The sequence below is a fragment of the Streptomyces sp. NPDC057474 genome, from assembly GCF_042802555.1.
Taxonomy (GTDB): Bacteria; Actinomycetota; Actinomycetes; order Streptomycetales; family Streptomycetaceae; genus Streptomyces.
Genome location: NZ_JBHVDX010000044.1, coordinates 1 through 52,778, shown reverse-complemented (window position 1 = coordinate 52,778; position 52,778 = coordinate 1). Strand labels below are relative to the sequence as shown.

Genomic DNA, 52,778 nt, shown 5'->3' with positions numbered 1-52,778 from the left:
GGTCAGCGCGGTCACGGTGACCGCGCTGACCGCTGCGGCCCGTCCGGCGTGGGCGGTACGACGCCTGGACGGCGTCGGCCATCTCGGTATCACGGATGGACTCCTTGCGATGACGGCTCTGGTGGGTCCGACCCCGCGCGACCGTATCGCCGCGGAAAGCTTTTCAGCAAGAGGCTTGAAAGTAACGGAAAGAGCTTTCAGGTGCGCCCGTTGTGCTCAGCAGGTGGAGTTCGTCTGCGCCGACAGGCCCAGCCGCCACGGGAGGGTGTTGTAGTCGCACCCTCCCGTGCCACGCGTTGCCGGTCGCGACGACGCGCGGTCACACGAAGGAACAGCGGTTCAGCAGCTGGACTTGCCCGCGTAGACCGCGAGAGCCGTGTTGGAGCCGAGGGTGGCGGTGAACTGGCCGGAGCTGTTCACAGTGACCGTCGTGTTGTTCTGCACGTTGCAGTACGTGCCGGCCGCGAGTGAGGTCTGGTACGTACGGCTGAGGCTGTTCGACTCGTGGTTGATGGCCACGAAGCCCCTGCTGCCCCTCCCGAAGGCGATCGCGTCGTTGCCGTTGTCCCACCAGTTGGTCACGGCCTCGCCGCGCGTGGCGTTGCGGAAGGCGACCATGCGCATGATCTCCGGCCAGGCGTGCTGGCACTTCCACCCGTCCTGCCAACAGGCGTCGACCGTACCGCCGTTGGGCGGCCCGGCATCGGTGGAGGAGAACTCGTAGCCGGAGTTGATGTCGGGCGCGCCGTACGGGTAGGCCAGCATGAAGACGTTGGCCAGTGTGTAGTTGGCGCCGTCCTTGTAGCTGAGCGTGGAGCCGTTGCGCTCGGTGTCGTGGTTGTCGACGAAGACCCCGGAGACGGAGCTGCTCATGTAGCCCCAGCCCTCCCCGTAGTTCTTGAGGTAGGCGAGGTTCTCGTTGTTGAAGACCCGCTTGAGGTCGAAGGCGTACCGGAACTCCTGCACATCCCCGTTGCCGGTGTACTCGCTCGGCTGCACGGCCTCCCCGGAGCCGTAGATGGCCTCCTGCTTCCAGTACGCGGACGTGTTGCTCAGCCGCGACTTGATGTTGGCCAGGTCGGCGGCGGGGATGTGCTTCGCGGCGTCGATCCGGAACCCGTCGACGCCGTACCCCAGCAGGCTGTTCATGTACTTGGCGATGGCCGACCGGACGTACTCCTCACCGGTGTCCAGGTCGGCGAGGGTGACGAGCTCGCAGTTCTGGACGTTGGCGCGGTTGGTGTAGTCGCTGATGGTGGCGGTGCAGTCGTCGAAGTCGAAGGAGGAGTAGAGGCCGGGGTAGTTGTACTTCGAGTACGACGATCCGCCCGTACCGGTCCCGCTCCCCGCGGACATGTGATTGACGACGGTGTCGACGACGACCTTGACGCCTGCCGCGTGACAGGTGTTGACCATGTTCTGGAAGGCGGTGGCGTCCCCGAGCCGCCCGGCGATCTTGTAGCTGACGGGCTGATACGACGTCCACCACTGCGAGCCCTGTATGTGCTCGGCGGGCGGCGAGACCTGGACGTACCCATACCCGTTCGGGCCGAGGGTGTTGGTGCACTCCTTGGCGACGGAGGCGAAGCTCCACTCGAACAGGACGGCGGTCACGTCCTTGGTCCCGGGCGGCGACGCGTACGCGCTCCCCGCGGGCACCGCGAGCGCGATCGACGCACCCGCCGCGAGAGCGAGCGCACCGGAGAGTGTTCTGCTGGTCATGTGTGGGGTCCTTCACCGTTGAAGGGATCCGAAGGGGAGGGCCGAGGACCCGAAGAGGGCCCATGCAAGATCCGTTGCCGTTTCTTGCTGCAAGATGGCTGAAAACTTTCAACCGACAGGAAGGTACGAGTCCACTTGTCGAACGGTCAACCCTCCGGACACACCTTCTTCACGCACCCGAAATCCCTTCACGGGGTGCGGTGTTGGGGTGAGGTGAGCTGCGGGAGTGGGGCGAGGACGACGAAGGGCCCGCAACCCGGCATGGGGTCGCGGGCCCTCGTCCCGGTCAGGAGAGGTCGGAGAGGTCCTCGCGGGTGAGGGTGATCGACCCGGCGGTGTTCCTACGGGAGCCTCAGACGGTCGTCCACCAAACCGTCGTGTCCCCCGGCAGTTTCGCCTCGCTCTCCGCCACGGTCACCTCACCACTCGCGACCAGGACGCGGCCGTACGCGGGAATCGTGACCGCCTCGCCCGTCGTGTTCGCCACGCACACGAAGTCCCCCCGGCGGAAGGCCAGGACCCCCGCGGGCGCCTTCAGCCACTCGACCGAGTCGCCCGCGCCCAGACCGGGCTCCTCCCGGCGGACGGACAGGGCGGTGCGGTACAACTCCAGGGTGGAGTCCGCCGCGCCCGTCTGGGCCTCGATGCTCAGGTCGCCCCATTCGGAAGGCTGCGGCAGCCAGGAGCCACCGGCCCCGAAGCCGTACGACGATCCGGCCCGTGTCCAGGGGATCGGGACCCGGCAGCCGTCGCGGAAGCCGTCCTGGCCGGCGCCTCGGAAGTAGGCGGGGTCCTGGCGGACCTCGTCCGGGAGGTCGACGACGTCCGGGAGGCCCAACTCCTCGCCCTGGTAGACGTACGCCGAACCCGGTAGCGCCAGCATCAGCAGCGAGGCTGCGCGGGCACGACGTAGCCCCAACTCACGGTCGCCCGCCAGGCGGATCTGCGTGCCCAGACCCGGTTCGTTCGCGAAGCGGGTCGCGTGGCGGGTCACGTCGTGGTTCGACAGGACCCAGGTGGCGGGGGCGTTCACCGGGCGCATCGCGTCCAGGGTGCGGTCGATGACGACCTTCAGCTCGGCCGCGTCCCAGTCCGTGCCCAGGTACTGGAAGTTGAAGGCCTGGTGGAGCTCGTCCGGGCGGACGTAGTTCGCGGTGCGCTCGATCGTCGGAGTCCACGCCTCCGCCACGAAGATGCGGTCCCCCGCGTACTCGTCCAGCACCAGGCGCCACTCGCGGTAGATCGCGTGGACGCCGTCCTGGTCGAAGAACGGCATGACATCGTTGCCCAGCAGCTTCAACTGTTCGTGGGAGCCGAGGTCCGGGAGGCCGTCCGCCTTCACCAGGCCGTGGGCCACGTCGATGCGGAAGCCGTCCACGCCCATGTCGAGCCAGAAGCGGAGGACGGAGCGGAACTCGTCGCCGACCGCCGGGTGGTCCCAGTTGAAGTCGGGCTGCTCCGGGGCGAACAGGTGCAGGTACCAGGCGCCCGGAGTGCCGTCCGGCTCCGTCACCCGCGTCCAGGCCGGGCCGCCGAAGATGGACTCCCAGTCGTTCGGGGGGAGTTCGCCCGCCGCACCCTTGCCCTCGCGGAAGTGGTAGCGGTCGCGCAGCGGAGAGCCCGGGCCCTCCGCCACCGCCCGCCTGAACCACTCGTGCCGGTCGGAGGAGTGGTTGGGGACCAGGTCGACGATGATGCGGAGGCCCAGGTCATGGGCGTCGCGGATCAGGGCGTCCGCGTCCAGCAACGACCCGAACATCGGGTCCACCGCTCGGTAGTCGGCGACGTCGTAGCCGGCGTCGGCCTGCGGGGAGGCGTAGAAGGGGCTGAGCCATACGGCGTCGATGCCGAGGTCGCGCAGGTACGGGAGTCGGGAACGTACGCCCTCCAGGTCGCCCATGCCGTCGCCGTTGCTGTCGGCGAAGCTGCGCGGATAGACCTGGTAGATCACCGCGTCGCGCCACCAGTCGCGGCGGGAGGCGACGGTGGCGAGCGCGGAGTTGTCGGCCGGGTCGGCAGAGGAGTGCTGGCTCATGACGTCCTTGGTGCGATCGGGGGAGGGGTCGGGGGCGTCGATCGGTGTCTCGGGTCTGGTTGACGAGGCGGCCGCGGTGTCAGCGGGGTCGGATGGACACCGCGGCCGCCACCCGTACGACGAGGCGTACGGGAGTCTCTCTCGCAAAGGGCCCTCAGCCCTTCGTGCCGCCCGCCGTGAGCCCGGTCACCAGGTTCTTCTGCACGAGGTAGAAGAACGCGGAGACGGGGATCGCGACCAGTACCGCGGTGGCGGCCATCAGGTTGCGCTGGGCGTCGTGTTCGCTGACGAAGCTCTGCAGGCCGACGGCGAAGGTGTACTTCGTATCGGACAGCATGAACGTCGAGGCGAAGGCGACCTCCCCGAACGCGGTGATGAAACTGTAGAACGCGGCGACCGCGAGGCCCGGCTTGGCGAGCGGCAGGATCAGCCGTGCGAACGTGCCGAAGGGGCTCAGCCCGTCGACGCGTCCCGCCTCGTCGATCTCGAAGGGGATCGTGTCGAAGTAGCCCTTGAGCAGCCAGGCGCAGTACGGCACGGCCGTCGAGCAGTAGACGAGGACGAGTCCGAGGTAGCTGTCGATGAGCTTCAGCTCCGACAGGATCTCGTACATCGGCACCATCAGTACGGCTACCGGGAACATCTGCGTGACCAGAAGCACCCACATGAACTTCCGGTAGCCCGGGAAGCGCATGCGGGAGACGGCGTAGCCGGTGGTCGCCGCGATCAGCACCCCGATGACGGTGGTGCCGAGCGAGACGACGAGGGTGCTGACCAGCCAGTCGAAGAACGGTGTCTCCTGGAGCACGTACGAGTAGTTGCCAAATGTCATTTTGCCGAAGATACGCCCGGGATGCAGGTAATCGTCCTTGTCCGGGCCGAGGGACAGGAAGACCAGCCAGGCGATCGGGAAGAGCGCGGTCAGGCTCGCCACGATGAGGATCGCGTGGGAGGCGAGGCTGCCGGCGAGGCTGTTCTCGCCCCGTCGGCGTGTCCTGGGCGCCGAGGCGGTCCGCGCGAGGGGCCCGTCGTCCTCGGGAGCCGTGGTCTTGACGGTCGTGGTGCTCATGGGGGCTCCTGCCTCAGATCGCGAGCTGCTGCTCATCGCGGTTCAGCCAGCGGCGGTAGACGGAGGTGAAGACGATCAGGATGGCCAGCAGCAGGATGCCGTAGGCCGCCGACTGCGCGAAGTCACGCGGCTGCTGCCCGAAGCCGAGGTAGTACGCCCAGGTCACGAGGATCTGCGCCTCGGGCGCGGTGTCGCCGAACAGCAGGAAGATGACGGCGAACTGGTTGAACGTCCAGATGACGCCGAGGAGGACGACGGTGGAGCTGACGGACCTCAGGCCCGGCAGGGTGACGTGGCGGAAGCGCTGCCAGGCGCTCGCGCCGTCCATCTCGGCGGCCTCGTAGAGCGTGGAGTCGATGGACTGGAGTCCGCCGAGCAGCGAGATCATCATGAACGGCACACCGCACCACGTGTTGACCATGATCGCGGCGAACCGCTGCCAGAAGGTGTCCTCCAGCCACAGCGGGGTCGGCAGGTGCAGCGCTTCGAGGGCGCCGTTGATGACGCCGCCGTCGGCGAGCATGAACCGCCAGCCGAACACGGTGACGAAGGTGGGCACGGCCCACGGCAGGACCAGGATCAGCCGGTAGAAGGTGCGGCCGCGCAGCTTCTGGTTGAGCAGCAGCGCGAGGCCGAGGCCGATGACGTAGTGCAGGGCGACGCAGAGGGCCGTCCAGACGATCGTCCAGATGAAGTGCGACCAGAAGCGGTCGTACGAGGTCGGGCCCCACAGGATGTCGGCGTAGTTGTCGAAGCCGATGAACTCGTAGGTGGCCTCGATGTGGTTGACGCCGATCGTGCGCGCCGAGTTGAGGCTGTTGGCGTTGGTGAGGGTGAGATAGAAGCCGCGCGCCAGCGGATACAGCACCAGGACGCCGAGCACGACGACCACCGGGGCGATCATCGCGTACGCGTACCAGTACCGCTGGTACGACTGCCTCAGACGCGTCAGCCGGCCCGGGCGCCCGCCCGGTTCACCTCGGCGCTTGCCGGTCGCTCGGTCGATGGCGACTGTCATCGTTCGACACCTTCTGGAAGATCAGGGGCTGGGCTGCTCGGGGGCTGGGCTGCTCGGGGGACAGACCGGTGACCGCCGCATCCGTCCCCCGAAGATCTGGGGGTCCCCCGCTCGGGCGAAGCCGGGAGTGGGGGAGGACTCGGCGGTCACTCGGGATCACTTGCTGAAGTCCGGGACCAGCTTGGCGATCGCGGTCTCCGCGTTGCCCAGGCCCTCGTCGAGGGACTTCTTGCCGCCGGCGACGGCCAGCAGCTCGGTGTCGAGCGGGCCCCACAGGGAGCTGTACTCGGGCAGCTCGGGGCGCGGCTGGGCGGCGGCCAGGACGGTCTGGTAGCCGGCGATGCCCGGGTCGGCCTTGACCTCGGTGGTGTAGGCGTCGTCACGGGTCGGCAGCGTGGAGTTCTTCAGGGCGATGGTCTCCTGGGACTTCGCCGAGGTCATGAAGTTGACGAACTTCAGCGACGCCTCCTGGTGCGCCTTGTCCGAGCCGGCGTAGACGGAGAGGTTGTGGCCGCCGGTCGGGGCGCCCGCCTTGCCGGTGGAGCCGGCCGGGACGGTGGCGATGCCCAGGTTGGCCTTGTCCTTGAACGCCGAGCCCTTGTAGAAGTTCGTGATCTCCCACGGGCCCTGGATGATCGAGGCGACCTTGCCGTTGACGAAGGCGTCCTGGATGTGGGCGTAGGCGTCCGCGGTGGTGTCGGCCTTGTGCAGGCCCTTGCCGTCGAAGAGGTCCAGCCAGGTGCCGTACGCCTTCTTGGCCTCGGCGGAGTTGACCGTGATCTTCTTGGCGGCGACGTCGACGGTGTCGGTGCCGTCGCCGTACAGGAAGGACTGGGCGTAGTAGGCCTGGGTGGAGCCCCAGTAGCCGTCGGCGCCGGTCTCGTCCTTGACGGTGGCGGCGGCCTTCTTCAGGTCGTCCCAGGTCTTCGGGGCCTCGGTGATGCCGGCCTTCTCGAAGAGCTCCTTGTTGTAGACCAGCGCGAGGGTGTCGGTGACGAACGGGACGCCGTAGGTCTTGCCGTCGTACTGGGCCTGCTTGATCAGGCTGGGCTGGAACTTGTCCTGGTCCGTGAGGGCCTCGGTGCCGTCCAGCGGCAGGAAGAAGCCCTTCTTGGCGAAGGCGGGGGTCCAGCCGACCTCGGAGCGCAGGATGTCCGGGGCGCCCGTGGCACCGGCGGCGGTGTCGAACTTGTTCTGCGCCTGGTCGAAGGGCACGTTGACGTACTTGACCTTGATGTCCTTGTTGGCGGCCTCGAACTCCTTGACCAAGGCCTTGTACGTCGGTGCCTCATTGGTGGCGTTGGAGGTGTCCCACCAGGTGATGGTGACCGGACCGTCGGCCGAGTCGCCGCTGTCGCTTCCGCCGCAGGCCGTCGCCGTGAGGGCGATCGACGCCACCAGCGCGGTGGCCGCTATGCCACGCCGCATGAGATCTCCTTGAGGGTGAAAAGCCCGTGTACTGGGAGGAGGGCCCCGTCTGCCACCCCTGCCGAGTGCCGCCGCGCCGTCGCCGCCGCCGGGCGTGGCCGAACGTAACAGCGATGTAAGCCGGACGAAAGACCTTGCTGCAAAAAAATGCAAGAACCGGTGATGGTTACCCCGCCGTGACCTGCGCTCGACCACCCCGAAACCCTGTATCCAGGCCGCTCAGCGAGCATGGCGGCAGCCATGAAAGACTCTGCAAGCTCTTGCCACGACGCGCGCGTACGGCAATCATCACTCCGTCAGCGTCTTGCGGAAGTGACCCCTTCTCCGCGCACGGGCGCCCCCACGGACACCGACCAGAATCACGAGGGACCGCGATGACGCAGCAGCCCGCAGCGGGCCGCACCCCCGCCCGCACCCGGCGCCGGGCCGGTGGGCAAGCGCAGGCCCGGCCGGTACAGTCCAGTGCTGTGACCACACGGCTTGCCGACATCGCAGCCCAGGCGGGGGTCAGTGAGGCGACTGTCAGCCGCGTCCTGAACGGGAAGCCGGGCGTCGCCGCCACCACTCGCCAGTCCGTTCTGGCCGCCCTCGACGTGCTGGGCTACGAGCGGCCCGTACGGCTGCGTCAGCGCAGCGCGGGCCTGGTGGGCCTCATAACCCCGGAGCTGGAGAACCCCATATTCCCGGCCCTGGCCCAGGTCATCGGCCAGGCGCTGACCCGGCAGGGCTACACCCCGGTCCTCGCCACCCAGACCCCCGGCGGTTCGACGGAGGACGAGCTGACCGAGATGCTCGTCGACCGCGGCGTCGCCGGCATCATCTTCGTCTCCGGTCTGCACGCGGACACCTCGGCCGACATGCAGCGCTACGAGCAACTGCGCGCCCAGGGTGTGCCGTTCGTCCTCGTGGACGGTTTCTCGCCGAAGGTCCAGGCCCCCTTCATCTCGCCGGACGACCGGGCGGCGATGTCCCTCGCGGTGACGCACCTGGTGTCGCTCGGGCACACACGGATAGGTCTGGCCCTGGGCCCCAAGCGCTTCGTCCCGGTCCAGCGCAAGATCGAGGGCTTCGTCCGGACGATGCAGGACCAGTTGGGCCTGGCGGCCGCGACCGTCGAGTCCGAGTTCGTCCAGCACTCCCTGTACACCCTGGAGGGCGGCCAGGCGGCGGCCCTGGCGCTCATCGACCGGGACTGTACGGCGGTGGTGTGCGCGAGCGACATGATGGCGTTGGGCGCGATCCGGGCGGCCCGGCAGCGGGGTCTTCAGGTGCCGCAGGACGTCTCGGTCGTCGGCTTCGACGACTCCCCCCTGATCGCCTTCACCGACCCCCCGCTGACGACCGTCCGCAAGCCGGTCCCGGCGATGGGGCAGGCGGCGGTGCGTACGTTGCTGGAGGAGATCGGTGGGACACCGGCGCCGCACAGCGAGTTCGTGTTCATGCCGGAACTGGTGGTGCGGGGGTCGACCGCTTCGGCCCCTGGGGACCGGAGTCGTACCTAAGACGGAGAAGGCGGAAAGCGATGCCATACGTGCGGAGGAGATGCCCCTCCGCCGTACCCCGACGAACGTGCGTGATGAACCCGACCAGAGGATGATCGGTGGGGAACGGCTTATCTGGCAGACTCTGTGCCCATGGGTGACTCAACCGTGACGACACTGGAGGAAGGCCGGGAGCAGGCCGCTCCGCGGTCCGTCACGGGCGCGCCGGGGCAGGGGTCTCTGCACCGGCTGAGGGTTCCGCGTCGTCCTCCTCTCTGGTTCGAGATCCTGCTGCTCGCGGTGAGTTACTGGACGTACTCCCTGATCCGCAACGCGGTCCCCGAGCAGAAGACGAAGGCGCTCAGCAACGCCGACTGGATCTGGAAGGTGGAGCACCACCTCGGGATCGCGGTCGAGGAGACGATCAACCACTCCGTGAACTCGGTGACATGGCTGATCGTCGGCATGAACTACTACTACGCGACCCTGCACTTCATCGTCACGCTCGGTGTCCTCGTGTGGCTCTACCGTAGTCATCCGGGTCGTTACGCGGCGACGCGTCTTGTGCTCTTCGCCACCACCGCGGTGGCCCTGGTCGGCTACTACTTCTACCCCCTGGCACCGCCCCGTCTGATGACCAACGAGAACTTCATCGACACGGTCGTCGTCCACCAGACCTGGGGCTCCATGGCCTCCGGGGACCTGAAGAACATGTCGAACCAGTACGCCGCGATGCCGTCCATGCACATCGGCTGGTCGCTGTGGTGCGGCCTGACGATCTTCGCGCTGGCGTCGGTGCCGTGGGTGCGGGTGCTGGGCCTCCTCTACCCCACGCTGACGCTCGTCGTGATCGTCGCCACCGCCAACCACTTCTGGCTGGACGCGGTGGGCGGCATGCTGTGCCTCGCGTTCGGCTTCGGGGTGACTCGGGTCTGGTACGGGGCGTTGCCGTACGCGCTGCCCCGGTATGTGGCCGGGGGCAAGGGCGAGCGGGAACTGGCGCCGGTCAAGGCATAGAGCCGCTGTCGGGGGGCTCTTGCTGCGGGCCCGAGGCGTCGGCGGCGTCCCGTAGCGCCCTGACGAAGGTTTTCAGGGCCGGCTGCGGCGGAGCCGTCTCGCGTACGGCCGCGTGGATGGAGCGTTGGGGTTCCGGGCCGGTGAACCGGCGTACGACGACGTCCGGGTGGGGGCTGCCCAGGCCGAGGCGGGGGATGAGGCCGACGCCCAGTCCGGCGGCGACGAAGCCCTGCGCGGTCGTGTAGTCCTCGCTCTCCACCACGAACCCGGGCCTGAATCCTGCCTCGGCGCACGCCTCCAGCTGGGCGTCCAGACAGGGCCCCGGCCATTCGCTGCCGACCCATGGCTCGTCGGCGAGGTCGGACAGTGCGAGGGCGGGCCGGTCGGCGAGGGGGTGCGCGGCGGGCAGTACGGCGACGTAGGTGTCGTCGAGCAGGTGCAGCAGCCGTACGCCCTCGGGGTCGGCCCCGCGCGGCCGTACGACGAGCGCGAGGTCGGCTCGCCCCTCCTTGACGGCCGGGAGCGGGTCGTCGGGGTCGATGAGCTTCAGCTCGATCCGGACGCCGGGGTGCTCGGCGCGCAGCCGGGCGACGGCGGGGGCCACCAGGGAGGCTCCGGCCGTGGCGAAGTACCGCACGGCGAGCCGTCCCGTGCGCCCCGACCGCAGATCGGCCAGCGCGGTTTCCGCCTCCGCGACCTGCCGGCCGATCGTGTCGGCGTACTCGGTGAGCAGCAGCCCGGCCGCCGTGGGCCGCACCCCGCGCCCGACCCGCTCCAGCAGCGCGATCCCGGCCTCCTTCTCCAGCACCGCGATCTGCTGGCTGATCGCGGAGGGGGTGTAGCCGAGGGTGGTCGCGGCCGCCGTCACCGAGCCGCTGGTCACCACGGTCCTGAGGACCTGCATCCGACGCACATCGAGCATGTAGAACAGCTTAAAGGTATGTGCATCATTTTTCGCTTGTCCTTATGCATCCTGGCGCCCGATCGTTGAGCACATGCCTCTCGCGTCCACCCTCCGCATGGCCGTGCTCGCCCTCCTCTGGGGCTCCGGCTTCCTCTGGATCAAGCTCGCCCTCAACCACGGCCTGTCCCCGCTCCAGATCACGGTCACGCGGTGCGCGCTGGGCGCGGGGGTGCTGCTGGCGCTGGCCCTCGCCGCGCGCCAGCGCCTCCCCCGCGACCGGCGGACCTGGGGCCATCTGCTGGTGGCGGCCTTCCTCTGCAACGCCCTGCCCTTCGCACTCTTCAGCGTCGGCGAACAGACCGTCGACTCGGGCACGGCGGGCGTCCTCAACGCGACGACCCCGCTGTGGGCCCTGCTCCTGGGCCTCCTTCTCGGCACCGACCGTCCCCTCTCCCCCGCCCGTCTCACCGGACTGCTGCTCGGCTTCACCGGAGTCCTGCTGATCTTCGCGCCCTGGGAGCGGGCGGGGCTGATGACCGGCGGTGCGCTCGCCCTGCTCGGGGCGGCCGTCAGCTACGCGGTGGCCTTCGCGTACATGGGCCGCCACCTGACGGGCCGCGGCGCTCCGCTCGCCGTCTCCGCCGCGCAGCTCCTTACGGCGACGGGGTGGGCGGGGCTGGCGCTGCCTGTCGGGAGCCCAGGCGCGGCCGGGGTGGATGCGACCGCCTTTGTCGCGGTCACCGTCCTGGGGATCTTCGGCACCGGGGTGACCTTCTACCTCAACTACCGCCTGATCGAGGACGAGGGCGCGACGAGCGCGGCGACGGTCGGCTATCTGCTGCCGGTGGTGTCGGTCGCGTTGGGCGCGCTGTTCCTCGACGAGAGGGTGGGGCCGCGGGTGATCGCGGGGATGGTCGTGGTGTTGGCGGGGGTGTCGTTGACTCGGCCGCGCAAGGGGGCGGCGGGGGTGGCGTCCAGTCCGGCTCCGACTGCTGCTCGCGCCGGCGCTCGCACTACTACAGCCGCCGCCACTGCTACCGCAGGCGGTCGGCCAGGCCTGCGGCGGTGAAGGCGGCGTTCAGTTCGTCGCGGCCCTCGGTGAAGTGGCCCCAACTGTCGCAGTGGACGGGGACGACCCGGCGGGCGCCGAGGACGGCGGCGGCTTCGGCGGCCTGGGCGCTGTCGAGGACAAGCAGAGCACCGTCGAAGATGTGGCCCCGGGGCGCTCCCGCGAAGAGGACCACCGTGTCCACCGGGCCGAACCGCTCGGCGATCTCCTTGACCAGCGTGAGCGAGGCGTTGTCGCCACTGACGTAGACGGTCGGCAGGCCGGCGGCGGTCAGCACGAACCCGGTGACCTCACCCGCGATCGCCTCGACACCCTCCGTCCCGATCTCCTCGGGACCATGCAGCGCGGGCGTGGCCGTGACGGTGACGGTGCCGCCGCCGGGGCGCCGCACCTTCGTGGACTCCCAGGGCGCGAGGCCGCGTGCGGTGCCGCCGAGGCGGGCCGCGCCGCCGGGGGTGGTGAGGGTGAGGGGTACGTCGGCGAGGAGGGCGCGGCCGGAGTGGTCGAGATTGTCGGGGTGCTCGTCGTGGGAGAGCAGGACGGCGTCGACGGGGCCGAGGTCGGCGGGCGTGACGGTGGCGGGCGCGGTCTTGGTGAGGCGGTGTCCGCCGGGGAGGGGGTAGTCGCCGGGGGCGTCGAAGGTGGGGTCGGTGAGAAGGCGGAGGCCGCCGTACTCGATGAGGGCGGTGGGGCCGCCGAAGACGTGGACGGGGATCTCGATGGTGGTGTGGGCGTCGGTCACGGCAGGAACCCCTCACGGATCGATGGCGGAACATCCGTGACTTTCTCACGGATGACTGGCGGGCTATCCGTGAGTGACCGTAGTCGTTCCTCACGGATGGAAGCAACCCGTACCATGAGATTCATGAACGAGGCCGTGATCGTCGAGCCCGCGCCGGGGGCCGAGCAGTACCCTGCGCTCGACTTCGCCAACAGCGCGCTCGCCCTGCCCGGGGGCCAATTCCTGGACCTTCTGGGAACGCCTGTGACGGCCAACCGGTGGCTCACCGAACACGACCTCGCCCCCGTGGACGCCGGGATGCGGGAGATGTGCGCGGCGCAACTGCGGTCACTGCGCGAACAGATCCGGGCGCTGCTGGCGTCCCGGGTGGACGGTCAGCCCGCGCCGCCGAGCGCACTGGCCGCCGTGAACGACGCGCTGACCCGGGCCCCCGCGGCTTCGCTGCTGCGCTGGGAGCCGGGGCGCGGGATGTACCGGGCGGCCTCCCACCCCACCACCCAGCTCGTCGACCACGCCCTCGCGGTTCTCGCCGCGAACGCCGCCGACCTGCTGACCGGCCCCGACGCCGAACGCCTCACCGCCTGCGGCTCCAGCCCCTGCAACCGTTACCTCCTGCGTCACGGCCGCCGCCACTGGTGCTCGACGCGCTGCGGCGACCGGGCACGGGCGGCACGGGCGTATGCGCGGCGGACCGGGCAGGAGCAGTCCCTGCGGGAAGCTCCGTAGCCGCGTTACGCGGCGTCCGCCCCGTCGAGAAACCGAGCCAGCACAGCCACACCGACAGGAATCGCGACGAGATAGCCGACGAGGAGACCGACACCTGGGTCGGCCGCCGGGGCAAGGGCCCAGTTCGCTGCAGCGGCCCCGAGCAGGGTCACCACTGCCAGCGCCAGAAGAGCGGCGACGACGGCAAGCCGACGCGGCGGGCGCCCCTCGCGGTACAGCTCAGCCGCAGGCCCGACTGCGGCGATGCTCGTCGTGAGCGCGGCGAGATGGGGGTCGGGCGGCCAACCGAACAGCCACCCCACCAGCGCGACGACTCCGTACAAGGCGAGGCCGGCGAGTTCCAGCAGGACGGTGGACACCACCGGCTCCGACGACATCACCGTCCCCCACGAACGGCGCCGTATCGAGCCGTTCCCGCTGTCCTCCTCATCACCCACCCTCGGCAGAGTAGCCGTGGACATGGCGAAAGTGGTTTGCCGGGACAGCGGCACTGATGGGCCGGCCCGGGGCAGGGCTCCGTGAAACCCCTCGCCGCCACCGGCCCCGAACCCCCGCCGACCGACGCTTCTCCCAGGCACTCCGGTTAGGCTCAAGCACGTACGACCTTGATCGATGCAGTCGGGCGATCGGGTGAGCGGATGAGCGGGCTCGATCCGACGGGAGGCCTGGATGACGGCGCCGGGGCGCAGGAGCAGCACGTTCTCGCGACTGCTGCGGCACGGTTTCACCGATCCCAGCGCCGCCGAGCGGCTGCTGGAGAGCGAGGAGCTGTCGGCCGTACGGAACGACCCGGTGCTGCTGGACGCGCTGGGGGCGACCGCGGACCCGAACCTCGCGCTGCTGGGCCTCGTACGGCTGCTGGAGGCGCAGCCGGACCGTACGGCCCGGCGGGCGGTGCTGGACACGCTGATAGCGGCCAAGCCACTGCGGGACCGGCTGCTGGGGGTGCTCGGCGCGTCCGCCGCGCTCGGCGACCATCTGGCCCGGCACGCGCAGGACTGGCAGGCTCTCGTGACGTACGAGCCGCAGGACCTGCACCCGGGCATCGAGGAGTTCGAGCGGGGGCTCGCGGAGGCCGACGATCCCGTCTCGCTCCGCGTCGCCTACCGCCGCTGCCTGCTCTCCATCGCCGCCCGTGACGTCTGCGGGACGACCGATGTCGCCCAGACCGCCGCCGAACTCGCCGACCTCGCCACCGCCACGCTCCGCGCCGCTCTCACGATCGCCCGTGCCGCCGCGCCGGAGGACGCGGCGCTGTGCCGGCTCGCGGTGATCGCGATGGGCAAGTGCGGAGGTCATGAACTCAATTACGTCTCCGATGTCGACGTCATCTTCGTGGGGGAGACGGCGGACGGGGCCGACGAGCAGAAGGCGATCCGGGCGGCCACCCGTCTCGCCTCGCACATGATGCGGATCTGCTCCGAGACGACCGTCGAGGGCAGCATCTGGCCCGTCGACGCCAACCTGCGGCCGGAGGGGCGCAACGGCCCGCTCGTCCGCACGCTGAGCAGCCATCTCGCGTACTACCAGCGGTGGGCGAAGACCTGGGAGTTCCAGGCGCTGCTCAAGGCCCGGCCCGTCGCGGGCGACCTCGAACTGGGCGAGGAGTACGTCGCCGCGCTCGAACCGCTCGTCTGGAAGGCGGCCGAGCGGGAGAACTTCGTCCCCGACGTGCAGCGCATGCGCCGCCGGGTCGTCGAGAACATTCCGGCCGCCGAGGTCGACCGTCAACTCAAGCTCGGGCCGGGCGGGTTGCGGGACGTCGAGTTCGCCGTGCAGCTGCTCCAGCTCGTGCACGGGCGCGGCGACACCTCGCTGCGCAGCGGGACCACGCTCGACGCGCTGGGCGCGCTGGCCGCCGGCGGGTATGTCGGGCGGACGGACGCGGCCCAACTCGACGCCGCGTACCGCTTTCTGCGGTCCATGGAACACCGCATCCAGCTCTTCCGTCTGCGCCGCACCCACCTCGTCCCCGAGGACGACAACGACCTGCGGCGCATCGGCCGTTCGCTCGGCCTGCGCACCGATCCGGTCGTCGAGCTGAACCGCGAGTGGCGGCGCCACGCGGCCGTCGTACGTCGGCTGCACGAGAAGCTCTTCTATCGCCCCCTCCTCGACGCCGCCGCCCAACTCGCGCCGGGCGAGACCAGGTTGAGCGCCGACGCGGCCCGTGAACGCCTCGTCGCCCTCGGTTACGCCGACCCGGCCGCCGCCCTCCGCCATCTGGAGGCCCTGGCCTCCGGCGTCTCCCGCAAGGCGGCCATCCAACGCACGCTGCTTCCGGTCCTGTTGGGCTGGTTCGCGGACTCGGCCAACCCGGACGCCGGACTCCTCAACTTCCGCAAGGTCTCGGACGCCCTCGGCAGAACGCCTTGGTATCTACGGCTGTTGCGCGACGAGGGAGCTGCCGCGGAGAACCTGGCACGCGTGCTCTCCGCCGGCCGCCTCGCCCCCGACCTCCTCATGCGCGCCCCCGAGGCCGTCTCCCTCCTCGGCGACGGGGACGGCGTCGCCGGTGGCGCCGGCGGGCTCGAACCCCGGATGCGCGCCCACCTGGAACAGGAGATCCTCTCCGCCGTCGGCCGCGCCGACGGCGCCCAACAGGCCGTCACGGCCGCGCGCGGTGTCCGCCGCCGCGAACTCTTCCGTACGGCCGCCATGGACATCGTCGGCTCCTACGGCACCGAGGCGTCTCCGGCCACCGCCGACCAGGGCGCACTCGTGGACCTCGTGGGCGGCGCGGTCTCCGACCTCACGGCCGCGACTCTCGCGGGCACCCTCCGGGCCGTGGTCCGCGACCGCTGGGGCGACACCCTCCCCACCCGCTTCGCCGTCATCGGCATGGGCCGCTTCGGCGGGCACGAACTGGGCTACGGCTCCGACGCCGACGTCCTGTTCGTCCACGAGCCGAGGGAGGGCGTCGACGAGCAGGAGGCGGCCCGCGCCGCGAACGCGGTCGTCGCCGAGATGCGGCGCCTGCTCCAGATCCCGAGCGCCGACCCGCCCCTCCTCATCGACGCGGACCTCCGCCCCGAGGGCAAGTCGGGGCCCGTCGTACGGTCGTTGAAGTCGTACGAGGCCTACTACCGCCGCTGGTCGCTGGGTTGGGAGTCGCAGGCGCTGCTGCGCGCCGAACCAGTCGCCGGGGACGAGGAGTTGGGACGCCGCTTCATCGACCTCATCGATCCGCTCCGCTATCCGGCGGACGGACTCGGCGACGACGCCGTACGCGAGATCCGGCGCCTGAAGGCCCGTATGGAGTCCGAGCGGCTGCCGCGCGGCGCCGACCCGACCCTCCACACCAAGCTCGGCCGGGGTGGCCTGTCCGACGTGGAGTGGACCGTCCAGCTCTTCCAACTCCGGCACGGCCGAAGCGAGTCGGGCCTCCGCACGACCCGCACCCGCGAGGCCCTGGCCGCAAGCCGCGCGGCCGACCTGGTGAGCGCCGAGAACGCGGCCATACTGGACGAGGCCTGGGTGCTGGCGACGCGTGTACGGAACGCCGTGATGCTCGTACGGGGCCGCGCAGGCGACACGTTCCCCTCCGACGGCCGCGAACTCGCCGCCGTGGGCCGGTACTTGGGATACGGCCCCGGACACGTGGGCGACATGCTCGACGACTACCGCCGGATCACACGACGGGCTCGGGCTGTGGTGGAGGAATTGTTCTACGGGGGGTGAGGCGCGTGAGAGGGCCCACGGCACCCGGTGACAGGAAGAGACACCCCATGTCGAACACCAGCACCCCGCAGACCAGGCTCGACCCCCGCTACAGCGACCCGACCGCCGCCGCGATCCCCTGGCCGGAGGCCGAGGCGCGGCTCTCCGGCTCCGAGCTGTTCTGGATCTCGACGGTGCGGCCGGACGGGCGCCCGCATGTGACGCCGCTGCCCGCGGTGTGGTCGAGGGGGCGCTGCACTTCTGTACGGGCCCGGAGGAGCGGAAGGCGAGGAACCTCGCGGCGAATCCGCACGTCGTGCTGACGACCGGCACGAACACCTGGGACGAGGGCTACGACCTGGTGGTGGAGGGCGAGGCCGTACGCGTGACCGATGACGGTCGGCTGCGGGAGCTGGCCGCCGCGTGGGAGGCGAAGTACGGCAGTTTCTGGCACTTCGACGTACGGGACGGGTGTTTTCAGCACGGCGCGGGACGCGCTTTCGTCTTCGCGGTGGCGCCCGGCACGGTTTTCGGCTTCGGTAAGGGGGAGCCGTTCAGCCAGACGCGGTGGCGGTTCGGCTGAAGAACCGCTACGCACCTGTGCACAGGCGCTCCCGTCAAAGGCGACTTGGAGGACCCGGGATGCAGTACACGCTCGAAGTGATTCCGCTGCCCGTGAGCGACATCGACCGGGCCCGGGACTTCTACCGGGACAAGGTCGGTTTCCATGTCGACATCGACCAGGAGGTCATGCCGGGCATGCGGATCGTCCAGCTGACTCCCCCGGGCTCCGGCTGTTCGATCGCCCTCGGCGACGCCATCTGGGACACGGCCCAGGGCCCCAGGCCGGCCCCCGGCTCGTACCAGGGCCTCCAGCTCTGCGTCGCCGACATCAAGGCCGCCCACGCCGAGCTCCTCGAACGCGGCCTCGACGTCTCCGAACCCGTCCAGTACGCCCCCGACGACGGCGCCACCTTCATGTACTTCCAGGACCCGGACGGCAACGGCTGGGCGATCCAGGAGTACCGGCGCCGGGTCGCGGAGCCGTTGCACCAGGTGCTGGCGGACCTGGCGGAGCAGCAGTAGCAGTAGCAGTAGCAGTAGCAGTAGCAGCCAATAGTCTCAGTCGTACGCAAAGGGGGCGGTCGCTCTTGTGCACACAATGTGGCTCGCAGAAGACCGCCCCCGGGGTCCGTCACGCGGCGCCGCGGGCGGGGCACACAGGCCTGTAAGGAGGTGCAGCTTGATCCACTGTCTTCGGTTCTTCTTCGAGGCCGGCGTGGACACTCCGTTGTGGCCGGAAGACATGACCAGCCCTTACGGCTACCCCTGCGATCTGGAACGTCTGCCGATCAGCCCGAACACCCGGGTCGAGCTGGCGAGGCTGAGTGAGTTGTACCAGTCGTCGATCGACTGGGACTACCCGCCGAATCCGTCCCCGTGGTCCGACGAGGAACTGCAACGGTTCCGGCAGCAAGCGCACACCGCGCTGGAGATCCTGCGCCGTGAGCTGGGCGCAGGCTGGGCAGTTCGGGACGAGAGCTTGCTGTAACAGGCGGTCCGCGGCCCCAGGAACGAACAGACCGGCCAGGCCGCCAGGGCCCAGCCACTGTTCCCCACAGCGCGCACCCACCCGCAGCCCGGGGCCGGACGGCCCACAGACGGCCCAGGGCCGGTGAGACACCGTGGGGCCGACGGTCCACGACCGTCGGCCCACGCGCCGTTGCAGCGGGAAACCCGCTCTGACCTGCGCCTACAGCACCGGCAGGTTCTTCCGCAGCTCGAACGCGGTCACCTCGCTGCGGTACTCCTCCCACTCCTGGCGCTTGTTGCGGAGGAAGAAGTCGAAGACGTGTTCGCCCAGAGTCTCCGCCACCAGGTCGCTGCGCTCCATGAGCGACAGGGCTTCGCCCAGGTTCTGGGGCAGGGGCTCGATGCCCATCGCGCGGCGTTCCGCGTCCGAGAGGGCCCAGACGTCGTCCTCGGCGCCCGGCGGGAGCTCGTAGCCCTCCTCGATGCCCTTGAGGCCGGCGGCCAGGAGCATCGCGTACGCGAGGTACGGGTTCGCGCCGGAGTCCAGGGAGCGGACCTCGACCCGTGCCGAGCCCGTCTTGCCGGGCTTGTACATGGGAACCCGGACCAGGGCGGAGCGGTTGTTGTGGCCCCAGCAGATGTACGAGGGGGCCTCGCCGCCGGCGCCGGCCGTGCGCTCGGAGCCGCCCCAGATGCGCTTGTAGGAGTTGACCCACTGGTTGGTCACGGCGGCGATCTCGGCGGCGTGCTTCAGGAGGCCCGCGATGAAGGAGCGGCCGACCTTGGAGAGCTGGTACTCCGCGCCGGACTCGTAAAAGGCGTTCCTGTCGCCTTCGAAGAGCGACAGGTGCGTGTGCATTCCGCTGCCGGGGTGCTCGCTGAACGGCTTCGGCATGAACGTCGCCTGGACGCCCTGCTCCAGTGCCACCTGCTTCATGACCAGGCGGAACGTCATGATGTTGTCCGCCGTGGACAGCGCGTCGGCGTAGCGGAGGTCGATCTCCTGCTGGCCCGGCGCGCCCTCGTGGTGGGAGAACTCGACCGAGATGCCCATGGACTCCAGCATGGTGATCGCCTGGCGGCGGAAGTCCATGCCGACGTTCTGGGGCGTGTGGTCGAAGTAGCCGGAGTTGTCGGCCGGGGTCGGGCGGGAGCCGTCGACCGGCTTGTCCTTCAGCAGGAAGAACTCGATCTCGGGGTGCGTGTAGAAGGTGAAGCCCAGGTCGGAGGTCTTGGCCAGGGCACGCTTCAGGACGTAGCGCGGGTCCGCGAAGGACGGGGAGCCGTCCGGCATGAGGATGTCGCAGAACATCCGGGCGGTGCCGGGGGCCTCCGCGCGCCACGGCAGGACCTGGAAGGTCGACGGGTCCGGCTTGGCGATCATGTCGGACTCGTACACCCGGGCGAAGCCCTCGATGGCCGAGCCGTCGAAGCCGATGCCCTCGTCAAACGCCTGTTCCAGCTCGGCGGGGGCCACGGCGACGGACTTCAGGAAGCCCAGCACGTCCGTGAACCACAGGCGTACGAAACGGATGTCGCGCTCCTCCAACGTACGGAGCACGAACTCCTGCTGCTTGTCCATCTTCCGCTTCCACCCATTCCTTGCTGGTCAGGCCGCCTTGCTCCCGAGCAACGGGACGCGGTCGGGCACCTGAGCATCCCACCACAACACCATTTCATGCGCGTTGCGCACCTTGATCGACAAACCGACCTTCAGTCGAACGCCCGGCGTACGGCAGGTATACCTCCCGCTCCGCGGGTGTACCGCTCGCTCCGCCGCTCAACCGCTCTGCCGCCCATCTTGCCTGCTCGCGCCGACATCCGTAACGCCCATGCCGTTCCGAGGGCGGGCCGCGCCGCCGGCGGGGCAGCATGGGAGGCGGGATCCCTCGTTTACGAGAGGGAGCCGATCAAATTACGATCAGCTGAGCCGACCGCCCCATCCGACTCATCCGACCCACCCCCCACTAAGGACACACCCCATGGCCGCCAAGACCAACAGCAGCGCCGAGCGCAAGGCGCGCATCGAGGCGATGCGCCGTGCCGAGCGCTCCCGTGAGCGCCGGAACCGGATCCTCACGATCGGCGCCAGCGTGCTGATAGTCGCCGGCCTCGTCGTGGGCGGGACGGTCCTGATCCGCTCCCAGTCCGACGACAGCGACAGCAGCAGCACGGCGAGCGACTCCAAGTCCACGGGCAAGTGGGAGACCGGGTCGGACGGAGTGAAGACCTGGAGCACCAAGCTCGCGCAGAACCACGTCACCAAGACCGTGAAGTACGCGATGGAGCCGCCGGTGGGCGGTGACCACAACCCGGTCTGGCAGAACTGCAACGGCGACGTCTACGACAAGGCGATCAAGAACGAGAACGCCGTCCACTCGCTGGAGCACGGCGCGGTCTGGGTGACGTACAACAGCAAGGCCTCCGACGCCGACGTCAAGGCGCTCGCGGAGAAGGTCAAGAAGACCCCGTACACGCTGATGAGCCCGGTCGACGACCAGAAGGACCCGATCATGCTCAGCGCGTGGGGCCACCAGCGCACGGTGACCAGCGCGACCGACGCGAACGTCGACAAGTTCTTCGAGACGTACGTCCAGGGTGAGCAGACGCCCGAGCCGGGTGCCGCCTGCACCAACGGCGTCTCCTAGCGGCGGCCTGGCACAGTGGGAAGCATGAAGCACATCGGTTGGATCGCCTCCGGGGCCGCGGCGGTGCTCGTCGCTGCCGGGGCGATCACGTACGCGGTCGCCGACGGCGACGAGTCCGGGCTGAAGGCCCCCGCCGCCGACTCCGCCGACGCGGGGTTCGCCCGGGACATGGCCGTCCATCACCAGCAGGCCGTCGAGATGTCGTACATCGTGCGCGACCGGACGGATGACGAGGAGGTCCGGCGGCTCGCGTACGACATCGCGCAGACGCAGGCCAACCAGCGCGGCATGATGATCGGCTGGCTCGATCTGTGGGGCCTGCCGAAGGTGTCGTCGCAGAAGCCGATGGCCTGGATGGGCATGGGCGACATGGCCTCCGGCGAGGACGGTTCGCTGATGGCCGGCATGGCCACCAACGCCGAGATGGAGAAGCTCGGCAAGCTCAACGGCAAGCAGGCCGAGATCTTCTTCCTCCAGTTGATGACCGACCATCACAAGGGCGGCATCCACATGGCGGAGGGCTGTGTCTCCAAGTGCACGGTCGGCGTGGAGAAGAAGCTCGCCCAGGGCATGGTCAACGCCCAGGAGTCCGAGATCTCGTTGATGACGGGCATGCTCAAGGACCGGGGGGCCGCGCCGCGGTAGTCGTACCGGCGGCCGACACCGTGGCCCGATGCCGATGCCGATGCCGATGCCGATATCGATGCCGCTGCCGTGGGGCGCGCCAAACGTGGGGCGCCCCACACCCCATTGCGTCGCTCTGACGATTACACTGGGCCCCGTGCCTCAACTTCGTCTCGCTTTGAATCAGATCGACTCGACGGTCGGCGACATCGCCGGGAACGCCGAGGCGGTGGTCCGCTGGACCCGGCACTCCGCCGAGCAGGGAGCGCATCTGGTGGCGTTCCCCGAGATGGTGCTGACCGGGTACCCCGTCGAGGATCTGGCACTGCGCCAGTCCTTCGTGGAGGCCTCCCGCACCGCGCTGAAGGCGCTGGCCGCGCGGCTCGCCGACGAGGGCTTCGGGGAACTGCCGGTGGTCCTCGGCTACCTCGACCGCTCCGAGTCCGCCGCCCCGAAGTACGGCCAGCCGGCGGGCGCGCCGCGGAACGCGGGCGCGGTGCTGCACCGGGGCGAGGTGGCGCTCACCTACGCCAAGCACCACCTCCCCAACTACGGCGTGTTCGACGAGTTCCGCTACTTCGTGCCCGGCGACACCATGCCGGTCGTGCGGCTGCACGGCGTCGACATCGCCCTCGCCATCTGCGAGGACCTCTGGCAGGACGGCGGCCGCGTCCCGGCGGCCCGGTCCGCCGGCGCCGGGCTGCTGCTCTCCATCAACGCCTCGCCGTACGAGCGTGACAAGGACGACACCCGGCTGGAGCTGGTCCGCAAGCGGGCCCAGGAGGCCGGCTGCACGACCGCGTACCTGGCGATGATCGGCGGCCAGGACGAGCTGGTCTTCGACGGCGACTCGATCGTCGTCGACCGGGACGGTGAAGTGGTCGCGCGGGCGCCGCAGTTCGCGGAGGGGTGCGTGGTCCTGGACCTGGACCTCCCGGCGGCAGCCGCCGACCCCGTGACAGGTGTCGTCGACGACGGGCTGCGCATCGACCGGCTCGTCATCTCCGAGGAGCCGCTGCCCGCGTACGAGCCGGAGCTGACCGGCGGATACGCGGAGCGCCTCGACGACGACGAGGAGGTGTACTCGGCGCTGGTGGTCGGCCTGCGGGCGTACGCCGCGAAGAACGGCTTCCAGTCCGTCCTGATCGGTCTGTCCGGCGGTATCGACTCGGCGCTCGTGGCGGCGATCGCGTGCGACGCGCTGGGCGCGCAGAACGTGTACGGCGTGTCCATGCCGTCGAAGTACTCGTCGGACCACTCCAAGGGTGACGCGGCGGAGCTGGCGCGCCGGACGGGCCTCAACTTCCGTACGGTCTCGATCGCGCCGATGTTCGACGCCTACATGTCGTCGACGGAGCTGACGGGCCTGGCCGAGGAGAACCTCCAGTCCCGCCTGCGCGGCACGCTGCTGATGGCGATCTCCAACCAGGAGGGCCACATCGTGCTGGCGCCCGGCAACAAGTCCGAGCTGGCGGTGGGGTACTCGACGCTGTACGGCGACTCGGTGGGCGCGTACGGCCCCATCAAGGACGTGTACAAGACGTCGGTCTTCCGGCTGGCCGAGTGGCGCAACCGGGCGGCGGCGGAGCGGGGCCAGACCCCGCCGATCCCGGAGAACTCCATCTCCAAGCCGCCGAGCGCGGAACTCCGTCCCGGGCAGGTAGACACCGACTCCCTGCCGGACTACCCGGTCCTGGACGCGATTCTGGAGCTGTACGTCGACCGTGACCAGGGCGCCGACGCGATCGCCGCCGCCGGGTTCGACAGCGAGCTGGTGAGCAGGACTCTGCGCATGGTCGATACCGCGGAGTACAAGCGGCGGCAGTACCCGCCGGGGACCAAGATCTCCCCGAAGGGGTTCGGGAAGGACCGGCGGCTGCCCATCACCAACCGGTGGCGGGAGCGGGCGTAGGTTCCGAGGGTTCTCGCCCCCGCCGCCCCTACCCGTCCCATCCCCAGGGGCTGCGCCCCTCGCCCCCCTTCGGCGCCTGATGGCTCGGGGGGCGGTTCGTTGGCGGGTGCGCGTGCGGTGGGGGTTCTCGCGCAGTTCCCCGCGCCCCTCAAAAGCCCGGGCCGGGCCCTGGTTTTCCTGCGGGGCCCGGAAACGGCCGGCCTCAGACGCGTACCGTCTCCGACTCCCCTGGCACGTGCGAGGCCACCACGCGGCCACGCTGGGGGGTGGTGGCGGTCGCGCGGCGGGTGTCGACCGTGTGGGCCACGGCCGCGACCGCCAGGCCGATGACCGCGAGCCCCGCGCCCACGACCGCCGGGGCCGTCGCGCCGAGGCCGACGGAGAGGGCGAGGCCGCCGATCCAGGCGCCGCCGGCGTTCGCGAGGTTGAAGGCGGCCTGGTTGGCGGAGGAGGCGAGGGAGGGGGCGGTGGCGGCCTTCTCCATGACCATCAGCTGGAGGGGCGAGCCGGTGGCGAAGGCGGCGACGCCGAGGAGGAGGACGGCCAGGGCGGCGCTCCACTGGGCGGACATGAGGACCGGGAACAGCGCGAGCACCAGGATCAGCGACGCCAGGCCGCCGAAGAGGGTGCCTCGGAGGGAGTGGTCGGCGAGGCGGCCACCGGCCAGGTTCCCGATGGTCGCCCCTACGCCGAACAGCGCCAGCAGCAGGGTCACGCTGGTCTCCGCGTACCCGGCGGAGTCCGTGAGCATCGGTGTGATGTAGCTGTAGGCGGAGAAGAGCGCGCCGAAGCCGGCGACAGTGGTGCCGAGGGCGAGCCAGACGGGGAGCGAGCGCAGGGCGCCCAGTTCGCCGCGCAGGCCGGTCGACGGCGCGGACGCGCGGTCGTGCGGCAGCAGGAGCGCCAGGGAGGCGATCGCCGCCAGTCCGATCGCGCTCACGCCGAGGAAGGCGACACGCCAGCCGAAGTGCTGGCCCACGAGGGTCGCGGCCGGTACGCCGGCGATGTTGGCGATCGTGAGTCCCAGGAACATCAGCGAGACCGAGCGGGCCTTGCGCTCCGGCGCCACGAGGCCGGTCGCGACGACCGCGCCGACGCCGAAGAAGGCGCCGTGCGGCAGACCGCTGAGGAAGCGGGCGGCGAGCAGCCAGTGCTCGTCGGGGGCGAGGGCGGACAGGGCGTTGCCGACGACGAAGAGGACCATCAGCCCGATCAGGACCTTGCGGCGGGGCATGCGGGCCGTGACCGCGGCGAGCAGCGGGGCGCCGATGACGACGCCCAGCGCGTACGCCGAGACCAGGTGGCCGGCAGCGGGGATCGAGATGCCGAGGTCGGCCGCGACCTCGGGGAGGAGGCCCATGATGACGAACTCGGTCGTGCCGATTCCGAAGGCTCCTACGGCGAGAGCGAGCAGGGCCAAGGGCATGGCGGAGAGACCTTTCAAAGGGTGCAGGAGGCAGAGGGGGATCGGGGGTTCCGTCCCATCGTATGTTCACTGCCGGAACAAACCCGAACCCGGGCTCTATTCCCCCGTCACCCGCGACCGCCCCACCAGCGCCGTCAGCTCCCGGACGTGTCGATCGTCACCCGTGCCGCCACCGGCAGATGGTCGCTGCCCGTCTCCGGCAGGGTCCACGACGCCGTCGGCTCCATGCCCCGGACCATGATCTGGTCGATGCGGGCCATCGGGAACGAGGCGGGCCAGCTGAAGCCGAAGCCGCTGCCCGCGGCGCCCTGAGTGGAACGCATCTGGGCGGTGACGGCGTTCAGGGCGCGGTCGTTCATGGTGCCGTTGAGGTCGCCGAGGAGGGCGACCTGCTGGATCGGCTCGTCGGCGATGGCCTCGCCGAGGGCGTTGGCGCTCTTGTCGCGCTGGCGGGCGGTGAATCCGGCTTCCAGCTTCACCCGTACCGAGGGCAGGTGGGCGACGTACACGGCGACCGGCCCGTCCGGTGTCGCCACCGTCGAACGCATCGCGCGCTCCCAGCCGAGCTTGATGTCGACGGCCTTGGTGTCGTTCATCCGGTACTTGCTCCACAGCCCGACGGTGCCGACGACCTCGTGGTACGGGTACGTCGCCGCCAGCGCCTTCTCGTACACCGGCATCGCGCTCTCGGTCAGCTCCTCCAGCGCCACCACGTCCGCGCCGGAGGAGGCGACCTCGCCGGCCGTGCCGGACGGGTCGGCGTTGTCCGCGTTGACGTTGTGGGTGATGACGGTGAAGTCGCCGCCGCTGCCGGTCTTGCTGGTGACGAGTCCGCCGAAGATGTTCAGCCAGACGACCGTGGGCACCAGGAGCGCGATGAGCGCGGTCGCCGATTTACGGACCAGCGCGAGCACGAGCAGCAGCGGGATCGCGATGCCCAGCCAGGGCAGGAACGTCTCGGTCAGGCTGCCGAGGTTGCCCACGGCGTTCGGGACCTGGGCGTGCAGCACCATCAACAGCGCGACGAGGAGCGCGAGAACGGCGAGGACGACGCCGCGCCGCCAGATCCGGCGGTCCCCTCTCCAGCCGCCGAAGAGGCGGCTCAGCAGGCGCCGGAGCCGGGATTGTTCGCGGCCCTGACCCGTGCCGCCGCCGCCCGTCTCCGTCATGTACGCCTGCGCCATACCGTCCTCACAACCTGCCGTGCACTTCGTCCCCCGCGCCTAAAGACCCTAGAGGATGATCGCCGTCGATCCTGCCGCCACATGGCGGTCGTACGGGAACGAGGACGAACAACTCGCTGTTCGGAGTTCCGAACCGGCGGACAGGCCCTGACGTTGTGACGAAACGCGCACATCAACTGTTTCTTGCGAGGAGGACACGGCGTTCCCGCCGGGGAGGAATCGCGTCCGGGTGTCGCGGAGCGGAGCGTCGCCGCATCCGGTTCAGGGCGCGGAGCGCCCTGAACCGCCGTCGGAACCGCAGTGATGATGCGAACGTGCGTGCCCGTGGTGGTCTCAACCCGGCCGGCACCGATGGCGGAAGACCTCCTGGAGCGCTGCTCCAGGAGGCTGCCTGAGCCAGGAATCCCCTCCCATCAGGGACGGGAGGGGATTCAAAGGGACGGGAGGATTCAACGTGACTCACTTCGCAGGACGAAGCCCTTCGAGCACCGTGTCGACGATGTTCTCCGCGAGATCCTCGGGGAGGGAGGCGTCCGGGCGCATGACGGTGCGGACGAGCATGGGGCCGAAGACCAGATCGCCGACGAGGTCGATGTCCACGTCTGCGCGGAGTTCGCCGTTGTCCCGGCCCCGGCGCAGGACCTCGGCGAGGGCCCGGCGGCGGGGGGCGACGACGTCCGCGTGGTAGGCGTCCCAGATCTTGGGGCTGCTCTTCATCTGGGCGATGACGTTGTGCAGGATCGCCGACGGCCGGTTGAGCAGCCCGCGTTGGCGTGCCGCCTCCAGGAAGACGACCAGGTCGTCGCGCATCGAGATGCCGGGCAGCACGGGGTCCGGGGGTTCCGCGGCGCGCAGTACGTCGACGAAGAGCGCCTCCTTGCCGCTCCAGCGGCGGTAGATGGTCGCCTTGCCCACGCCGGCGGTGCGGGCCACCCGTTCGATCGACAACTCCGAGAGCGGCACGCCCTCTTCGAGAAGCCTCATCACGCTCTCGACGATGGACCGCTCCACGGCCTCGCTGCGGGGCCGCCCGCGTACGGGGCTCCCGTCCCGGACCCGCCCGTCTCCGGCGTGGCTCTCGACGAGGCTCAAGGTCGACTCCGTCTCTCTCGTACTCCGGTGTCCGGCGCTGTCGTGCTCCGCTGTCCGGGGTGATTCTCTCCCGCGTACGGCAGTGGGGTGCCGTACACGGGTGGCCGGTTACTGGTCGGCGGCCACCAACTCCGGCTCGTCCTTGCCCTCTTGGCCGCCCTTCGTCCGTCCCGGCAGGAACACCGCCATGGCCACCGCGCCGATCAGGGCGACGCCGGCCCCGCACAGGGCGGTCACGTGCATGGCGTGCAGGAAGGCGTCGTGGGCCGGGCCGACCAGGGCCTCGCCCCGCGCGCCTAGGCGGGCGGCGAGGCCGAGGGTGGCCTCGATGGACTCGGCGGCGGCGTGCGGGGCGCCGGCGGGCAGCTCGCCCTCGATGTCGTTGCGGTAGGCGGCGGACAGCACCGAGCCGAGGACGGCGATGCCGAGGGCGCCGCCGACCTGGCGGAAGGTGTTGCTGAGCGCGGACGCGGAGCCGGCCTTCTCACGGGGCAGCGCCTGCATGATGACGACGCTCAGCGGGGTCATGACGTGCGCCATGCCCATACCCATGAAGAAGAAGATCACTTCGAGGATCCAGATCGGCGTGTCCGCGTCCAGCACGGCGAACGCGGCCAGCATCCCGGCGATCAGCGTCATGCCCGCCGTGCACACCGCGCTGTTGCCGAAGCGGTCCACGACGAGGCGGGCGCGCGGCGCGAAGACGAGCTGCGCGACGGCCAGCGGCAGCATCAGCAGGCCGGTCTGGAGCGGTGAGTAGCCGCGCACGGTCTGGGTGTAGAAGACGGAGAAGAAAGTCACGCCCATCAGCGCGAAGAAGACCAGGCCGATGACGCCGATGGCGGCCGAGAAGACCTTGTTCCTGAAGAACGTGATGTCGATGGACGGGTGGTCGCTGCGCTTCTCGAACACCACGAAGGCGGCGAGGACCGCGAGCCCTGCCGCGATGGTCCCGAGGACCGTGAGGTCCGTGAAGTCGGCGAGCTGGCCGCCCCGGATAATGCCGTAGACGAGCAGCACGAGGCCGACGACGGAGAGCAGTACGCCGACGGGGTCGATGCGGCCTGGGTTGGGATCGCGCGAATCAGGCACCAGCCAGATCATCAGGCCGAGCGCGAGGAGGACGATCGGCACGTTGATCAGGAAGACCGAGCCCCACCAGAAGTGGTCGAGGAGGACGCCGCCGGTGATCGGGCCGATGGCGATGGCGAGGCCGACGCCGCCCGCCCAGATGCCGATGGCCTTCGGCTGCTCGTCGCGCTCGAAGACGTTCATCAGGACGGCGAGGGTGGCGGGCATCACGAAGGCGGCGCCGAAGCCCATCACGGCGCGGAACACGATCAGCTCGGCCGGGGAGCCCGACATGGCTGCCAGGGCCGAGCCGATACCGAAGACGACGAGGCCGCCGAGCAGCACCCTCTTGCGGCCGAGCCGGTCGCCGAGCAGGCCCGCGGAGAACAGCAGGCCCGCGAAGACGAGCGTGTAGGCGTTGATCGCCCACTCCAGCTCGCTCTGGGTGGCGCCGAGGCCGGTGGGCTCCGGGGTGGAGATCGTCTTGATGGCGACGTTGAGGATCGAGTTGTCGAGCACCACGATCAGCAGGCTCAGCATCAGCACACCGAGAATCACCCAGCGGCGCCGGTGCACCGCCGCCGGTATGCGGGAGTCAGGGACTGCGGTAGTCATGTCGTCGACCCTAGACCTATTTCGATACGAGACCGTCTCGTATCGAAAATCTTTTACCCGCCTCTTACACGCCGCAAGCCGGAACGGTCACAGTGACCTCCCCTAGCCCTCCCTCGAACGAGGTGCCACCATGGAAGCGGTCCGGGGACGCCGTCAGGGTGCCTCGAGATGACATGAAGGAGCTGTACGATGACGCAGCTTTCGGCTGCCCAGACGAAGCCCTCCGACGGCAGCAAGGCGCTGTACGGGGGCAAGGGCACACGCCGTATCACCGTCCGGGACATCGCCCTCGCGAAGGAACGCGGCGAGAAGTGGCCCATGCTCACCGCGTACGACGCGATGACCGCGTCCGTCTTCGACGAGGCCGGCATCCCGGTCATGCTCGTCGGCGACTCCGCGGGCAACTGCCACCTCGGCTACGAGTCGACCGTGCCCGTCACCCTCGACGAGATGACCATGCTGTCCGCGGCCGTCGTACGGGGCACCAGCCGTGCCCTGATCGTCGGCGACCTGCCCTTCGGCTCCTACCAGGAGGGCCCGGTGCAGGCGCTGCGCTCGGCGACCCGGCTGGTCAAGGAGGCCGGGGTCGGCGCGGTCAAGCTGGAGGGCGGCGAGCGGTCCCACCGCCAGATCGAGCTGCTGGTCGAGTCCGGCATCCCCGTCATGGCCCACATCGGCCTCACCCCGCAGTCCGTCAACGCGATGGGCTATCGCGTGCAGGGGCGGGGCGAGGAGGCCGCGCAGCAGCTGCTGCGCGACGCCAAGGCCGTCCAGGACGCGGGCGCGTTCGCGGTCGTCCTGGAGCTGGTTCCGGCGGAGCTGGCCGCCGAGGTCACGCGGGTGCTGCACATCCCGACCGTCGGTATCGGCGCGGGCGCCGAGACCGACGCGCAGGTCCTCGTGTGGACCGACATGCTGGGACTGACCGGCGGGCGGGTGCCGAAGTTCGTGAAGCAGTACGCCGATCTGCGTGCGGTCATGGGTGACGCGGCGAAGGCGTTCGCGGAGGACGTCGTGGGCGGGACGTTCCCGCTGGAGGAGCACTCCGTTCACTAGGCCCTGAGGGCCGTTGAGCCACTGCGGTACGACTGCAGCCCGCCGATCTTCCCCCGTCGGCGGGCTGCGGCTTTGTTTGTGGTGACGCGGGAGGGGTGGGGCGCCTCGGGCGCGTGGGCGGATGCGGGTCGGTGGGCTGTCGGCCGTGTAGGTGAACTGTCGGTGGTTTGTCGGTGGGGCCTGGGACCGTCGTCCTCATGACACGAATCGACAAGGAAGCCAGCGGCGCGAAGGGCGCTGTCACCGTGCGGGGGCTGGTCAAGCATTACGGCGAGACCAGGGCGCTGGACGGTGTCGACCTGGATGTGCGTGAAGGCACGGTGATGGGGGTGCTCGGCCCGAACGGGGCGGGCAAGACGACGCTCGTGCGGTGCCTGTCCACCCTGATCACGCCCGACGCGGGGCAGGCGACGGTGGCCGGCTACGACGTCGTACGCCAGCCGCGCCAGCTCCGCCGGGTGATCGGCCTGACCGGCCAGTACGCCTCGGTGGACGAGAAGCTGTCCGGCTTCGAGAACCTGTACATGATCGGCCGGCTGCTCGACCTGCCCCGGAAGGAGGCGAAGAGCCGTGCCACCGGTCTGCTGGAGCGGTTCTCGCTGACCGTCGCCGCCGGGCGCCCGGCGGCGACGTACTCAGGCGGTATGCGCCGGCGGCTCGACCTGGCCGCGTCCATGATCGGGAGCCCGGCCGTGCTGTACCTGGACGAGCCGACGACCGGCCTCGACCCGCGTACGCGCAACGAGGTGTGGACCGAGGTGAAGCGCATGGTCGGCGACGGCGTGACCGTGCTGCTGACCACGCAGTACATGGAGGAGGCCGAGCAGCTGGCCTCCGAGCTGACCGTGATCGACAAGGGGAAGGTGATCGCGGGCGGCCGGATCGAGGAGCTGAAGGCCCAGGTCGGCGGGCGTACGCTCCGGCTCCGGCCGGCCGATCCGGTGCATCTGCGGCCACTGGCCCGGGAGCTGGACGGCCTGGGCATCACCGGGCTCGCCACGACCACCGTGGACCCCGAGACCGGCACCCTTCTCGTGCCGATCCTCAGCGACGAGCAGCTGACCGCGGTCGTCGGCGCGATCACCGCGCGCGGGGTCACCATCGCCTCGATCAGCACCGAACTGCCCAGCCTGGACGAGGTGTTCCTGTCGCTCACCGGCCACAAGACCGGCGCGTCGCAGGACTCCGCCCCGTCCCCCGCGTACGAAGAGGTCGCCGTATGAGCGCCGCAACCCTACCCACGACCGGTGAGACCGGTGGGACCGTCGAGGCCGACGGCCGGATCGGGCTGCGGGCCCATGCCCGGCACACCGGCGCGCTCGTCCGGCGCAATCTGCTGTGGATCCGGCAGGACCCCGAGTCGATGTTCGACGCGGTCCTGATGCCGATCGTGTTCACCCTGCTCTTCGTGTACGTCTTCGGCGGCTCCATCGGGCAGGCACTGGGCGGCGGCCAGGAGCAGTACGTGCAGTACGTGGTGCCGGGGCTGATGGCGATGATGGGCATGAACATCGCCATGGGCGTCGGCACGGGCTTCAACGAGGACTTCCAGAAGGGCGTCATGGACCGCTTCCGGTCCCTGCCCATCGGCCGGTCCTCGGTGCTGCTCGCGAAGATCTCCGTCGAGCTGCTGCGCATGCTGGTCGCCACGACCATCCTGCTGACCGTCGGTGTCCTCATCGGCTTCGACATCACCAGCTGGCCCGGGCTGTTCGGCGCGGTGGGCCTGGCCGTCGTCTTCGGCTCGTCCCTGATGTGGATCTTCCTGGTGCTGGGCGTGACGATGAAGAACGCGCAGTCCGTGCAGGCCATGGGCTTCCTGGTGCTGTTCCCGCTGCAGTTCGGGTCGTCGATCTTCGCGCCGACCCAGTCCATGCCGGGCTGGCTGCAGGTTTTCACCGACTACAACCCGCTGTCGTCCCTCGCGGACGCCGCGCGCGGGCTGATGACCGGCGGACCGATCACCCACGACCTGCTGGTCACGCTCGGCTGGTCGGTGGGCCTGACGGCGGTGATGGCCCCGATCGCGATCCACAAGTTCAAGACGAAGAGCTGACGCGTGAATACCAACCGGCGCGGGCAAGACCGCAGGTAGCCGACCCCGCCTCCTGCGCGGCCACCCCGCGGCGCGGTGTTGATCAAGGGCTATGGGGTGTTCGGCGTCCCATTTACCCGCCCCACGGCGGGCGGCGAAGCCGACCCTGAGTCGCTGACCTGCGAAGTCGTACAGAAGAGCTGACCTGCGAGGCCGTACGACAACTACGGCTACGGCTACGGCTACGGCTACGGCAGCGGCAGCGGCAGCGGTCATACGAGGGCGGCGGCCTCCTCCAGAGTGAGGGCGCCGCCCTCGGCGTACGCCCTGTCGTACTCCGTGTCGTCCAGCAGGACTCGGGTCACGGCCTCGGCCTTGGCGCGCACCTCCACCTCCATCGGGCTGGAGAAGTGGCCGGGCGGCAGCAGCGCGTCGGCGGCGCCGAGGAGCCGGGCCGCGTCGAGGGCGCGGACGCCGTCGTCGACGCCCGCGGTGGAGATGGCGGCGGTCACGAGGTGGATGGCGGGCATATGGGGCGCGACCATCCGGGACAGCCGGTCCAGGCTCCGCTCCAGCGCCCGGCGCATCAGCCGCAGCGCCTCCTCGTGGCGTCCGTCCACCATCTCCAGCCAGCCCTCGACGCCGATGACGAACCCGGCGAACAGCACGAAGTCGGCGGCGTGGAAGTCCTCACGCAGCAGAGCGATCTGCTCCCGGGCCTCGGCCGGGCGCCCGCTGCGGCCGAGGCGGACCGCCAGGAAGAGGCGGGCGGTGGGCACCGCCTCGCGGGCCGCGCGGCGCCCCGCCTCCAGCACGTCGAGCAGCATCTTCTCGCCACGCTCCGCGTCGCCCCCCTCGATGTACACACTGCCGAGCCGGACGCCGAGCATCCCCAGCTGGGCGTTGGCGCCGAGCCGTTCGGCGTACTCGATGGCCCGCTCGAAGTCCGCGGCGGCGAGTGCGAACTCGCCCTGGCGTTCCAGGGACTCGCCGCGCGCCGAGAGCGCCTCGGCGGCACCCCAGGCGTCCCCCAGCCGGTCGAAGATCTCCAGTGACTCGTCGGCGTCCGTGATGGCGTCGCCCGCCCAGTCGCTGCGGTTGGCGAGGATGTTGGCCCGCATCTGCAGGGTCTGCGCCAGTTCCCAGGTGAAACCGAGTTCGCGGCAGGTGCGGATGCTGGCGTCGAGGATGGCGCGCAGCCGGTCCATGTCACCGGTCAGCAGGACGGCGTAGAACCACATGAAACCGGGGAAGCGGCAGGTCTGCGGCTGGCCCGGGTCATAGGTCGCGCTGATGACCTGCAGCTTCTCCTGGGCCTCGGAGGTCTGCCAGGCGGGCAACTCCATGTCCATGCAGGCCAGATGGACGAGGTGCACCCCGCGCCGGGCCTCGTCGAGCACTTCCGGGCTCATCGGCGGCGGGCTGTCGACGGCGCGTCCGCGCAGGTCCGGGACGGGGCGGGAGGGCGCGGTGAAGGGGTCCGGGCCGAGCTCCTTGACCTGGGCGGACCAGTGCCGGGCCTCGGTCTTCAGATCGCGCATCTGCCAGTACCAGCACAGTGACAGCGTCAGACAGAGCGCCTCCTGCTCGTCCCGCTCGGCGACGGTGTGCCTGAGGGCGGTGCGGATGTTCTCGTACTCCAGCTCCAGCAGCTCGATCGCGGCGCGCTGGCCGGCGCCGCGCAGCAACGGGTCGGTGGCACGGACGAGTTCGCGGTAGTACGTGAGATGCGCGCGTTCGGCGGCGGGGCGGGTGCCCGTCTCGTCGAGCCGTTCGCCGGCGTACTCGACGACGGTCTCCAGGAGCCGGTAGCGCATCTCGCCGCCCGCGCCCGTGCCCGTGCCCGTGCCCGTGCCCGCCGAAGGGGCCGCTACGACGAGGGACTTGTCGACGAGCGAGCCGAGCGCCTCCAGCGCGGCGGGACCGCAGACGGCCTCGGCGGCGGCCAGGTCGCAGCCGCCCGCGAACACCGACAGCCGCCGCAGTACGTACCGTTCGTCCTCGTCGAGCAGCTCCCAGGACCAGTCGACGACCGCGCGCAGGGTCTGCTGCCGGGGCAGGACGGTACGGCTGCCGGAGGTGAGCAGCCGGAAGCGGTCGTCGAGGCGGTCGGCGATCTGACGGGGCGTCAACATGCGTAGCCGGGCTGCCGCCAGCTCGATGGCGAGGGGGAGTCCGTCGAGGCGGCGGCAGATCTCGGCGGCGGCGTCCGGGTCGGCGGCGACGGTGAAGCCGGGCCGGGCGGCGGCTCCCCGGTCGGCGAGCAGACGCAACGCGTGGGGTTCCGTCAGCGGTTCCACGGGGCGTACCAACTCCCCCGGTATGCCTAGGGGTTCGCGGCTGGTGGCGAGTACGGTCAGCGCCGGGCACCGCTGGAGGAGATGGTCCACGAGGTGGGCGGCGGCGTCCACGACGTGTTCGCAGTTGTCGAGGATCAGCAGCATGCGGCGTCCGGCGCAGTGTTCGGCGAGGCGGGCCAGCGGGTCGTCCTGGCGGTCGGCCGCGACGCGCATCTCCTCGGCGCCGGCGCCTCTCAGGACGGTCTCGCGGGCGCCGAGGGCGGTGAGGACTGCCTCCGGGACGTTCGCCGGGTCGTCGACGGGGGCGAGTTCGGCGAGCCAGATGCCGTCCGGCATGGCCTCGGCGACTGCCTCGCCGGCCTCCTGGGAGAGGCGGGTCTTGCCTGCGCCGCCCGGGCCCAGGAGCGTCACCAGGCGGGTGGTGGTGAGGTCGTCTCGGATGGTGTCGATGTCGGTGTCGCGGCCCACGAAGGAGGTAAGGCGGGCGCGGAGGTTGCCCGGGGGGGGGGGGGGGTGGGGGTGCGGCCCGGGTAGGGGCGTTGTTCGGATGCCGGTGAGTGGAGGCTGGTCGCGCAGTTCCCCGCGCCCCTGACGGGGCTCGGCCCCGTCGGAGTTCAGCAGGTCTTCGTGGAGGCTGCGTAGGGCCGGGCCCGGGCTCGTGCCCAGGCGGTCTGCCAGGAGGGTGCGGAGTTCTTCGTAGGCGGCGAGGGCCTCGGCGGAGCGGCCGGTGTCGCGTAGGGCGCGGAGGCGGAGGGACTGGAGGGGTTCGTCGAGGGGGTGGGTGTCGCAGAGGGCGGTGAGGTCGGGGAGGGCGGTGTCGGGGCGGCCCAGGGTGAGGGCGGCGGTGAGACGGGCGCGGTGGGCGTCGAGGCGGCGGGCCTCCCAGCGGGCGGCCTCGGCGGCGCGGTCGGGGAGGTCGGCGAGGGGCGGGCCCTGCCAGAGGGCGAGCGCGTCGTCGAGGACGTCGGCGGCCTTGGCCGGGTCGCCGTCGGCGAGCGCGCGGGCGCCCTCGTCCGCGAGGCGTTCGAAGCGGTGCAGGTCGATGTCGTCCGGGGCCGCCGCGAGGCGATAGCCGCCGTGCAGTGATGCGACCGCGTCCGGGCCCAGCGCCCTGCGCAGCCGGCCGACCAGCGCCTGCAGCGCGCCCGGCGCGTCGGCGGGCGGATCGTCGGCCCACACCTCGTCGACGAGCGCGGTCGCGGGCACCGTACGCCCCGGCCGCAGCGCGAGCACGGTCAGCAGGGCGCGCAGCCGGGCACCCCCGACGGGGACGGGGGTGCCGTCGGACTGCAGTGCCTGGGTGGTGCCGAGGATGCGGTAGCGCACGGGGTCCATTGTCTCCGTCGGAGTCGGGTTCGTGTGTCCGGTACATCGAGTCGGACGCTCCCGTACGACCGCCGACCGTTCGCCCCCACCTTCCTAGGAACCAGGAGGGCATCGCGAGACGTTTTCGGCATACGCCCGGTACCGTCGGGCAGTCCATTCGAGTGATCGACACTTCGTCGGCACACACCAGACGGGCCGTCGACGAGGTGTCGGCGGTCCGCCGAGAGTTTGAGGAGCCCCATGACCACCGCCGCGTCCCGCCGGAGCGACCGGAGGATCAGCCCCGTCTTCATGGGGATCGTGGCCGTCATGGCGGTCACGGGATGGGCCACGTGGACCGGGTTCGCCGAGCAGCCCGGACTGGCCGTCTTCCTGTTCGCGACGTCCGCGTGGATCGTCTCGCTGTGTCTGCACGAGTACGCCCACGCCCGCACCGCCCTGCACAGCGGCGACATCTCCATCGGCGCCAAGGGCTATCTCACCCTCAACCCGCTGAAGTACACGCACGCCCTGCTCAGCATCGTGCTGCCCGTCGTCTTCGTGATCATGGGTGGTATCGGTCTGCCCGGTGGCGCGGTGTTCATCGAGCGCGGTCGTATCCAGGGCCGATGGAAGCACAGTCTGATCTCGGCGGCGGGCCCGCTGACGAACGTCCTGTTCGCGGCCGTCTGCACCGCGCCCTTCTGGCTGGGCGTCACGGACGGTGTGCCGGCGGCCTTCCTCTTCGCCCTCGCCTTCCTCGCGATGCTCCAGGTCACGGCGGCGATCCTGAACTTCCTGCCGGTGCCCGGCCTGGACGGCTACGGCGTCATCGAGCCCTGGCTGTCGTACAAGATCCGCCGCCAGGTGGAGCCGCTCGCGCCCTTCGGCCTGCTGCTCGTCTTCGCGGTGCTGTGGATCCCGGCGGTCAACGGGGTGTTCTGGGACGTGATCGACGCGTTCATGCGGGGCCTGGGGATCGAGGACCAGCTCTCCGACTGCGGCTACTGGCTCTACCGCTTCTGGCGCGAGGACAGCGACATCTGTCTCACCGGGATGTGACGGATGAGACGGCCTCGGCGGTTCAGCCGGTGGCGGACCGGCGCTGCTGCTTGGCCTTCCGCGCGTAGTACCAGGTCATGTTGGACGACAGGCCGGCCATCAGCACCCACACGACACCCAGCCAGCTGCCCCGGCTGAAGGAGACCACTGCCGCGGTGGTCGCGAGGAGACAGACAATGAGGGCGTAGAGGGCGAGGCGGGGCATGGGGGTCGGCTCCTGGAAGGGCGGTCGGACGAGGCGATACGGCGTCCAGTGTCCCCCATGCCCGAGGGCGTACGCGCCTCGGCTACACGTCGGCTACACGTCCGTCATGCGGATGCCCGCGTGGGCCTTGTAGCGACGGTTCACGGAGATCAGGTTGGCGACCAGGGACTCGACCTGGTGGGCGTTGCGCAGCCGGCCGGCGAAGATGCCCCGCATGCCGGGGATACGGCCCGCCAGCGCCTGCACGATCTCGACGTCCGCGCGCTCCTCGCCGAGGACCATCACATCCGTGTCGATCTCCTCGATCTCCGGGTCTTCGAGGAGGACGGCGGAGAGGTGGTGGAAGGCGGCGGTGACACGCGAGTCCGGCAGCAGGGCGGCGGCCTGCTCGGCGGCGCTGCCCTCCTCCGGCTTCAGCGCGTAGGCGCCCTTCTTGTCGAAGCCGAGCGGGTTGACGCAGTCGACGACGAGCTTGCCGGCCAGTTCCTCGCGCAGCGATTCGAGGGTCTTGCCGTGCCCGTCCCACGGCACCGCGACGATCACGATGTCGCTGCGGCGGGCGGTCTCGGCGTTGTCGGCGCCCTCGACGCCGTGTCCGAGCTCCCCGGCGACGCCCCGCGCACGGTCGGCCGCCCGCGACCCGATGATCACCTTCTGGCCGGCCTTGGCAAGGCGGTAGGCGAGGCCCTTGCCCTGCGGCCCGGTGCCGCCGAGCACGCCGACGACGAGCCCCGACACGTCCGGCAGGTCCCAGGGGTCCTTGGCCGGGGCCTTCGCGGTGGGCTGCTGTGCAGGCTGCTGTGCACTGTCAGTAGAGGTCATGGGCCGACTTTACGTGCGTGCCCGTCGCGGGTGGCGGTGAGGTGAGCGCGGTCACGGGCGTCCGGGCGGCTCAGGCGAGGCCCGTGATCGGGACACGGCGGAAGGTGATCGTCTCGTACGCGCTGAAGTCGCCCGTCTCGTAGAGCAGTCCGACGGTGTCCTCGTCGACGCGTACGAGATCGGAGTACGCGGCGGGCAGGCCGTCGACGGTGTGTACGGGGCGCCAGGTGACGCCGTGGTCGGTGCTGGCGCGGACGGTCATCAGGGCGCGGAAGCCGGGGTCGGCCGGGCCCGAGTAGAGGAGCAGGTCGGGGTCGCGGAGCTGGAGGACGCTGCCCTCGACGACCGGGCCGACGATGCCCGCCTGCGGCCGGAACGGCTTGACCAGGCTCTCGCCGCCGTCGGTGGAGTGGGCGTCGGCGCGGGTGCCGGGGGCCGGGGAGTCGTTGCGGGTGTTGAAGTAGACGCGGCCGTCGGGGAGTTCGGTGGCGGTGGTCTCGTTGGCGTTGACGTAGCCGTCGGTGTTGTCGTCGACGTAGCCGATGCGCCAGGTGGCGCCCGCGTCGTCGCTCAGCAGGCAGTGCCCGCCGTTGTACTTGCCCTCCGTGCCGTTGTCCGCGCCGGCGGGTGGGAGGGAGTGGTTGGCGGGGACGACGACGCGGCCGGTGGAGAGCTGGAGCGCGTGGCCGGGCGTGGTGGCGTACCACCGCCACTCGGGCTTCTTGGTCTGCTCGGTGATCTCCCGGGGGCTTGCCCAGGTCGCCCCCTCGTCGTCGCTGTGCTGCACCCACACCCTGCGCCCGTCCGCCGCGCTCACGGCACCGCGCCGGATGGCGTCCTCGGTGGCGTGGGCGGCGTTGCGGACGTGGACCAGCAGGATCCGGCCGGTGTCGAGGACGACGGGGGCGGGGTTGCCCGCGAGGGCGTCGCCGTTCCTGGCGGCGACCTGTAGCGGGCCCCAGGTCCGGCCGCCGTCCGTCGACCGCTTCACCACGAGGTCGATGTTGCCGAAGTCCTCCCGGCCGCCGACCCGTCCCTCGCAGAAGGCGAGCAGGTCGCCGGAGCGGGTGACGACGACCGCCGGGATCCGGAAGCTGGCGTAGCCCTCGCGGCCTGCGCGGAAGGGAGTGCTGGTCTCGGGCGTGGGGGTCGGGGTCACTGGGGGCTCCTGAGGTGGGGGGCGGTTCGGAGTGCTGGTTCGCAGTGCTGGTTCGGCGTGGGTGCCCGGCTCGGGCTAATTCGGGGTGAACACCGGGTCACGAGTGGCCGGTTGCGGCAGGATGCGGGCGCATGGATGCCGTGCGGGTCGCGTTGTTGCGTGAGGTGCTCGCCGGGACCGAGTGGCTGGGGGCCACGCGGCGGTTCGCGGGGGCGTTGCGGGGTTCCGTGGTGTCGTACGGCGGCGGGCTGCAAACGCGCTCCCCGCCCCGAGAGGGCCCCGCCGCCTCCGTGACCGTCTCTCCCGCCTCACCGACGCTCCGACGTCCCCGCCTCCGCCGCGCTGGTGACTGCCCTTCTGCCCACCCACCCACCCGACTCGCCCCGGTGAGCTGCCTTCGGCAGGGCGGGTCACCGCAAGCGGGCCGGGAGCGAATCGTCGTGGCTCGGCCGGAATCGGCGGGGCCGGTGGAAAAGCGGTTGCTCCAGGGGTGGGGGCGGCTGAGCATGGCCCCTCGTGGCCTCTTCCCATGACTCTTCCGCCGATATTTCCGCTGATACTTCCGCTGATACTTCCGCACCTGTGACCGCGCCCGTGCCCGGGTCTCGGCTGCTCGCGTTGCTTCCCGATCTCGCGCCGTGGCGGGTGTCCAGGGACTTTCGGCGGTTGTGGGTGGCGGGGCTGATCACGAACTTCGGGAGTTTTCTGACGTTCGTGGCGCTGCCGGTGCAGATGAAGGAGCTGACCGGGTCGGTGGTGGCGGTCGGGGCGATCGGGGCGGTCGAACTCGTGCCGCTGATCGTGTTCGGGCTGTACGGCGGGGCCCTTGCCGACGCCCTGGACAAGCGGGCGCTGATCCTGTGGAGCGAGGCCGGGCAGGGGCTTCTGTGCGCGGGGCTGCTGGTGAACGCGTTGCTGCCGGAGCCGCTGGTGTGGCCGTTGTACCTGGTGGCCGCCCTGTCGTCCGCGCTGGTCGCGGTCCAGCGGCCGGCCCTGGACTCGATCGTCCCCCGTATCGTCCCGCACGAGCATCTGCCGGCCGCCGCCTCGCTCAACTCGCTCCGCTGGACGGTGGGCGGCGTCGCCGCGCCGGCCCTCGCTGGTGTCGTCGTGGCCTACGCGGGGCTCGGCTGGGCGTACGCGGCGGACCTCGCGACCTTCGTGGCGTCCGTCGCGCTGGCCGTGGGACTCTCCCCCTCCCCCGCGTCGCACGAGGCGGCGAGACCGTCGTTGCGGTCCATCGCGGAGGGGGCGCGGTACGCGTGGAGCCGCAAGGAACTGCTCGGTACGTACGCCGTCGATCTCGCCGCGATGTTTCTGGCGATGCCGCTGGCCCTGCTGCCGTTCCTCGCGGACGAGTTGGACGCGGAGTGGTCGCTGGGGCTGATGTACGCGGCGTTGCCCGCGGGGGCGTTGCTGGTGACGTTGACGAGTGGGTGGACGTCCCGGGTGCATCGGCACGGGCGGATGGTGGTGCTGGCGGCGGCGTTGTGGGGGCTGTCGGTGATGGCGGCGGGGCTGGTGCGGGATGTGTGGCTGGTGCGGGATGTGTGGCTGGTGCTGGCGTTCCTGGTGCTGGGGGGTGCGTTCGACATGGTCAGCGGGATCTTCCGGGCCGCGATGTGGAATCAGACCATTCCGGACGAGTTGCGGGGGCGCCTGGCGGGGATCGAGTTGCTGTCGTACTCCGTCGGGCCTCAGCTGGGGCAGGTGCGGGCCGGGGGCATGGCGGCGTGGACGTCCGTACGGGCGTCCGTGTGGGCCGGTGGGGTGCTGTGCGTGGGGGCGGTGGGGTTGCTGGCGCTGTGCCTGCCGCAGCTGATGTCCTACGACGTGCGGACGAACGAGCATGCGGCGCGGTTGCGTGAGCGGCGGGGGACTTTCCCAGACGGCCCGCCCGTCACTCCCGGCTGACAAGTCCGGGCCTCCCGTGGGCCCGCGACGGCCTCTGCGGGCCGCGACTCCGCCCGCCCCCGCTTCCCACCGGCACCGCCGGTGGCTGCCGAGTGGCAGGTGCAGGTCTCCCGTGGGCCCGCGACGGCCTCTGCGGGCCGCGACTCCGCCCGCCCCCGCTTTCCACCCGTACCGCCGGTGGCTGCCGAGTGGCAGGTGCGGGTCTCCCGTGGGGGCTGAGCGCCGTCGGCGGCTGCCGGGAGGGGAGGGCCCGGGGAAGGCGGACCCCGGGAAAGGCGGACCCCGGGAAAGGCGGGGCGCGGGAAGGGCGGGGCGCGGGGAGTGTCGTCTTTGACGCCGGGGCGGGTCAGTCGTCGTCCGGGCGGGACGCCGGGGCGTCGTGCCAGCGGGGGTCGGTTTCCCATTCCGCGTTGCGTTCCTGGGCCGTTTCCATGGCTCGGGTGGCGTCCTGGCGGGAGGCGTAGGGGCCCATGCGGTCCTTGCCGGGGCAGTCGGGGCCCTCTTCGACCTTCTTGTGCTCCAGGCAGTAGAACCACTCGCCGGGCTTGCCGACCGTACGCCGCTTGAACAGGGGCATGACCTGAGTTCCCTTCTCCAGTCGTCACCTGCATGGTCCCCCACCAACGCTGGTTAAACTCGCTGGCATGTCTGGCCAGTCGCTGCTCGCACCGGGGAAGCTCTCCCCCACCCGCCCCGTCCCGGGAAACATCCGCCGACCCGAGTACGTGGGCAAGCCCGCCCCGACTCCGTACACCGGGCCGGAGGTGCAGACGCCCGAGACCATCGAGGCGATGCGGATCGCCGGCCGGATCGCGGCTAGGGCGATGGCCGAGGCGGCGAAGCACATCGCGCCCGGGGTCACCACGGACGAACTGGACCGGGTCGCGCACGAGTACATGTGCGACCACGGGGCCTACCCGTCGACGCTCGGCTACCGGGGCTTCCCCAAGTCGCTGTGCACCTCGGTCAACGAGGTCATCTGCCACGGCATCCCCGACTCGACCGTGCTGCGCGACGGCGACATCGTCAACCTGGACGTGACGGCGTACATCGGCGGCGTCCACGGCGACAACAACGCCACCTATCTGGTGGGGGACGTCGACGAGGAGTCGTCGCTGCTCGTCGAGCGGACCCGGGAGTCCCTCGCCCGCGCCATCAAGGCGGTCAGGCCCGGTCGGCAGATCAACATCATCGGGCGGGTCATCGAGTCGTACGCGAAGCGGTTCGGGTACGGGGTCGTGCGCGACTTCACCGGGCACGGGATCAACTCGTCGTTCCACTCCGGGCTGATCGTCCCGCACTACGACTCCCCGCACGCCACCACGGTGATCCAGACCGGGATGACGTTCACGATCGAGCCGATGCTGACGCTCGGGTCGCACGACTACGACATGTGGGACGACGGCTGGACGGTCGTCACCAAGGACCTCAAGCGCACCGCCCAGTTCGAGCACACGCTGGTGGTGACGGAGACCGGCGCGGAGATCCTCACGCTGCCGTAGTTCCACGTCATTCGTCGCCACGAGACAGCCCGCCTTCGGTTCCGGCCGCACGGCGGGCTTTTCGTTGCGCGGACCGTTGCGCGGATTCCATGTGGGGCCGGTGGGGATTCGGGGTACCGTTTTACCGACAGGGGGTCGGGAACCTGTTGACTTAGGTAAGCCTAACCATAGAAAATGGCGTCAGCTTCTCGTCTTCCTCACTTCGGCACCGGAGGCCTTCATGAACGCGTCGGTCACATCGGACACGGCGTTCTCCACGCTCATCCGCACCGCCTCGCACGAGCAGCACACCGAGGCGGAGTCCACGACGTTCATGGGCGACATGCTGGGCGGCAAACTCGGCGTCGAGGCGTACACGCGGTACACCGAGCAGCTGTGGTTCGTGTACGAGGCGCTGGAGAGCGCCGCGCCGGGGCTGGCCGGTGACCCGGTCGCCGGGCCGTTCGTCCAGCCCGAGCTGATGCGGCTGCCCGCGCTGGAGCGGGACCTGGAGCATCTGCGCGGCCCCGGCTGGCGCTCGACGCTCTCGGCGCTGCCGGCGACCGAGGAGTACGCGGCGCGGGTCGCCGAGTGCGCGCGCACCTGGGCCGGCGGTTATGTGGCCCACCACTACACGCGGTACCTCGGTGATCTCTCCGGCGGGCAGATCATCCGGGACCGGGCCGAGAAGACGTGGGGCTTCGCCAGGAAGGGCGACGGGGTCCGGTTCTATGTCTTCGAGGAGATCACCAACCCGGCCGCGTTCAAGCGGGGGTATCGGGAGCTGCTGGACCGGGTGCGGGCCGATGATCTGGAGAAGCAGCGGATCGTGAGTGAGTGCAAGCGGGCGTTCGCGCTCAACACCGCGGTCTTTCTTGGTTTGGGTGAGGAGTTTCCGTTGAGCGCGTGAGGGCCGCGCTTGTGGGGGCGGTTGTCTGCTGCGGGTGGTGGGGGCTGGTCACGCAGTTCCCCGCGCCCCTTGGATGGGGCTGCGCCCCGATCAAGGGACGCCCGTCGGCGCCCTCACCGCTCCGCCGGTTCCCTCACCGCTCCAGGAACACCCGCCCTCCGACCTCCACCCACCCGTGCGGCTGCGGGGCCGTCAGGATCTGGGAACCCGCGCCCTGGATGATGTTCAGGGCACGGCCCAGCTGGGCGGTCAGTTGCAGGGCCGCCGCGCCGGTGGCCTCGTCCTCGTCGATTCCGTCGTCGCGGCCGGGGAAGGCTCGGGCGCGGATACGGCCGGCGGCTTCGTCCTCCCAGGCCCAGGCGTAGATCCTCCCCCGGACTCCGTCCGGGGGGACCCCCATCTCGCTTCGCTCGCCCGGCGGCGGGACGCGCAGGTCGTCGACCTCGGCGGCGGAGGCGTACTGGACAAAGGTGCGGGGCGGGGCCCACTCCGGCAGGGCCTCGATCCAGCTGAACTCCCCGTCCAGCCGGGCCCCGACGACACCGGCCGGGGTGACCAGTTCGGGTACGTCGAGCAGCCAGGCCGCGCCCACGCACGGGTATCCGGCGAAGGGCAGGCGCTGCGAGGGGGTGTAGATGTCGATGACACCGCGCTCGGGGTCGTCCACGAACACGGTCTCGCTGAAGCCGAGTTTGGCGGCGAACTCCTGGCGCTCGGCACGGTCGGGCATCACGGAGCCCTCGCGGACGACGCCCAGTTCTTTGCCGTATCCCCCGCGGGGTCCGCAGAACACCCGCAGCACATCGAAGTCGGTCACCCCCGCATTGAAACATCAACCGGGCCCCGGGTCGTACCAGGTCACCGCACCGCCGGACAGTGATCGAACAACGCCGATCCCATCCCTGAGAGGACCAAGTGACCGTACTGGACAAGCCGGTTGAGCCGGAGAGATCCGACGGGCCCGCGGAGGCGGGCAAGGCGGAGGCAGGCACGGCGGAGGTGGGCGAAGCGGAGGCGGGTGAGGCGGCATGGGCCGACAGGTCCCGCCCCTCCGCCCCCGCCCGCCGGCGCGCCCCCCTCCTCCTCACCGTCGGCCTCGTTGTCGCCCTCCTCGCCCTGGTCCCCGTCGCCGGTGGACTCGGGGCCTATCCGATCCCCACCGGTGACGTGATCTCCTCGGTCGTCCACCGGATCGGGCTCGGCGGGGCGGAGCTCGAACGCGTTCCCGAGTCGGTGCTGTGGAACGTGCGGTTCCCTCGGATCGTGCTGGCGTTGCTGATCGGGGCGTCGCTCGGGTGCGCGGGGGCGCTGATGCAGGGGATCTTCGGGAACCCGCTGGCGGAGCCGAGTGTCATCGGGGTCTCGCTGGGCGCGGCGGTGGGCGCGGTCGCGACGATCGCGTTCGGGATCACGTTCCTCGGGAACTGGACGGTGTCGGTGTTCGCGTTCGTCGCGGGGCTGATCACCGTCTTCGTGGTGTACGCGTTGTCCCGGTCGGGCGGGCGTACGGAGGTCGTGACGCTGATCCTCACCGGGATCGCGGTGAACGCGTTCGCGGGGGCCACGATCGGGCTGTTCATCTTCCTGGCGGAGGACACCGCGGCCGTCAACCAGATCACCTTCTGGCAGTTGGGCTCGCTCGCGCAGTCGACGTGGCCGAAGGTGCTGGCCGTGCTGCCGTGCGCGGTGATCGGGCTGGCCGTGGCGCCCTTCCACGCGCGGAAGCTGGACCTGCTCGCGCTGGGTGAGCGGCCGGCGCGGCATCTCGGGGTGGACGTGGAGCGGCTGCGGGTCGTGCTGATCCTGGTCGTCGCGCTGCTGACCGCCGCCGCCGTGAGCGTGTCGGGGGTCATCGGGTTCGTCGGGCTCGTCATCCCGCATCTGCTGCGGATGGCGGCCGGGCCGGGACACCGGTTCCTGATCCCGGGCAGCGCGCTCGCCGGGGCGGTCGTCCTGCTGGCGGCGGACCTCGCCGCCCGCACGATCGTCCAGCCCGCCGAACTCCCCCTCGGCGTCCTCACCGCCCTGATCGGCAGCCCGTTCTTCTTCTGGCTGCTCCGCAGGACCCGCCGCAAGCAGGGAGGCTGGGCATGACGTCCAGAACGGGCACCGGGTACCTCAGAGGGCTTCTCAGGGCGCGGCTCGGTTCCGGCATCCCCACTCCCCCGGCCCCGTCCGCCCCCGGTGACGTCCTCGCCGAGGCCCAGGACGTCACCGTCAGGCTCGGCGCCCAGGAGGTGCTCCACGGGGTGTCCATCGCCGCGCGTGCCGGTGAGGTGCTGGCGCTGGTCGGGCCGAACGGGGCCGGGAAGTCGACGCTGCTGGGTGCTCTGGCGGCGGATCTGCCGGTGGACGGCGGGGTCGTACGGGTGCACGGGCGGCCGGTGGGCGAGTGGTCGGCGCCCGAACTCGCGCTGCGGCGGGCGGTGTTGCCGCAGTCGGCGGCGCTGTCGTTCCCGTTCACGGTGGAGGAGGTCGTACGGATGGGCCGGGCGCCCTGGGCACGGCAGCCGGACGTGTCCGACGAGGAAGACTCCGACGACACAGCCGTGGCCGAGGCGATGGCCGTCACCGAGGTCACCGGGTTCGCGGCCCGGCCCTTCTCCGCGCTGAGCGGCGGCGAGCGCGCCCGGGTGGCGCTGGCGCGGGTGCTCGCCCAGCGGGCGCCGCTGCTGATGCTGGACGAGCCGACGGCCGCGCTGGACCTGCGGCATCAGGAGCTGGTGCTGCGGGTGTGCCGGGCGCGGGCGCGGGCCGGGGACGCGGTGGTCGTCGTGCTGCACGACCTGGGGCTGGCGGCGGCGTACGCGGACCGGGTGGCGGTGCTGCGGGACGGGCGGATCGCGGCGGACGGGCCGCCGGCCGGGGTCTTCGAGGAGGAGTTGTTGTCGGAGGTGTACCGGCAGCCGGTCGAGGTGTTCCCGCATCCGCGGACCGGTGATGTCCTGATCACGCCGAAACGGGGTTCTTGACCGCGAAATGGGCCTCTTTACCCGCTCTTGACCGGACCATGAGGGCTGTTTTGAGCCACCGTGATCGGGCCGTGCTCGTACGGCTCCGAGGAGAGGGCTTCACTGGGAGTACAGCGATTGGTGAGGTAAGCCTCAGATAACTTTGGGCAGCCTCACCTTATCTGTGTGTCCCCTGTGTACTCCCTTGGAGCCGAAATGCGCCCCCTCAGACTCTCCGTCGTGACCGCCGCCGCGACCGTGGCGGCCCTGACCGCCGTCACCGGCTGCACCGAGAAGAGCAGTGCGGGCGCGGACGGGGCCATCGCGGTGACCGCGACCGACACCGAGTGCGAGGTGTCGAAGAAGGAGTTCCCGGCGGGACACGTCGAGCTGGACATCGAGAACAAGGGCTCCAAGGTCACCGAGGTCTACCTCCTCTTCCCGGACGACCGCGTGGTCACCGAGCGCGAGAACATCGGGCCCGGCACCAAGCAGAAGGTCACCGCCGAGGTGAAGGAGGGCGACTACCAGATCGCCTGCAAGCCCGGCATGAAGGGCGACGGCATCCGGCAGGACGTCAAGGCCACCGGCAGCGGCAAGGTCGCCGAGCGCGATCCCCGGCTCGACAAGGCCGTCGCCTCGTACCGCAAGTACGCGCAGGCCCAGGCCGACGAGACGATCCCGCTGGTGAAGGTGTTCGCCGAGGCCGTCAAGGACGGGGACGTCGAGGCCGCGAAGAAGGCGTACGCGCCCTCCCGTATCGGCTGGGAGCGCACCGAGCCGGTCGCCGAGTCCTTCGGTGACATCGACCCGAAGGTCGACCTGCGCGAGGACGGTCTCGAGGAGGGGCAGGACCTGGAGAAGGACTGGACCGGCTGGCACCGCCTGGAGCGCTCGCTCTGGCAGGACGGCAAGCTCACCGACCGCGACTCCGAGCTGGCAGACCAGCTGGTGACGGACCTGGAGGACTGGCAGAAGCGGGTCGGCAAGGCCGAGATCACCCCGACATCCATGGCCAACGGCGCCAAGGAACTCCTCGACGAGGTCGCCACCGGCAAGGTCACCGGCGAGGAGGAGCGCTACTCGCACACCGACCTCGTCGACTTCAAGGCGAACGTCGAGGGGGCCGAGGAGTCGTACGGGCTGCTGAAGTCCGTCGCCGCCGAGAACGACCCGGAGCTGACGAAGGAACTCGACGAGCAGTTCGCGGCGCTGAACACGCTGCTCGACAAGTACCGCGCGGACAAGACGGGATACGACTTCGTCTCCTACGACAAGGTCGGCAAGGCGGAGCGCAAGGAGCTGTCGGACGCGGTGAACGCGCTCGCCGAGCCGCTGTCGCAGCTCGCGGCAGCCGTGGTGAAGTAACGATGACCGCCGAGGACTCCCCCGCCCCCCGTACCCCGTCGGAGAACCCCCGTACCCCGTCGAGGCGTGCGCTGATCGGCTGGGGCGGTGCCGGGCTCGCGCTCGGTGCCGCCGCGGCCGGCGGCGCGGTCGCCGCGGCACGCACCGGCGACGACGCGGCCCCCACCGCCGGGGCGGCCGTCGCCTTCCACGGCACCCACCAGGCCGGTATCGCCACACCCGTGCAGGACCGGCTGCACTTCGCCGCGTTCGACGTGGAGACGGACGACCGCGCCGAGTTCGTGGCCATGCTGAAGGACTGGACGGCCGCCGCGCGCCGGATGACCGCCGGGAAGGCGGTCGGCGACGGCGCGTACGGCGGTCTGGCGGAGGCCCCGCCGGACGACACCGGGGAGGCGCTGGGGCTGAAGCCGTCCCGGCTGACGCTGACCATCGGCTTCGGGCCGTCGCTGTTCGAGCGGTTCGGGCTGGCGGGGCAGCGGCCCGAGGCGCTGGTGGACCTGCCGCAGTTCGCCGGTGACAACCTGGACAGGGCCCGCAGCGGCGGCGACCTGTGCGTCCAGGCCTGCGCCGACGATCCGCAGGTCGCGGTGCACGCCATCCGCAACCTCGCCCGCATCGGCTTCGGCAAGGTGTCGGTGCGCTGGTCCCAGCTCGGGTTCGGGAAGACCTCGTCGACCACGCCCGAGGCGCAGACCCCGCGCAACCTCATGGGGTTCAAGGACGGCACCCGCAACATCGCGGGCACCGAGACTGCCCGGCTGAAGAAGTTCGTGTGGGTGGGCGAGAAGGACGTCGACGCGAACTCGGCCTGGATGACCGGCGGCTCGTACCTCGTCGCCCGGCGCATCCGCATGCACATCGAGACCTGGGACCGTACCTCGCTGCAGGAGCAGGAGGACATCTTCGGCCGCGACAAGGGTGAGGGCGCGCCGGTCGGCAAGGCGAAGGAGCGCGACGAGCCGTTCCTGAAGGCGATGCTGCCGGACGCGCACGTACGGCTCGCGCACCCCGACTCCAACGACGGGGCGACGCTCCTGCGCCGCGGCTACTCCTTCACCGACGGCACGGACGGGCTCGGCCGCCTGGACGCGGGCCTGTTCTTCCTCGCCTACCAGCGTGACGTGCGGACGGGGTTCATCCCGGTCCAGCGCAATCTGGCCACGGACGCGCTCAACGAGTACATCCAGCACGTGGGTTCGGCGATCTTCGCGGTGCCGCCGGGCGTCCGGGACGCGGACGACTGGTGGGGCCGGGCGCTGTTCTCGACGTCGTCACAGACGTCTTCGGGTTCACAGACGTCTTCGGGTTCACAGACGTCTTCGAAGGGGGCCTAGGCCGTGTTCGCGAACTATCTGATCGGTCTGCGGGAGGGCCTGGAGGCCAGTCTCGTCGTCTGCATCCTCATCGCGTATCTGGTGAAGACGGACCGCCGGGACGCCCTGAAGCCCATCTGGATAGGCATCGCGGTCGCCGTCGGACTGGCCCTCGCGTTCGGCTGCGTCCTCGAATTCGGCTCCCAGGAGCTGACGTTCAAGGCGCAGGAGGCGCTCGGCGGCTCCCTGTCGCTCATCGCGGTGGTCCTGGTGACCTGGATGGTCTTCTGGATGCGGCGTACGGCCCGCCATCTGAAGGCCGAGCTGCACGGCAAGCTGGACGCGGCCCTGCAGATGGGCACGGGCGCGCTCGTGGCGACCGCCTTCCTCGCGGTGGGCCGGGAGGGCCTGGAGACCTCGCTGTTCGTGTGGACGTCGGTGCGGGCGTCGAGCGACGGCACCGAGGGCCCGCTGATCGGCGTCCTGTTGGGCCTGGCGACGGCGGTCGTGCTCGGCTGGCTGTTCTACCGGGGCGCCCTGCGCATCAACCTCGCCAAGTTCTTCACCTGGACCGGCGGCATGCTCGTCGTGGTCGCGGCCGGCGTCCTCGCGTACGGCTTCCACGACCTCCAGGAGGCCGATTTCCTGCCCGGCCTGACGGACAAGGCGTTCGACATCACGGGGACGATCCCGCCGGACAGCTGGTACGGCACGCTCCTGAAGGGCGTCTTCAACTTCCAGCCCGACCCGACCGTCCTCCAAGTCACGGTCTGGCTCCTCTACCTGATCCCGACGCTCGCGCTGTTCCTCGCCCCGGTAGGGTTCGCCTCCGGGAAGGGGAAGGTGAAGATTCCTGATGAGCAGGGTGCGCGAGGTTCGGAGCCCACAAAGGCTTCGTGAGGTTCGTCCGGTTCGTACACGCGGGAGGTTCCTCGGACTTCGCTCGTACGGCCGTGGCGCGCTGGTGACGACGGCGGTGACCGCGCTGTCGTTGACGGCGAGCGGGTGCGTAGTGGTCCGCGGCGACCTGGAGATCGTCCCCACGGCGACACAGGGGGAGGCGGCGCGGGCGCTGACGGACTTCACCACCGCGTACAACAAGGCGGACAAGGCGTACGACCAGTCCCAGGACGCCTCCCGGGTCACCGGCGCGCTCGCCGACATCGACGGCGGCAAGCTCCGCTCGGGCGCGAAGATCAACCCGAGCGGCAACCCGAACCATGTGGCGCTGAAGCTGGCCGACGTCAAGTACACGATCCCGGAGAAGGCGGCCTGGCCGCGCTGGTTCGTGGCCGACGCCACCGCCAACAAGGGCAACGCGACGGACCGTTGGCTGTTCGTCTTCACCCGCGACGGGCTGACCGATCTGTGGGAGGTCTCCTTCCTCACGATCGTGGCCGCCGAGGACATGCCGGAGTTCAAGAAGGACGAGAACGGCCACGCCCAGGTGGTCACGCCGGACGACCCCGAACTCTCCGTCACGCCTGCGGAGTTGCCCGACAAGTACGTGACGTACCTGAAGGAGGACAGCGCCCTCTTCGCGGACGGCCCGTACACCTCCGCCGAGCGCGCGGAGCGCCAGCAGAACGCGGCGAAGCCGGGCCTGGCACGGCAGTACATCGACGAGGCCCTCACCAACGGCGACTACGCGCCGGTCGGCCTGCGCACCACCGACGGCGGGGCGCTGGTCTTCTTCACCTCCCGCCACTACCAGAAGCAGACCGCCGCGCAGGGCGTGGACATCCCCGTCAACGACGCGGCCGTCCGGGCGCTGATGACGGGCGAGCCCGTGGAGTCCCTGACCCTGGAGTTCGTGAACAACCAGGCGGTCCTCGATCCGGCGAAGACGGAGTCGGACCAGCAGGTGAGGTTCCTGAGCCAGGTGGGCGGGCTCACGGGGGCGAAGGGCGAGTGACGAAGGGCGAGTGACCGCCGGGCGGCCGACGGCTCGGAGGCGTCAGCCCCTGGAGGGCCAAGCCGCGTTCGTGTGGCCCGACTGTTCGCCCACATGGCGGGAGCAGGCGTCGGTGAGGATCTCCAGCAGGGTCAGAGGGTCCGGAAGCGGGTGCTCGGGGCCGCGTACCCAGTGGACGCCGAGGTCACCGGGGAGCCGGGCCGGCGGGACGAGGACGTAGGACCCGCGGCAGTGCCAGCGCAGCCCCGGGTGCTCGTCCATGGTCTCCGGGTGGCAGTCCAGCTCGCAGGGCCACCACTCGTCCTCGTCCTCGGGCGTGCCCCGGGTGAGGGTGAAGAAGAGGAGCCGTCCCTCGCCGGACTCGGACTCGACTTCCGCGACGGGCCCCACCTCGATCCCGGAGGCGAGCAGCCGCTCCAGGGCCTCGCTCCCGGCGGAGAGCGGTACGTCCAGCACGTCGTGGACCATGCCGGTAGCGGTGATGAAGTTGGCCTGCGGCTGGTGCCGGGCCCAGCGCTCGATCTGGGCGTGGTCGGTGGTGGACTGCGTCTGCCAGGCGAACGACACCGGGTGCCGGGCGGGGGTGGGACAGCCGACGCGGTCACAGGAGCACCGGTAGCCCGAGGGGTACGCGGCGGGCGCGAGCGGGAGTCCGGCAGCGGCGGCGGCGAGCAGCAGCTCCTCACGGCCGGCTTCGTCGGCGATCCCGTCGAGCTGGCGGCCGGTACGACGGGCGCGCAGCCACTCGGAGATCCTGCCCTGCCGACCGGATCGGCCGCCGAACGTCGCGCTCATACATCCCCTCGCCCTCGCTGTGGTGCGGACACCATGCTTCATGGTCCCACCATCCTGCGCCCCGGGTGGCCGGAGCCCCCATCCGGGGTAGGTGGGGCGATGCCGGGGTGCGGACAGGGATGGCGGTCTATTACCTGCTTTGACGGGATTTACGGTCCGGCCACCGGCCCCACTTGGTCGACACTTGGTCGTTTTGATCACACTCGTTCGGGGGGGTGACCGGGGTCAGCGGGGCGCGAGGCCGTACAGGGCGTAGTCGACGAGCGTGTCCGTGTACTCGTACGAAATGGGTCCCGTCCGCTGGAGCCAGCGCTGGCCGAGGGGCGAGACGAAGAGTTCGAGGGCGATGCGCGGATCGAGGTCCGGCCTGACCTGCCCCGCGTCCTGCGCGACCTGCAACCTGTCGACGTAGAACTGGAGTTGGGGTTCGAGGAGCCGGGCCACGAACTCCTTCGCGAGCTTGTCGTCGACGACCCCCGCGGCGGCGAGGGCGCGGGAGGGGACCTCGAACTTCGGATCGAGGAGTTCGTCCACGGTGGCTCGCAGGACGTACTTGAGGTCGGCCGCGAGGTCGCCGGTGTCCGGGATGGCGTACTCCTCGGGCTCCTGTCCCGACCCCGCGACCTGCTCGGCGGCCTGTTCCTGCAGATCGAGGAACGCCTCCAGCAGCACCTCCGCCTTGGAGGACCACCACCGGTAGATCGTCTGCTTCCCGACGCCGGCGCGGGCCGCGATGCCCTCGATGGTCGCCTTCTGGTACCCGACCTCGCCGACGAGAGCGAGGGCGGCGTCATAGATGGCGCGACGCGACTTCTCGCTGCGCCGGGCGGAATCAGGGGAGGTCTTTTTGGCCATGCCCCGAATTTATCAGTTGACAAGACGGTGCGTCTCGCCTGATGGTGGTGAGCATAAGCGAGACGAACCGTATCGCCATAACAAGGGAGACTGCCATGGCCCGAGGTGGAGCAGGGAACATGCTGGGAGTGGGCGGTTCCCGCCGGAACCTGGGCCGCAAGGCCCTGCGCGGCGGCCCCGCGAACGGCCGCGTCGGCGGCGGCCTCGACCCCCAGGCCCAGAAGCGGGAGCTGCTGCGCAAGCTCCAGGAGAAACACCAGGAAGCGGAGACGGGAACGGAAGGTACGACCGGCGAGACGTCGTGAACCGCAGCGGGTCCGCCCCGCCGGAGCCACCGTGAGGGGTTCCGGCGG

The 52,778-nt window shown here is 70.4% G+C and carries 45 protein-coding genes and 1 pseudogene; 25 read left to right on the top strand and 21 right to left on the bottom strand.

Going from position 1 to position 52,778, the window contains the following annotated elements; translation table 11 throughout:
• Positions 1 to 339: 339 nt before the first annotated feature.
• From ACFU53_RS15750 to ACFU53_RS15730, 5 genes are all read right to left on the bottom strand, one after another.
• On the bottom strand, positions 340 to 1,722 hold the full coding sequence (locus ACFU53_RS15750; RefSeq protein ID WP_383991539.1) for an alpha-amylase family protein: 1,383 nt from the start codon (positions 1,720 to 1,722) through the stop codon (positions 340 to 342).
• Between the two features lie 352 nt (positions 1,723 to 2,074).
• Positions 2,075 to 3,757 (bottom strand): glycoside hydrolase family 13 protein, encoded by a 1,683-nt coding sequence (locus ACFU53_RS15745; RefSeq protein WP_383991536.1) that lies wholly within the window; start codon positions 3,755 to 3,757, stop codon positions 2,075 to 2,077.
• A gap of 154 nt (positions 3,758 to 3,911) precedes the next feature.
• A complete protein-coding gene (locus ACFU53_RS15740; protein ID WP_383991533.1) occupies positions 3,912 to 4,826 on the bottom strand; it encodes a sugar ABC transporter permease in 915 nt (304 codons plus the stop codon).
• Between the two features lie 13 nt (positions 4,827 to 4,839).
• On the bottom strand, positions 4,840 to 5,844 hold the full coding sequence (locus ACFU53_RS15735) for a carbohydrate ABC transporter permease (RefSeq protein ID WP_383991531.1): 1,005 nt from the start codon (positions 5,842 to 5,844) through the stop codon (positions 4,840 to 4,842).
• 156 nt (positions 5,845 to 6,000) lie between these two features.
• Positions 6,001 to 7,272 carry an extracellular solute-binding protein gene (locus tag ACFU53_RS15730; RefSeq protein ID WP_383991528.1) on the bottom strand — a complete coding sequence of 424 codons (1,272 nt, stop codon included), beginning with the start codon at positions 7,270 to 7,272 and terminating at the stop codon, positions 6,001 to 6,003.
• Positions 7,273 to 7,739: 467 nt separating this feature from the next.
• Between ACFU53_RS15730 and ACFU53_RS15725 the strand changes: the two genes are divergently transcribed.
• Together ACFU53_RS15725 and ACFU53_RS15720 are read left to right on the top strand one after the other, a co-directional pair.
• A complete protein-coding gene (locus tag ACFU53_RS15725) occupies positions 7,740 to 8,774 on the top strand; it encodes a LacI family DNA-binding transcriptional regulator (protein ID WP_383991525.1) in 1,035 nt (344 codons plus the stop codon).
• Positions 8,775 to 8,906: 132 nt separating this feature from the next.
• Positions 8,907 to 9,770 (top strand): phosphatase PAP2 family protein, encoded by an 864-nt coding sequence (locus ACFU53_RS15720; protein WP_383991522.1) that lies wholly within the window; start codon positions 8,907 to 8,909, stop codon positions 9,768 to 9,770.
• Here the strand turns inward: ACFU53_RS15720 and ACFU53_RS15715 are convergent.
• Positions 9,760 to 10,692: a LysR family transcriptional regulator gene (locus tag ACFU53_RS15715; protein ID WP_383991519.1), complete on the bottom strand. Its 933-nt coding sequence runs from the start codon at positions 10,690 to 10,692 to the stop codon at positions 9,760 to 9,762. The two genes, ACFU53_RS15720 and ACFU53_RS15715, sit on opposite strands and share 11 nt — an antisense overlap.
• 73 nt (positions 10,693 to 10,765) lie before the next feature.
• Between ACFU53_RS15715 and ACFU53_RS15710 the strand changes: the two genes are divergently transcribed.
• The gene (locus ACFU53_RS15710) at positions 10,766 to 11,743 is read left to right on the top strand and encodes a DMT family transporter (protein ID WP_383991516.1); all 978 of its coding nucleotides are present in this window, start codon (positions 10,766 to 10,768) and stop codon (positions 11,741 to 11,743) included.
• Here ACFU53_RS15710 and ACFU53_RS15705 read toward each other — a convergent pair.
• Entirely contained in the window at positions 11,709 to 12,485 is a 777-nt protein-coding gene (locus tag ACFU53_RS15705; RefSeq protein WP_383991513.1) for an MBL fold metallo-hydrolase, read from the bottom strand. The genes ACFU53_RS15710 and ACFU53_RS15705 overlap by 35 nt on opposite strands.
• Positions 12,486 to 12,599: 114 nt before the next feature.
• Here ACFU53_RS15705 and ACFU53_RS15700 point away from each other — a divergent pair, with 114 nt between their 5' ends.
• Positions 12,600 to 13,211: a CGNR zinc finger domain-containing protein gene (locus tag ACFU53_RS15700; RefSeq protein WP_383991511.1), complete on the top strand. Its 612-nt coding sequence runs from the start codon at positions 12,600 to 12,602 to the stop codon at positions 13,209 to 13,211.
• Positions 13,212 to 13,216: 5 nt separating this feature from the next.
• Here the strand turns inward: ACFU53_RS15700 and ACFU53_RS15695 are convergent, their stop codons facing one another.
• A complete protein-coding gene (locus ACFU53_RS15695; RefSeq protein ID WP_383991508.1) occupies positions 13,217 to 13,648 on the bottom strand; it encodes a hypothetical protein in 432 nt (143 codons plus the stop codon).
• A gap of 232 nt (positions 13,649 to 13,880) precedes the next feature.
• Here ACFU53_RS15695 and ACFU53_RS15690 point away from each other — a divergent pair, with 232 nt between their 5' ends.
• The 4 genes and pseudogenes from ACFU53_RS15690 (at position 13,881) to ACFU53_RS15675 (ending at position 18,423) form a co-directional block, all read left to right on the top strand.
• On the top strand, positions 13,881 to 16,892 hold the full coding sequence (locus ACFU53_RS15690) for a bifunctional [glutamine synthetase] adenylyltransferase/[glutamine synthetase]-adenylyl-L-tyrosine phosphorylase (RefSeq protein WP_383991505.1): 3,012 nt from the start codon (positions 13,881 to 13,883) through the stop codon (positions 16,890 to 16,892).
• A 47-nt stretch (positions 16,893 to 16,939) separates the two neighbouring features.
• A pseudogene (locus ACFU53_RS15685) lies at positions 16,940 to 17,454 on the top strand (pyridoxamine 5'-phosphate oxidase family protein).
• A 59-nt stretch (positions 17,455 to 17,513) separates the two neighbouring features.
• Positions 17,514 to 17,957: a VOC family protein gene (locus tag ACFU53_RS15680; protein ID WP_383991502.1), complete on the top strand. Its 444-nt coding sequence runs from the start codon at positions 17,514 to 17,516 to the stop codon at positions 17,955 to 17,957.
• Positions 17,958 to 18,114: 157 nt separating this feature from the next.
• A complete protein-coding gene (locus ACFU53_RS15675; RefSeq protein ID WP_383991499.1) occupies positions 18,115 to 18,423 on the top strand; it encodes a hypothetical protein in 309 nt (102 codons plus the stop codon).
• Between the two features lie 201 nt (positions 18,424 to 18,624).
• Here ACFU53_RS15675 and glnA read toward each other — a convergent pair whose 3' ends face one another.
• Complete coding sequence (glnA, locus tag ACFU53_RS15670) at positions 18,625 to 19,986, bottom strand: type I glutamate--ammonia ligase (RefSeq protein WP_383991496.1); 1,362 nt, start codon at positions 19,984 to 19,986, stop codon at positions 18,625 to 18,627.
• Between the two features lie 400 nt (positions 19,987 to 20,386).
• Between glnA and ACFU53_RS15665 the strand changes: the two genes are divergently transcribed.
• From ACFU53_RS15665 to ACFU53_RS15655, 3 genes are all read left to right on the top strand, one after another.
• The gene (locus ACFU53_RS15665; RefSeq protein WP_383991493.1) at positions 20,387 to 21,052 is read left to right on the top strand and encodes a DUF3105 domain-containing protein; all 666 of its coding nucleotides are present in this window, start codon (positions 20,387 to 20,389) and stop codon (positions 21,050 to 21,052) included.
• Between the two features lie 24 nt (positions 21,053 to 21,076).
• On the top strand, positions 21,077 to 21,697 hold the full coding sequence (locus ACFU53_RS15660; RefSeq protein ID WP_383991490.1) for a DUF305 domain-containing protein: 621 nt from the start codon (positions 21,077 to 21,079) through the stop codon (positions 21,695 to 21,697).
• Between the two features lie 136 nt (positions 21,698 to 21,833).
• The gene (locus ACFU53_RS15655) at positions 21,834 to 23,588 is read left to right on the top strand and encodes an NAD+ synthase (RefSeq protein WP_383991487.1); all 1,755 of its coding nucleotides are present in this window, start codon (positions 21,834 to 21,836) and stop codon (positions 23,586 to 23,588) included.
• Positions 23,589 to 23,790: 202 nt separating this feature from the next.
• On the opposite strand, the gene ACFU53_RS15650 is transcribed toward ACFU53_RS15655, so the two are convergent.
• From ACFU53_RS15650 to ACFU53_RS15635, 4 genes are all read right to left on the bottom strand, one after another.
• On the bottom strand, positions 23,791 to 25,014 hold the full coding sequence (locus tag ACFU53_RS15650; RefSeq protein WP_383991484.1) for an MFS transporter: 1,224 nt from the start codon (positions 25,012 to 25,014) through the stop codon (positions 23,791 to 23,793).
• Positions 25,015 to 25,148: 134 nt separating this feature from the next.
• Positions 25,149 to 26,198, bottom strand: a complete 1,050-nt coding sequence (locus tag ACFU53_RS15645) for an endonuclease/exonuclease/phosphatase family protein (RefSeq protein WP_383991481.1) — start codon at positions 26,196 to 26,198, stop codon at positions 25,149 to 25,151.
• A gap of 459 nt (positions 26,199 to 26,657) precedes the next feature.
• On the bottom strand, positions 26,658 to 27,290 hold the full coding sequence (locus ACFU53_RS15640; protein ID WP_383991479.1) for a TetR/AcrR family transcriptional regulator: 633 nt from the start codon (positions 27,288 to 27,290) through the stop codon (positions 26,658 to 26,660).
• A gap of 108 nt (positions 27,291 to 27,398) precedes the next feature.
• Positions 27,399 to 28,976, bottom strand: coding sequence for an MFS transporter (locus ACFU53_RS15635; protein ID WP_383991476.1), 1,578 nt, complete (start codon positions 28,974 to 28,976; stop codon positions 27,399 to 27,401).
• Positions 28,977 to 29,165: 189 nt separating this feature from the next.
• Here ACFU53_RS15635 and panB point away from each other — a divergent pair, with 189 nt between their 5' ends.
• The 3 genes from panB to ACFU53_RS15620 all read left to right on the top strand — a co-directional run bounded on the left by panB (position 29,166) and on the right by ACFU53_RS15620 (position 32,088).
• Entirely contained in the window at positions 29,166 to 30,032 is an 867-nt protein-coding gene (panB, locus tag ACFU53_RS15630) for a 3-methyl-2-oxobutanoate hydroxymethyltransferase (RefSeq protein ID WP_383991473.1), read from the top strand.
• Between the two features lie 197 nt (positions 30,033 to 30,229).
• The gene (locus ACFU53_RS15625) at positions 30,230 to 31,255 is read left to right on the top strand and encodes an ATP-binding cassette domain-containing protein (protein WP_383991470.1); all 1,026 of its coding nucleotides are present in this window, start codon (positions 30,230 to 30,232) and stop codon (positions 31,253 to 31,255) included.
• Entirely contained in the window at positions 31,252 to 32,088 is an 837-nt protein-coding gene (locus ACFU53_RS15620; protein ID WP_383991467.1) for an ABC transporter permease, read from the top strand. The genes ACFU53_RS15625 and ACFU53_RS15620 overlap by 4 nt, the downstream gene beginning before the upstream one ends.
• Before the next feature lie 251 nt (positions 32,089 to 32,339).
• On the opposite strand, the gene ACFU53_RS15615 is transcribed toward ACFU53_RS15620, so the two are convergent.
• Positions 32,340 to 35,702, bottom strand: a complete 3,363-nt coding sequence (locus ACFU53_RS15615; protein ID WP_383991464.1) for a BTAD domain-containing putative transcriptional regulator — start codon at positions 35,700 to 35,702, stop codon at positions 32,340 to 32,342.
• A 231-nt stretch (positions 35,703 to 35,933) separates the two neighbouring features.
• Here ACFU53_RS15615 and ACFU53_RS15610 point away from each other — a divergent pair, with 231 nt between their 5' ends.
• Entirely contained in the window at positions 35,934 to 36,734 is an 801-nt protein-coding gene (locus ACFU53_RS15610; RefSeq protein WP_383991462.1) for a site-2 protease family protein, read from the top strand.
• 22 nt (positions 36,735 to 36,756) lie between these two features.
• Here the strand turns inward: ACFU53_RS15610 and ACFU53_RS15605 are convergent, their stop codons facing one another.
• The 3 genes from ACFU53_RS15605 to ACFU53_RS15595 form a co-directional block, all read right to left on the bottom strand.
• Positions 36,757 to 36,939, bottom strand: a complete 183-nt coding sequence (locus tag ACFU53_RS15605; protein ID WP_383991459.1) for a hypothetical protein — start codon at positions 36,937 to 36,939, stop codon at positions 36,757 to 36,759.
• Positions 36,940 to 37,032: 93 nt separating this feature from the next.
• Complete coding sequence (npdG, locus tag ACFU53_RS15600) at positions 37,033 to 37,761, bottom strand: NADPH-dependent F420 reductase (RefSeq protein ID WP_383991456.1); 729 nt, start codon at positions 37,759 to 37,761, stop codon at positions 37,033 to 37,035.
• 70 nt (positions 37,762 to 37,831) lie between these two features.
• Entirely contained in the window at positions 37,832 to 38,920 is a 1,089-nt protein-coding gene (locus tag ACFU53_RS15595) for an exo-alpha-sialidase (RefSeq protein WP_383991453.1), read from the bottom strand.
• A gap of 582 nt (positions 38,921 to 39,502) precedes the next feature.
• Here ACFU53_RS15595 and ACFU53_RS15590 point away from each other — a divergent pair.
• On the top strand, positions 39,503 to 40,834 hold the full coding sequence (locus tag ACFU53_RS15590; protein ID WP_383991450.1) for an MFS transporter: 1,332 nt from the start codon (positions 39,503 to 39,505) through the stop codon (positions 40,832 to 40,834).
• Positions 40,835 to 41,180: 346 nt separating this feature from the next.
• Here ACFU53_RS15590 and ACFU53_RS15585 read toward each other — a convergent pair whose 3' ends face one another.
• Positions 41,181 to 41,411 carry a hypothetical protein gene (locus tag ACFU53_RS15585; protein ID WP_383991447.1) on the bottom strand — a complete coding sequence of 77 codons (231 nt, stop codon included), beginning with the start codon at positions 41,409 to 41,411 and terminating at the stop codon, positions 41,181 to 41,183.
• Positions 41,412 to 41,478: 67 nt separating this feature from the next.
• On the opposite strand from ACFU53_RS15585, the gene map reads away from it, so the two are divergent.
• Together map and ACFU53_RS15575 are read left to right on the top strand one after the other, a co-directional pair.
• On the top strand, positions 41,479 to 42,336 hold the full coding sequence (map, locus tag ACFU53_RS15580) for a type I methionyl aminopeptidase (RefSeq protein ID WP_383991445.1): 858 nt from the start codon (positions 41,479 to 41,481) through the stop codon (positions 42,334 to 42,336).
• Positions 42,337 to 42,556: 220 nt separating this feature from the next.
• Positions 42,557 to 43,225: a heme oxygenase (biliverdin-producing) gene (locus ACFU53_RS15575; protein ID WP_383991442.1), complete on the top strand. Its 669-nt coding sequence runs from the start codon at positions 42,557 to 42,559 to the stop codon at positions 43,223 to 43,225.
• A 133-nt stretch (positions 43,226 to 43,358) separates the two neighbouring features.
• On the opposite strand, the gene ACFU53_RS15570 is transcribed toward ACFU53_RS15575, so the two are convergent.
• Entirely contained in the window at positions 43,359 to 44,042 is a 684-nt protein-coding gene (locus tag ACFU53_RS15570; RefSeq protein ID WP_383991439.1) for a PhzF family phenazine biosynthesis protein, read from the bottom strand.
• Positions 44,043 to 44,224: 182 nt separating this feature from the next.
• On the opposite strand from ACFU53_RS15570, the gene ACFU53_RS15565 reads away from it, so the two are divergent.
• The 6 genes from ACFU53_RS15565 (at position 44,225) to ACFU53_RS15540 (ending at position 50,775) form a co-directional block, all read left to right on the top strand.
• Positions 44,225 to 45,319 (top strand): FecCD family ABC transporter permease, encoded by a 1,095-nt coding sequence (locus tag ACFU53_RS15565; protein WP_383991541.1) that lies wholly within the window; start codon positions 44,225 to 44,227, stop codon positions 45,317 to 45,319.
• Positions 45,316 to 46,197 carry a heme ABC transporter ATP-binding protein gene (locus tag ACFU53_RS15560; RefSeq protein WP_383991436.1) on the top strand — a complete coding sequence of 294 codons (882 nt, stop codon included), beginning with the start codon at positions 45,316 to 45,318 and terminating at the stop codon, positions 46,195 to 46,197. Before ACFU53_RS15565 ends, ACFU53_RS15560 begins: the two co-directional genes overlap by 4 nt.
• A 195-nt stretch (positions 46,198 to 46,392) precedes the next feature.
• The gene (gene efeO, locus ACFU53_RS15555) at positions 46,393 to 47,544 is read left to right on the top strand and encodes an iron uptake system protein EfeO (RefSeq protein WP_383991433.1); all 1,152 of its coding nucleotides are present in this window, start codon (positions 46,393 to 46,395) and stop codon (positions 47,542 to 47,544) included.
• A gap of 2 nt (positions 47,545 to 47,546) precedes the next feature.
• Positions 47,547 to 48,881, top strand: a complete 1,335-nt coding sequence (efeB, locus tag ACFU53_RS15550) for an iron uptake transporter deferrochelatase/peroxidase subunit (RefSeq protein WP_383991430.1) — start codon at positions 47,547 to 47,549, stop codon at positions 48,879 to 48,881.
• A 3-nt stretch (positions 48,882 to 48,884) separates the two neighbouring features.
• Positions 48,885 to 49,760: an iron uptake transporter permease EfeU gene (gene efeU / locus ACFU53_RS15545; RefSeq protein ID WP_383991427.1), complete on the top strand. Its 876-nt coding sequence runs from the start codon at positions 48,885 to 48,887 to the stop codon at positions 49,758 to 49,760.
• Positions 49,717 to 50,775 (top strand): hypothetical protein, encoded by a 1,059-nt coding sequence (locus tag ACFU53_RS15540; RefSeq protein ID WP_383991424.1) that lies wholly within the window; start codon positions 49,717 to 49,719, stop codon positions 50,773 to 50,775. Before efeU ends, ACFU53_RS15540 begins: the two co-directional genes overlap by 44 nt.
• A gap of 42 nt (positions 50,776 to 50,817) precedes the next feature.
• Here the strand turns inward: ACFU53_RS15540 and ACFU53_RS15535 are convergent, their stop codons facing one another.
• Entirely contained in the window at positions 50,818 to 51,570 is a 753-nt protein-coding gene (locus ACFU53_RS15535; RefSeq protein WP_383991421.1) for a bifunctional DNA primase/polymerase, read from the bottom strand.
• A 225-nt stretch (positions 51,571 to 51,795) separates the two neighbouring features.
• Positions 51,796 to 52,425: a TetR/AcrR family transcriptional regulator gene (locus tag ACFU53_RS15530; RefSeq protein WP_383991418.1), complete on the bottom strand. Its 630-nt coding sequence runs from the start codon at positions 52,423 to 52,425 to the stop codon at positions 51,796 to 51,798.
• A gap of 95 nt (positions 52,426 to 52,520) precedes the next feature.
• Here ACFU53_RS15530 and ACFU53_RS15525 point away from each other — a divergent pair, with 95 nt between their 5' ends.
• The gene (locus tag ACFU53_RS15525; protein ID WP_383991415.1) at positions 52,521 to 52,730 is read left to right on the top strand and encodes a DUF6243 family protein; all 210 of its coding nucleotides are present in this window, start codon (positions 52,521 to 52,523) and stop codon (positions 52,728 to 52,730) included.
• The last annotated feature ends 48 nt before the right edge of the window (positions 52,731 to 52,778 follow it).

Coding starts and splice junctions, on each gene's coding strand:
- ACFU53_RS15750 (WP_383991539.1), bottom strand. CDS start 1,722: ATGACCAGCAGAACACTCTCCGGTGCGCTCGCTCTCGCGGCGGGTGCG.
- ACFU53_RS15745 (WP_383991536.1), bottom strand. CDS start 3,757: ATGAGCCAGCACTCCTCTGCCGACCCGGCCGACAACTCCGCGCTCGCC.
- ACFU53_RS15740 (WP_383991533.1), bottom strand. CDS start 4,826: ATGAGCACCACGACCGTCAAGACCACGGCTCCCGAGGACGACGGGCCC.
- ACFU53_RS15735 (WP_383991531.1), bottom strand. CDS start 5,844: ATGACAGTCGCCATCGACCGAGCGACCGGCAAGCGCCGAGGTGAACCG.
- ACFU53_RS15730 (WP_383991528.1), bottom strand. CDS start 7,272: ATGCGGCGTGGCATAGCGGCCACCGCGCTGGTGGCGTCGATCGCCCTC.
- ACFU53_RS15720 (WP_383991522.1), top strand. CDS start 8,907: ATGGGTGACTCAACCGTGACGACACTGGAGGAAGGCCGGGAGCAGGCC.
- ACFU53_RS15715 (WP_383991519.1), bottom strand. CDS start 10,692: ATGCTCGATGTGCGTCGGATGCAGGTCCTCAGGACCGTGGTGACCAGC.
- ACFU53_RS15710 (WP_383991516.1), top strand. CDS start 10,766: ATGCCTCTCGCGTCCACCCTCCGCATGGCCGTGCTCGCCCTCCTCTGG.
- ACFU53_RS15700 (WP_383991511.1), top strand. CDS start 12,600: ATGAGATTCATGAACGAGGCCGTGATCGTCGAGCCCGCGCCGGGGGCC.
- ACFU53_RS15690 (WP_383991505.1), top strand. CDS start 13,881: ATGACGGCGCCGGGGCGCAGGAGCAGCACGTTCTCGCGACTGCTGCGG.
- ACFU53_RS15680 (WP_383991502.1), top strand. CDS start 17,514: ATGCAGTACACGCTCGAAGTGATTCCGCTGCCCGTGAGCGACATCGAC.
- glnA (WP_383991496.1), bottom strand. CDS start 19,986: ATGGACAAGCAGCAGGAGTTCGTGCTCCGTACGTTGGAGGAGCGCGAC.
- ACFU53_RS15665 (WP_383991493.1), top strand. CDS start 20,387: ATGGCCGCCAAGACCAACAGCAGCGCCGAGCGCAAGGCGCGCATCGAG.
- ACFU53_RS15660 (WP_383991490.1), top strand. CDS start 21,077: ATGAAGCACATCGGTTGGATCGCCTCCGGGGCCGCGGCGGTGCTCGTC.
- ACFU53_RS15650 (WP_383991484.1), bottom strand. CDS start 25,014: ATGCCCTTGGCCCTGCTCGCTCTCGCCGTAGGAGCCTTCGGAATCGGC.
- ACFU53_RS15645 (WP_383991481.1), bottom strand. CDS start 26,198: ATGGCGCAGGCGTACATGACGGAGACGGGCGGCGGCGGCACGGGTCAG.
- ACFU53_RS15635 (WP_383991476.1), bottom strand. CDS start 28,976: ATGACTACCGCAGTCCCTGACTCCCGCATACCGGCGGCGGTGCACCGG.
- panB (WP_383991473.1), top strand. CDS start 29,166: ATGACGCAGCTTTCGGCTGCCCAGACGAAGCCCTCCGACGGCAGCAAG.
- ACFU53_RS15625 (WP_383991470.1), top strand. CDS start 30,230: ATGACACGAATCGACAAGGAAGCCAGCGGCGCGAAGGGCGCTGTCACC.
- ACFU53_RS15620 (WP_383991467.1), top strand. CDS start 31,252: ATGAGCGCCGCAACCCTACCCACGACCGGTGAGACCGGTGGGACCGTC.
- ACFU53_RS15615 (WP_383991464.1), bottom strand. CDS start 35,702: ATGGACCCCGTGCGCTACCGCATCCTCGGCACCACCCAGGCACTGCAG.
- ACFU53_RS15610 (WP_383991462.1), top strand. CDS start 35,934: ATGACCACCGCCGCGTCCCGCCGGAGCGACCGGAGGATCAGCCCCGTC.
- ACFU53_RS15605 (WP_383991459.1), bottom strand. CDS start 36,939: ATGCCCCGCCTCGCCCTCTACGCCCTCATTGTCTGTCTCCTCGCGACC.
- npdG (WP_383991456.1), bottom strand. CDS start 37,761: ATGACCTCTACTGACAGTGCACAGCAGCCTGCACAGCAGCCCACCGCG.
- ACFU53_RS15585 (WP_383991447.1), bottom strand. CDS start 41,411: ATGCCCCTGTTCAAGCGGCGTACGGTCGGCAAGCCCGGCGAGTGGTTC.
- map (WP_383991445.1), top strand. CDS start 41,479: ATGTCTGGCCAGTCGCTGCTCGCACCGGGGAAGCTCTCCCCCACCCGC.
- ACFU53_RS15575 (WP_383991442.1), top strand. CDS start 42,557: ATGAACGCGTCGGTCACATCGGACACGGCGTTCTCCACGCTCATCCGC.
- ACFU53_RS15560 (WP_383991436.1), top strand. CDS start 45,316: ATGACGTCCAGAACGGGCACCGGGTACCTCAGAGGGCTTCTCAGGGCG.
- efeO (WP_383991433.1), top strand. CDS start 46,393: ATGCGCCCCCTCAGACTCTCCGTCGTGACCGCCGCCGCGACCGTGGCG.
- efeB (WP_383991430.1), top strand. CDS start 47,547: ATGACCGCCGAGGACTCCCCCGCCCCCCGTACCCCGTCGGAGAACCCC.
- ACFU53_RS15540 (WP_383991424.1), top strand. CDS start 49,717: ATGAGCAGGGTGCGCGAGGTTCGGAGCCCACAAAGGCTTCGTGAGGTT.
- ACFU53_RS15535 (WP_383991421.1), bottom strand. CDS start 51,570: ATGAGCGCGACGTTCGGCGGCCGATCCGGTCGGCAGGGCAGGATCTCC.
- ACFU53_RS15530 (WP_383991418.1), bottom strand. CDS start 52,425: ATGGCCAAAAAGACCTCCCCTGATTCCGCCCGGCGCAGCGAGAAGTCG.
- ACFU53_RS15525 (WP_383991415.1), top strand. CDS start 52,521: ATGGCCCGAGGTGGAGCAGGGAACATGCTGGGAGTGGGCGGTTCCCGC.